A 57,671-nucleotide genomic window follows, 5' to 3' on the forward strand; every position below is an offset into this window, starting at 1 on the left:
CGGCTGGGACCGCATTTCAGGATATTTCTATCCCGACAGCACAATTGCCGGGTTCAGCCATACTCACCTTTCGGGTACGGGAGCCGGAGACTTATATGACATTTCGTTTATGCCTGTCACCTTGCCCTACAAAGAAGCAGAAGCTCCGTTGGGCGTCTACTCCAAATTTTCCCATCAGGACGAAAGCGCCACGGCAGGATATTATCAGGTACTGCTGAAAGATTATGGAATCAATGTAGAATTGACAGCCACCGAACGGTGTGGCATTCAGCGTTACACTTTTCCCGAAGCGAAAGCCGCTATCTTCCTCAACCTGAAAAAGGCTATGAACTGGGACTTCACCAACGACTCTCACATAGAAGTAATAGATTCGGTGACTATTCAGGGATATCGCTTTTCCGACGGATGGGCACGAAATCAACACGTATACTTCCGCACCCGCTTCTCCAAGCCTTTTGCTGCCGTACAGATGGATACTACCGCCATTATGAAAGACGGTAAACGAATAGGTACCGCTACTGTAGCCCGTTTCGACTTTGACACGGAAGACGGTGAACAGATTCTTGTCAATACAGCACTGTCAGGCGTAAGCATGGAAGGTGCCGCCAAGAACCTGACAGCTGAAGTGCCTGAAAATGATTTTGAAAAATACCGTGAGGCTGCCCGTGACAACTGGAATAGGCAGCTCTCTAAAATAGAAATCAAAGGTGACAACAAAGACGACCGGGTAAACTTCTACACTGCGATGTACCACAGTATGCTTGCCCCCACCATCTACAGCGATGTGGACGGTGCTTACTACGGACCGGATAAAAAGATACATCAAGCAAACGGATGGGTGAACTACAGCACTTTCTCACTGTGGGATACATATCGTGCCGCACATCCTCTGTTCACATATACCGAACCGGAACGAGTGAACGACATGGTGAAATCATTTCTTGCATTCTACGAACAGAACGGGCGTTTACCGGTCTGGAACTTTTATGGAAGTGAAACCGACATGATGATCGGTTATCATGCTGTTCCCGTAATTGTGGATGCTTATTTAAAAGGTATAGGCAATTTCGATCCCGAAAAAGCACTGGAAGCCTGTGTAGTTACCGCCAATCTGGACAACTATCGCGGAATAGGCGCTTACAAAAAACTGGGCTATGTCCCCTTCAATGAAAAAGACAGTTATAATGCCGAAAACTGGTCATTGTCTAAAACACTGGAATATGCCTACGATGATCACTGCATAGCTCGTATGGCAGAAAAACTGGGAAAGAAAGAGATTGCGGACGAATTTTATAAGCGGTCGCAGAATTATCGTAATGTGTATAACCCTGCCACCTCGTTTATGCAGCCACGTGATGACAAAGGAGAATTCCAGAAAGGCTTTGAAGCAGACGCTTATACTCCTCACATCTGTGAAAGCAACGGCTGGCAATACTTCTGGTCAGTACAACACGATGTAGACGGACTGATCAGCCTGGTCGGAGGAAAAGAACGCTTTACCCAAAAGCTGGACAGCATGTTCACCTTCCATCCCTCGGCTGATGACGAACTTCCTCTGTTCAGCACCGGAATGATCGGACAATACGCACACGGCAATGAACCCAGCCACCACGTCATCTACTTATACAATGCAGTAGGTCAGCCTTGGAAGACTCAGGAGTATGTAGCCAAAGTGATGAACGAACTTTATCAGAACACTCCTGCCGGACTTTGTGGTAATGAAGACTGCGGGCAAATGTCTGCCTGGTATGTATTCAGCGCTATGGGATTCTATCCCGTCGATCCGATAAGCGGTAAATATGAGATAGGCACTCCCCTTTTCCCGGAAATACAAATGCACCTCGGCAACGGAAAAACATTCACTGTCAAAGCTCCCGCAGTCAACAAGGAAAACATTTATATCCTGTCAACCAAGTTGAATGGGAAACCCTATGATAAGAGTTATATTACACATGAACAGATCATGAGTGGTGCAACCCTTGAATTTGAGATGGGAAAAAAGAGGTAATCTGTAGCTAAAAAGATGGACGATACATTTGACATAACCTACAAAGCACTGTTTCGCAAATACTATCCGAACCTGATATTCTACGCCACCCGCCTGGTGGGTGACGAAGAAGCAGAAGACGTGGTTCAAGACGTATTTGTGGAACTGTGGAGACGAAAAGACTCCATGGTGATAGGTGACCAAATCCAGGCCTTCCTTTACCGGGCGGTATATACCCGGGCGCTGAATGTGCTGAAACATCGCAGTATAGAGGATGGATACTGCGCCGCTGTAGAAGAAATCAACCAGAAACGGGCTGAATTCTACCAACCGGACAACAACGAAGTTATTCGGCGAATAGAAGACCGTGAATTGCGGAACGAAATCTACGAAGCCATCAATGAACTGCCGGACAAATGTAAGGAGGTATTCAAACTGAGCTACCTGCACGAAATGAAAAATAAAGAGATAGCTGACGTAATGGGAGTATCTTTACGCACGGTAGAAGCCCACATGTACAAGGCGCTGAAGTTCTTACGCAGCCGTCTTAGCCATTTATGGCTTTTATTCCTATTATTTTTTATCAAATAGATAAGTGTTTTTAAAGAATTAGTTGTTTCTATTATATAATGAAAAAGAAAAGATGAATAATCTGAGCGAAGAAATATTGATGAGATATCTGACGGGCGAATGTTCTGACGAAGATTTTGCCAGAGTAAACGCTTGGATCAAGGAATCAGATGACAATGCCCGCCGACTTTTCCGGATGGAGGAGGTATATCATCTGGGCAGACACGACAGCTTCCCGGATCAGAAAAGAACAGCCCGGGCAGAAGCACGACTATGCAAAAAGCTGGCTCAGGAGGAGGCACATAGCCGCAAGGTTATCAGAATGCACCAATGGATGCGATATGCAGCCATCATCATACTGGCTTTGATGGTCGGTGCCGGAGGCGGATATTTATATTACCAGGCTGACCCCACCCGGGATATGATAACAGCTTCATCTACGGACGGAAAAGTGAAGGAAATAGTACTGCCCGATGGAAGTAAGGTATGGCTGAATCAGTCGGCAACGCTGAGGTATCCACGAGAGTTCTCCAATACCGAAAGAGATGTATTCCTTGACGGAGAAGCCTACTTTGAGGTCACTAAAAACCGCCAATGTCCTTTCATCGTAAAAAGTGAAGCGATGCGCGTCAAAGTATTGGGCACAACTTTCAACTTCAAGTGTGACAAAAGCCACAAACTGGCGGAAGCGACATTAATCGAAGGAGAAATAGAGGTTAAAGGCAACAATGAGGAAGGAATGATCATCCTTTCGCCGGGACAAAAAGCCGAACTGAATAAAACAACCCGCCGACTGGTAGTGAAGCAGGTAGATGCCAAACTGGATGCCGTATGGCACAATGACCTGATTCCGTTTGAACAAGCCGACATCTTTGCCATCACCCGGACACTGGAACGTTTTTATGATGTGAAGATCATTCTCTCACCCGATATAAAGTCAGACAAAACTTATTCGGGTGTACTGAAAAAGAAAGATAATATAGAGTCTGTACTCCAATCACTGGACAACTCTATACCAATCAGTTATAAGATCGTGGGAGATAATATTTTTATTTCTTCACGTAACAAGTAAACAACTAATTAAAATAAACATATAGTACCATGAGATTTAGAACATTCCTGGCGGGATGTTTAGGAGGCTTATTGTCTCTGAACTCCTGCACAAACTCGCCGGACATAACTGATTATGCAGCCTATGTCAACCCATTTATCGGTACCGGCGGACACGGCCACACTTTTCCGGGCGCTATCCTGCCCCATGGCATGATTTCACCCAGCCCGGACACCCGTATAGATGGGTGGGACGCTTGTTCGGGCTATTACTATGCAGACTCTACCATCAACGGATTTTCACACACCCACCTGAGCGGAACCGGTTGTTGTGACTATGGGGATGTGCTGCTGATGCCTACGGTAGGCGAACAGAAATATCTCCCAACAGGTTCACAGAGCCAGAAGATGGCTTATGCTTCCAGCTTTTCACACCAGAACGAGACTGCCGAACCGGGCTATTACTCCGTTTTCCTGGACACCTATCAGGTAAAGGCCGAACTAACTGCAACCAAACGGGCAGCCATCCACAGATACACTTTCCCGGAAAGTAGAGAAGCCGGATTCATCCTCGATTTTGACTATAGCCTGCAACGACAGACCAATAAAGAGATGGAGATAGAAGTCATCAGCCCTACCGAAATTTGTGGACGAAAGAAAACAATGTACTGGGCCTTCGACCAATACATCAACTTTTATGCAAAATTCTCAAAACCTTTCACTTACACACTGGTAACCGACTCGATGGCGCTTGACGAAGGAGGTAAATTACTGCCGACCTGCAAAGTACTGCTACACTTTAACACGGCAAAAGACGAACAAGTATTTGTAAAAGTCGGAATATCCGCCGTAGATATAGAAGGCGCACGCAAAAATGTGGAAGCAGAAATACCCGACTGGGACTTTGACGGAGTACGTAAGGAAGCACGCAAAGCATGGAACAAAACTTTATCGAAGATAGATATCACCACGAATGACAAGGATGATAAGACCATTTTCTACACCGCACTTTATCACACTGCCGTCAGCCCAAACCTGTTTACAGATGTGGACGGACGCTATCTGGGCATGGACCTACAAGTACATCAAGGTGACACGCTTAATCCGATGTATACCATCTTCTCACTGTGGGATACTTTCCGTGCACTTCATCCGTTGATGACCATTATCGATCCGGACCTGAACAATGACTTTATACGTTCTCTGATCAAAAAGCAACAGGAAGGTGGGATTTTCCCGATGTGGGACATGGCTTCCAATTATACCGGTACAATGATTGGCTACCATGCTGTTCCTGTTATTGTAGATGCGTATATGAAAGGTGACCGCAACTTCGATATTCAAGAGGCTTATCGTGCGTGTGTGCGTGCGGCTGAATATGATACGACAGGAATCAAATGTCCTGCCCTGGTGCTGCCTCACTTGATGCCGAAAGCAAAATATTATAAAAACTCGATCGGTTACGTGCCATGCGACCGCGAAAACGAATCGGTTGCCAAAGCATTGGAATATGCTTATGATGACTGGTGCATTTCAATCTTTGCCGATGCACTGAATGACTATGACACCCGGGATAAATATGCCCGCTTTGCGAAAGCTTATGAATTCTACTTCGACCCGGAAACCCGTTTTATGCGGGGACTGGACAGTAAGGGGGAATGGCGCACTCCGTTCAATCCACGTTCATCTACTCACCGCAACGACGACTATTGCGAAGGAACTGCCTGGCAGTGGACCTGGTTTGTCCCCCACGATATCGAAGGTTTGGTGAAACTGATGGGAGGTGAAGATGCCTTTGTCGGCAAACTGGATTCTCTGTTTACCGCCGACTCCTCACTGGAGGGCGAAACGATCTCTTCGGATATCAGCGGACTGATCGGCCAATATGCACATGGAAATGAACCAAGCCATCACGTGATTCACATGTACAACTACGTGAACCGTCCATGGCGAACTCAGGAATTGGTAGACAGTGTATACCGCAGCCAATATGCCAATACCGTAGACGGACTATCGGGTAATGAAGATTGCGGCCAAATGTCCGCTTGGTATGTACTGAACTCCATGGGATTCTATCAAGTATGCCCCGGTAAACCGGCTTATTCCATAGGACGCCCTGCATTTGACAAAGCTGTAGTCAATCTGCCTGATGGAAAGAAATTTATAGTAATAGCCAAGAATAACTCTAAAAAGAATAAGTATATCAAAAGCATGAAGATGAACGGGGAACCGCTGGAAAAGCCTTTCTTCACACATGATGACATTGTGGCGGGAAGTACACTGGAAATTGAGATGACAGATCGGCGACCGCAACCCTAATCTCTCTCAGGAAGAGAGAACAGAGAGGGTGTGTCAAAACTCACCACAGAGGACACAGAGTAGCACAGAGGTGATTTAAGTTACTGATTATTAGCAAAAAACTCTGCTATACTCTGTGTTACTCCGTGGTAAAAAGAGTTTTAACACAGCCCCATGTAATCATAGTAGATAGAAATTACATAATATTCATTTAATAAAAAAGGTCCGGGGCTATATCAAAAGCCTTTTCACCACAGGGTCGCACGGAGTGTTCATATGAATCATCCATGACTTTGCTTTTGCTCTGTGTCTTCTGTGGCAAGATTTGACACGTCTCCGAGACCTCTTATTCACACCATGAAAAAAATTCTTTTGACCGCTTGCCTTGTAGCTTGCTCATTGATGGCTAAGGCCAAAGACTGGACCCAATATGTTAACCCCTTGATGGGAACACAGTCCTCTTTCGAGTTATCAACCGGGAACACTTATCCCGCCATTGCCCGCCCATGGGGAATGAATTTCTGGACACCACAAACCGGTAAGATGGGAGACGGATGGCAATATACGTACACAGCCAACAAAATCAAGGGATTCAAACAAACCCATCAGCCCAGTCCTTGGATCAACGATTACGGGCAGTTCTCCATCATGCCCATAACAGGCAAACCGGAGTTTGACGAAGAAAAACGTGCCAGTTGGTTCAGTCACAAAGGCGAGGTTGCCACTCCGGCCTATTATAAAGTATACTTGGCCGAACATGATGTCGTGACCGAAATGACCCCGACGGAGCGTGCAGTCCTGTTCCGCTTCACTTTCCCCGAAAACGAGCATTCGTACGTTGTTGTAGATGCGTTCGACAAGGGTTCTTACGTAAAAGTAATTCCGGAAGAAAATAAAATTATCGGCTATACCACCCGTAACAGTGGCGGAGTACCCGAGAACTTCAAAAATTACTTTGTCATCGAGTTCGATAAGCCTTTCTCTTACAAAGGCACTTTCGCTGATAAAAAACTGGAAGAAGGCAGTCTGGAACAGAAAGCCGATCATACGGGAGCTGTCATCGGTTTCCGCACCCGGAAAGGCGAAATCGTACATGCCCGCATAGCCTCTTCGTTCATCAGTTTCGAACAAGCTACTCAGAATCTGCAAGAGTTAGGCAACGACTCCTTTGAACAACTGGTACAGAAAGGGAATGATGCCTGGAATCATGTATTGGGCAAAATAGAAGTAGAAGGCGGCAATCTGGATCAGTACCGTACATTCTACTCCTGTCTTTACCGTTCTCTCCTGTTTCCCCGTAAATTCTATGAACTGACAGCGGACGGTCAACCGATTCATTATAGTCCCTACAACGGTCAGGTGCTTCCCGGATATATGTACACCGATACCGGATTTTGGGATACATTCCGTTGCTTGTTCCCATTCCTGAACCTGATGTATCCTTCGGTAAACAAAGAGATACAGGAGGGACTCATCAACACGTACAAAGAAAGCGGCTTCTTCCCGGAATGGGCAAGTCCCGGACATAGAGGCTGCATGGTTGGCAATAATTCGGCATCAGTACTGGCAGATGCTTATCTGAAAGGAGTGAAGGTAGATGATGTGAAGACCCTGTACGAGGGATTGATTCACGGTACGAAAAACGTGCATCCGGAGGTCTCTTCTACCGGACGTCTGGGCTATCAATATTACAACAAACTGGGGTATGTCCCTTATGATGTGAAAATCAATGAGAACACCGCCCGTACATTGGAGTATGCCTATGATGACTGGTGTATCTATCAATTGGGTAAAGCATTGAACCGCCCCCAAAAAGAAATCGAACAGTTTGCCAAACGTGCCATGAATTACCGGAATGTATTCGACAAAGAAAGCAAACTGATGCGTGGCCGCAATGAAAACGGACAGTTCCAATCACCGTTCTCTCCGCTGAAATGGGGTGATGCTTTTACAGAAGGCAACAGTTGGCATTATTCCTGGTCGGTATTTCATGACCCGCAAGGCCTGATCGATCTGATGGGAGGTAAAAAGATGTTTATCACAATGCTCGATTCCGTATTTGCCGTTCCGCCGGTGTTCGATGACAGTTATTACGGACAGGTGATTCATGAGATTCGTGAAATGACAGTGATGAATATGGGCAACTATGCGCATGGCAACCAACCGATACAACACATGATTTACCTGTATAACTATGCCGGACAACCTTGGAAAGCACAATACTGGCTTCGTCAGGTGATGGACCGCATGTATACTCCGGGACCTGACGGCTATTGCGGTGACGAGGACAACGGGCAGACGTCTGCCTGGTACGTATTCTCCGCACTCGGATTTTATCCCGTATGTCCGGGTACAGACGAGTATGTCTTAGGAGCTCCCCTTTTTAAAAAGGCAACTCTGCATTTTGAGAACGGCAATAATCTCGTGATAGATGCACCGGACAACAGTAAAGAAAACCTGTACATTGAATCGCTCCGTATGAATGGAAAGGAATCATCACGGAACTATTTGAAGCACGACGATTTGCTGAAAGGTGGAATCCTTGAGTTCAAGATGGGATCACAGCCTAATCTCAACAGAGGTATTAGCGAAGAAGACGCTCCGTATTCATTCTCAAAAGAGAAATAAGCAACTCCACTTGTCTTAGAGGCAGTCGATCCACCTCCATTTAAATGGTGGATCGACTCAACCCAATGGGAATGCCCCTACTCATTAGGCTGAATATCCTCCTACTCATTAAACTGAGTCGCCCCCATCCCATAATAAAGGGGAGAAAAGCCCCCTTCGAAAGTCCCTCCTAAATAAATCTCAAAAAAGTCAGCAACTGAAGTAAGTGTTTCTTTCGGGATACTTGTTTTATTAACATCAAGGGCACAAAAGCCACTTGATTTATATTATAAATACCATGCTTAAACCTTGTATGTTTTTAAAGTTAACTAATTAATTTAATTATAGTCAATGAAAAACAAAACTCTGTTTCAAAGACCCAAGCTGCTCAAAGCATCGCTGGTTATTCTTTTGGCTGCTGCTCCTATTCAGTGGTCATTCGCACAATTCACATTTTCGACTCCCCGCACTACATTGGGGCAAGTGATCAAGACAGTGCAATCCCAATCTAAGTATCAATTCTTTTATGACGATCAATCGTCGAACATGCCGATTGAGAATCTGGAAGTAAAGAATGTAAGTCTGGAACAACTGCTGAACACTGCACTTAAAGGCAAAAACCTGACATACAAAATCGAAGATAACATTGTTTATCTGTCTCAGGCTGCCAAACAGCAGAATCCGGCACAAACCCCGATCAAACGGCAGGTCAGCGGTACGGTTGTAGATGCCAACGGCGAAGCACTGATCGGTGTAAACGTATCCGTAAAAGGTACCAGCACAGGAGCCATTACCGATTTGGAAGGTAAATACACCCTGACGGTCAACGATCCGAAAGCTGAAATCGTATTCTCCTATATCGGATACAAACAACAAGTACTGCCTGCAAAGGAAAGCATCCTGAACGTAACCATGAGTGAAGATACCCAGATGATCAGTGAAGTGGTTGTGACAGCTTTAGGTATCAAACGTGAAAAGAAAATGTTGGGATACGCCGTACAGGAAATCAAAGGTGGCCAACTGAACCAGACCGGAGACCCTTCGGTTACCAGTGCATTGCAAGGTAAAGTAGCCGGTCTGCAAATGAACACGGCCGGTACAGGTCTTGGCGGTTCTACCAAGATCACGATTCGTGGTAACTCTTCTCTGGCTGACAACAACCAACCACTCTGGATTGTAGACGGTGTGCCGTTTAGCGATAACAATAACTCGGATGCTACTTACTACGGCGGTGTTGACCGCGGTGGTTCTTCCGTCGATATCAACCCCGAAGACATCGAATCGATTTCTGTACTGAAAGGTCCGAATGCCGCCGCTCTTTACGGTTCACGTGCCGGTAACGGTGTTATCTTAGTTACTACTAAGAAAGGCAGCAAGAAAGACGGTTTCGGAGTGCGCTATAGCGGTAACTTCACTTGGAGTCAAGTAGCCGAAACCCTCGAGATGCAGGATCGCTATGGACAGGGACACATTGTGACCCAGGACGAGAACAAGAATCCGCTGTCTCAATATTACGCGAAATATGATCCGACAGACTCCTCAAGCTGGGGACCGGTATTGGACGGAAGCATGCAGAAAGCGTGGAACGGCGACACATACGCTTTCTCCAAATACGGAAACAAACTGAAAGATTATTTTGATACCGGCTTCGCACAGAACCACAATGTATCTGTAAGTAACGTTACAGACAAATCACATTTCCGCGCTTCTTTTGGTAGTTCAAACAACAAAGGCGTATTCCCGAACGAAAAACTGAACCGAATCAACCTTGACCTGAATGCCGGAATGGAAATGAACAAGTATCTTTCTATGGATGGAAAGATTTCACTTTCACGCACCAAAGCAGAAGACCGCCCCTATTTCGGTACATACGGAGCCATCGCTCAATTGATGGGTATTCCTAACAATATCCGTCTGGACGATCTGAAACAATACTCCACAGCCGACAATGCACACGTGAACTGGACAGGACCTACTGCCGGTATCCGCAATCCTTATTACGTTCTGAACCAACGCCACAACTCTGACGAACGTTGGAGAGCCTTCGGTTACTATGGAATGAAAATCAACTTTACCGACTGGTTGCACCTATCCGCCAAGTATGCATTCGACTATTATCGTACCCGAATCGAAGAAACTAATGCGGGTGACGGTATCAACGGCGAAAGCAGTATCAAAGATATCACAGACGATGAAATGAACCGTGAAGAACAGAACTTCTTCGAATCGAACGCGGAAATTGTATTGATGGGTGACAAACAGTTGACGGACAATTTCCGTCTGGGCTTCACTGTAGGCGGTAACTTCATGTACCAGAACTACGAGTCACTGAATGCCGGTGTACGCAATATGCTTGATAAAGGACAGTGGATTTTCAATGCAGCCAATATGCTGAACACAGCGGGAGAAACGGGCCATGAACGTGCTACTAACTCTGTTTTCGGATCTCTACAACTCTCCTGGAAAGAGTATCTGTCACTGGACCTGACTGCCCGCAACGACTGGTCGTCCACACTGCCAAAGAAGAACAACTCTTTCTTCTATCCGTCTGCCAATTTGAGTTTCGTCGTGTCTGATTTTGTCCGTTCACTGGACAAGACATTACCAAGCTGGTTAACTTTTGCCAAAGTACGTCTGTCGGCAGCACAAGTAGGTAAAGATACAGATCCGTATCAACTGTATAACACCTACGGATTCAAGTTCGAAAAGGGTGAACTGATCCCAAGCAAATCGAACGTGAAGATGAACGACCAACTGAAACCGGAAATCTCTTCATCCTACGAAGCAGGTCTGGATATGAAATTCCTCAACAACCGTCTGGGATTTGACTTTACCTATTATTACAGCCGTACGAAAAACCAGATCATGAAAGTGCCTGCCGCAGCTCCTTGGAGTGGCGGGAAATGGGTAAATGCAGGTTTAATTACCAACAAAGGTTTCGAAATGATGATTTACTCGACACCGGTACAACTGAAAGACTTCTCTTTCGACTTAAATGTCAATCTGGCCAAAAACGTATCGAACGTAGAGAAACTGGCTGAAGGTGTAGATTACATCTATTTCAACGGTGACTCTAACTTCCCGATCAACGTAGGTGCACGTCCGGGTCATAAACTGGGTGAGATTTATGCTAAGACCCTTTACAAACGTGACGAACAGGGCAACATCATCATCAACAAAGAAAACGGTCTGCCTATGACTACTACTGACGCTGACGAACGCCTGGCAAAACCCATCGGAAATATCCAACCCAACTTGCTGATGTCCGTATCTCCGTCATTCACCTACAAAGGCTTTACACTATCGGCCATGTTCGATATGAAATTCGGCGGTGACATCATCTCTATTTCTGAAATGAACGCTACAGGCTCAGGTATGGCCAAACGTACCATGAATCGTGGTGAAAGCGACAACTTCATGATGATATTCCCCGGAGTATATGAAGACGGAACGCCGAATACCCAAAAGATTTCAGCTTCCAACTATTACGGTGCTTTGAACGCGGAAGACTTTATCTATGACGCTTCTTTCATCAAACTGAAAGAATTGGCTATCGGCTATACGTTCCCTAAAAGCATGTTGAAAAAGACACCGATCAACTCGCTGAATGTATCATTCGTGGCACGCAACCTGGCTTATCTGTTGAAACACACTCCGGGAACAAGTCCTGAAGGTGGTTACGATACGACCATGTTCTCACAGGCCATCGACTTTATGGCCGTACCTTATACCCGTACATTCGGATTCTCAGTTAACCTTGGTTTCTAATTTTATAAATAAAGATATAGTATGAAATTCAAAATATATAAATCACTTGCCATGTGCACCCTCCTCTTAGGACTGGCTGCATGTAATGATTTCGAAGAAATGAATACCGACCCCTATGCGCCGGTATACGATCCGGAAATAATCGGTGCCACCCCCGACGGAATCGATATTGACTACGAACTGACACCAAGCGCGCTGAAAAGCCTTCAAGGAACGGAAAGTGCCATCGGTTCAGTATTTGCCAACCTAACTTACGAAGGAGTGTATAACGACTATCAGGTTACTACCAATCTGACCCATGACATCTACGCCGCTTACTTTGCAAACAATGTCAGCGGATTCGTAACCAACTCACCTACTTACGGATATAACGACGGATGGTCCAAAAAACGTTGGGAACACTTCTACGATAATCGTACAGTAGAAGAGTACAGCCAGTTGATCAAAACATTCTGGTTCTGTGGAAAGGAACGCTATCATAACGCATTCTATATCACCCGCATCTACTACGCATTCCTGATCTCTATGCAGACAGACACTTATGGAGCCATTCCATTGGAATACTACGTAAAGGGTGCAATGCCTACAGACGAAAAAGTGAAGTATATGGATCAGAAAGATGTATATGACGTCATCTTTAAGATGCTTGACCAAGCCATCACTGCACTCCATAACACCCCATCTACCGCACAATACAGCTTGGGTGAAAACGATAAGTGCTTTGGAGGTGACAAAGACAAATGGCTTCGTTTTGCCAATACCCTTCGCTTACGATTGGCACTGCGTGTATCGAATGTAGATCCTCAACTGGCTAAAGAACAGGGTGAGAAAGCAATGACTGATCCTGCCGGATTGATGCAAAACGATGACGACAACATGAAGCAGACTCCCAAGTATTCATACATAACGGGTGGCAACGAAAACATCTACACACTTCTGTACAACTGGAGTGCCAACGTAGTGTTATCCAAAGAAATGGAAAGAGCTTACAAAGAACAATCCACCATTCTCGACCCGCGTTGCGAAATCTTGTGGTGGAGACCGACTGCCCTTGAAAATCTTAATCTAACCGAACCCAAAGAGGATATGACGAAAGATTTCAATGGTTGTGAAAATGGTGAAACTTCATTGGGAGGTAGCTATACAACCACTTATTCTCCGAGTCGCGTATTCATCAAGCAAGACCAGAAGAAACTCGACCGTAAACATTGGTGGTGCTACGCACGTGAAATTGTATGGCTGGGTTACTCCGAGAGTTTATTCCTTCGGGCAGAAGCCGCTCTCCGCGGATGGGCAGGTGCAAATGGAACAGCTGAAGAATTATATAAGGAAGGCATCGAAGCTTCCTTCAACTACTATCAGATTGGCGCTGACGAAGAAGGTCAGGAGAAGATCAACAAGTATATGGAAGGACTGAAAGGATTACAAGCTTTCAAGAGTGGTGACAGAGAAGCACAACTGGAGCAGATCATCACCCAGAAATGGATTGCCGTATATCCGAATGGCAATGAAGGGTGGGCAGAGTTCCGCCGTACAGACTATCCCCGCTACATGAAAACACCTAAAGGAGGCAACAACTCAGGGGGTGAAGTCGCAAACGGCAAGTTCATCAAACGCCTGAGATACCCGGATAGCGAAGTGTCCAACCCGAACCGTCCGAAAGATGTAGATACACAAGGAACTCGTTTATGGTGGGACGTAGCCGACACCAATGATGATGGAGGCAATTACGTTACTCCAAACAATTTCCGCTAAACAACGAGATTAATATTCATGCACTGACAATAGATTAGGTTACACAAGAGAAACAGGGAGCCCGTGATGGGTTCCCTGTTTTTATGTATACTCCTGTCACTCTATTTGTTCTTTCGGATAATTCACCAAATAGAGTGTCTTCGATGCACGTGTGAAAGCTGTATATAGCCAGCGGAAATAATCCGGCGTCAGATATTCATCCGACATATACCCCTGATCGAGAAAAACATTCTGCCACTGCCCGCCCTGTGCCTTATGGCAAGTCACTGCATAAGCATACTTTACCTGCAAAGCATTGTAATGCGGATCTGCTTTCATCTTTTTCATTCGCTCCCGCTTGACAGTAATATCCGCATAGTCCTCAAGTACGGAATAAAAAAGCCGGTCATTTTCTGTTTTGGGCAAGGCAGGGGCATCCGAATGGAGTGTATCCAGCAACAAGTTTGCTTCAATTTCAAAATCATTATAATCCGGGAATGAAAGAACCATTTCGGCAAACCGAAAACCATACAGTTCACGAGTACGTCTCACCCGGCGAACCACGGCAATCTCTCCGTTCGCTATGAAATCCATTTCTTTATACCTCTCAGTCCAGTAATAATTATTCTTCGCTATCATTAGCAAATCACCCGTATTCAGTTCATCTTCCCGGTAAAGAATCTGGGCACGTATACCTTTATTATATATATTGGCCCGCTTATTGGAACGACATACCACAATCGTCTCGTCCATGCCATCTTTTTCGTAACATCCGGTCAGGGTCTCAATCAGCTCGTCACCGGGTACTACCTTTATATCCGGAAATCCACTCACTTTTATCTTAGGCAACGAGTAACACTCCTCTTCAGCAATTAACCGGCGTATTTGGGTTGCATTCCATAATATACCAGATGCCTGTACCTGACGCACCACTTGTGTCAGATCGACCTCTATCACATTCAGTCCGTATCCCTTCAATGCCTCTGTAACAAGTGCAGGACTTTGCTCTTCCCCTACCGGAGGCAGCTGGGCTGTATCTCCCATCAACAGCAAACGGCATCCTGCACCGGAATAAACAAACTCGACCAGATCATCCAAAAGCCGCCCCGTACCAAACATAGATCCCGATAAACCTTCATTCGAAATCATGGAAGCTTCATCTACAATATATAATGTATGGGTGGTAAGATTATCATTGATTGAAAAATTACTTACTTCATTCGAAAATGACTGCTGCCTGTATATCTTTTTATGAATGGTAAAAGCCGGATGTCCCGCGTAAGCAGAAAATACCTTAGCTGCCCTCCCCGTAGGCGCCAGCAATACCGATTTCTGTTGTAACTTATCCATCGCTTTCACCAAGGCTCCGACAAGAGAAGTCTTTCCGGTTCCTGCATATCCACGAAGCACAAAAACCGTCTCATTAGCCGTAGAAAGTAGAAACTCTGAAAGAGATTTTACAGCTATTTCTTGCTCAAAAGTTGGCTGATAAGAAAAATTTTCCTTAATTTGCCGCTCTAAATAGTTATTTATCATTTTTGTACGAGAAAAAAGTTACAAGAACTATCGTTAATTAGATTTATTTATTTTATTTTTGCGCTACGAATATAAACTAAAAAAAACATATTTATCATGAAAACAGTATTTAATATCGTACTAGGTCTATGCGTAATTGCTTTGGTTTACATTTGCTATGCCAGCATCATGGGTCCTATCAACTTCGAAAATGCTAAAAAGCACAGAGACAAAGCAGTTGTTGCCCGCTTGATCGATATTCGTAAAGCTCAGGCAGAATATCGTAATATCTACAAGCAGTACACTGCAAGCTTTGACACACTGATCGATTTCGTTAAGACACAAAAGATTCCTTTCGTATCTAAAGAAGGCGTATTGAGCGACAAGCAGCTGGAAGACGGTATGACTGAAAAGAAAGCTATGGCTATGATCAACAAGGCTAAAAAGACTAACAACTGGAAAGAAGTTGAAGCTGCCGGCTTGATGGGCTTCAAACGTGATACAATATGGGTTGCCGTAACAGATACTATCTACGATAAGTCATTCAATGCAGACTCTTTGAGATACGTTCCGTTCGGTGGCGGTGCACAGTTTGAAATGTACACCAGAAACGATACAACTAAATCAGGAGCTCCTATCTTCCTGTTCCAGGCTAATACTCCGTATGATGTATACTTGAACGGACTTGACAAGCAAGAAATCGCAAACTTGAAAGATGTTCAAACCAAACTGGGTAAATATCCAGGCTTGATGGTAGGTTCTATTGACACTCCGAACAACGGCGCAGGTAACTGGGAATAATCCGAATATGCCCGATAGAGCAATTGCAGAAACGATTGACTTTAGTAAATCGGAACAATATACATTGTCCATCCGTCTTAGTACGGATGGATTTTCTTTTTCTATCTACAATCCGATTCACGATAGTTCGCTCTCTTTCTTTGAGAAAGAGGTCGAGCCTTCATTATCTCTTACAGCCAACCTAAAAAAGGCTTTTCGTGAATTAAACTTTCTGAATCATACTTACAAACGGGTAAACATCCTGATGGCGGACAAACGTTTCACACTAATCCCCCTTGAACTGTTTGAGGATGATCAGTCCGAAATGGTATTCTACCACAACCACACTCCCAAAGAAAATGAAACAATAAAATACAATATTTTAAAAAAGAATAATGCCGTAGTCATCTTCGGTATGGACAAAAGCACTTATCAATTCTTGTCCGATCACTACCCTGAGGCAAGATTTTATTCACAGGCAGCCCCATTAGCAGAATATTTTTCAACAAAAAGCAGATTAGGCAACAGTAAAAAGATATATGCCTCTATCCGCCACAATGCCATCGACTTTTTCTGTTACGAACGCGGACATCTGCTTCTTGCCAATTCATTTGAATGTCGCAAAACAGATGACCGAATCTACTATCTCCTCTATCTTTGGAAACAACTGAATTTCGACCAGGAGCGAGACGAACTTCACCTGACAGGTGTATTTGACGATAAAGAGAAACTAACGCAGGAATTACGTAAATACATTCAACAAGTATTCATAATGAACCCTGCAAGCAATATTGACATGCAAGCCTTATTAACATGCGAGTAATCAGCGGAATATATAAAAGAAGAAGATTTGATGTGCCCAGAACATTCAAAGCACGTCCCACAACAGATTTTGCCAAAGAAAATCTGTTTAACGTTTTATCCAACTACATGGACTTCGAAGACGGCATTGTTGCCCTTGACCTCTTTGCCGGTACAGGCAGCATCAGCATTGAACTGGTGTCGCGCGGTTGCGACCGTGTCATTAGTGTAGAGAAAGATGGTGCCCATCATGCTTTTATCAGTAAAATAATGAAGGAAGTGCAGACGGATAAATGCCTGCCTATACGTGGAGATGTATTCAAATTCATTAATGGCAGTCATGAGCAATTCGACTTTATTTTTGCCGACCCTCCTTATGAACTGAAAGAACTGGAAACAATCCCGGATCTGGTTTTCGAAAACAATATGTTGAAAGAAAACGGACTTTTTGTCCTGGAGCATGGCAAAAAGAATAACTTTGAGGATAATCCCCATTTCATTGAAAGAAGAGTATACGGTAGTGTAAACTTCTCTTTTTTCAGATAAACTGCAGAAGATACACTTTACAGCAAAGGAGCGAGCAAACGGACTACAGACTCCATCGCTTTCTGCCTCCAGGAACGCTTCTCCCAGTTCTTCAAGAAGATCTGGGTACTTTCCCGTTGATCCTGTAAAAAGATCTCCCGCATCTGTAGGGCAGTCTCCATATCGTACATAAAGGCATTTACTTCGAAATTGTGTTCGAAACTGCGAAAATCGAGATTGGTAGACCCCACGGTTGAAAGCATATCATCTGAAACCATCAATTTGGAATGCAGGAATCCCTTTTTATAAAAATAGACCTTGACTCCTGCCCGCAAAGCATCTGCCAGATAAGAACAGGAACCTAAGTGCGTCACTCGGTTGTCTGCATGTTCAGGCAACATCAACCTGACATCTACCCCGGCTAATGCCGCAGTCTGCATAGCAACCAGTATCTGTTCGGTAGGCAGGAAGTAAGGAGTCTGCATATAGAAATATTTCTTGGCACCGGATATGGCAACCGTCAATCCCTGCATGATTTCTTTCCAAGGTCCAATCGGTTCACTCGTTACAATCTGTACCAAAGAGTTGCCACAGGCCTCTATCTTAGGAAAATAACGTGAAGCCGTAATCAAGGTACGATCCACAAAATACCAATCCAGCAAAAAGGCAGTCTGCAGACCATGTACGGCCTTTCCTTCAAGCATTATATGCGTATCCCGCCAAATTCCCCAAGAGAAACCGCGCATATAACGTTCGGCAAGATTCATTCCTCCTACAAATCCGATACGACCGTCTATCACTACAATCTTTCGGTGATTACGATAGTTGACCTTACTCGTAAATAGGGGAAAACGTACTTTCAGAAAACTCCGCACCTCAATTCCGGCATCACGCATCTCTTCAAAAAATCTATGAGGAACGTGCCAACACCCTACATCATCATAAATCACACGTACCTCAACTCCCTCGCGTGCCTTCTCTATCAATACATCACGCACCAGACGCCCCACCGGATCATCTTCAAAGATATAATATTCCATATGAATATGGAATCTGGCCTTTTGCAGCTCTCGCAATAAAGCCTGAAGTTTAGAATATCCGCCAGTATAAATATCCACCCGGTTTCCTTCGAACGGAAAGGCCTGGTTCGTGTTCTGAAACAGTTGTATCAGACGGGCATATTCTTTCGGCGTTTCACAGCAGTTCTGTGCCAGATACTCTGCCATCGGCTTTTTGAGCAATCGATTGTAACTTTTCTTACCGATAATCTTCTCACGCCGCTGGCTACGCCCGAAAAAGAAATAGAAAACCAACCCTACAACCGGAAGGAACATAAGGATCAGAATCCATGCCATTGTCTTTACCGGATTACGATTGTCGAGAATCACGATGACAATCGTACCGATAATAGCCCCGAAATAAATAATATCAAAAGCAACGGTAGCTATTACGCTTGCTATGTAGTTCCAATCTATCATATTCACCCTCCGCGTATTATACAAACAACAAATGTATGGAAAATATCGGATACGAACAACAACTGTCCCGATTCAAAACGACAATCCCTCCGAACAGATGCAAAATTAAAGAGATTTTGCAATCTATCCGGAGGGAGTTATCAGGTCAGTCTTTTATTAAAAATGAGGACGTCCGCCTCCAAAACCGCCGGGACCTCTGCCGGGTCCGCCAAATCCTCTACGTCCGCCGCTATTCATCATCTTTTCACGGGCCGCTTTACTACCAAAGATATTCAGCCGATAAATGAAGTGTACCATACAGTAACTATTGATACCATTATATTCGGATACCGAACGCATATCGGCTGTCAACGAACGGCTGATGTTGCTCTGCTGCCTAAGGATATCATATACTTCAAAACTGATAGTACCTGCACCTTTCAGCAACGACTGCGCAAGTTGTGCATTCCAGATCAGTTCATTACGATTCATACTCGAATCACGATAACCACGACGGCTTTGATTAGTGATGTTAGTAGCCAAGGTCATCTTCCAGGGCATCGTTATATTGGTACTTGCTCCATAAGAATATGTATAAGGTTCCTGATTATTCTCCGGACGGAGTTTATTACGTTCTGCTGTATAATTGATTGAACCATTCAACGAAAACTCGAACCAGTCATTACGATAAGAGCCTGTAACCCTCTCGCCCAACATCAAACCGGTACTTGTATTTCTATCATTGTTTTTTGTATCCTGATTGTAGAGGAACGCTACATTATTCTGATAGTTGATGTTGGTAAAAGTATTAATCGTATACTTCTTATTCCTCAAAGCTGTATTGAAACCGAACAAACCAAAAGCATTCCAGTTACCGTTAATATTTTCCGGACGCGTAATCAAACCACCGGTTTCTTCATTATAACGAGTACTATTGCTGATACTGTTCTGTGTAGCAGTAAAGCTGAAATGGGTCATAATTCCACGCTGTTTCTCTGCATTGTATGTATTGTAGAATAAACGCATCGTATGTGCAAAAGAAGGTTTCAACCCGGGATTACCCATACGGATATTCAATGGATTGGAGTTGTCGGTTATAGGCAACAGATTCTCCATAGTAGGTTGACTGCTACGTCCCCGGTAGGTAAAGCGCAACTGACTCACCTTTGAGAAACGGAAGCGCAAATCCATATTCGGTGCAAAGTTAAACACAGTACGTGTCGTATCGATCATATAGTCTCCCTTTTTATAGGACAAAGTGGAATTCTGCGGCTGGAAAGACATACCTACATTCAACTGATACTTCTGACGAATGAAGCGTAAACCCACTGAAGCATCATGGTTATAGTAACGATATTCGGCATTCTTACTCAAGCTGTCCACTGCATGAGCTTCGTATCCGGAAGGAAGGGTCCCCCCGATAGTCCAATCGGGATAATCCAGTAAATCGAATGTAGTCTTGTCACTTTTACTGTATTTATACTGGAACTGGTAGCTGAATTGTAAGAAAGTAGCCTTTGCAATCGGTTCGCTATAAGTCACTTGTGCCGTATAGTTATAATTGTGTGTAGGAGTTGTAATATACTGATTACGATACAGGATGGAGTCACCCCCCAAATGATTCAGCAATTGGTAATAACGTGTTTCGGATTGCGTATATTGGTCGTTATCATTATCACCATAACCGAAAACCCCACGGAAAGTCAGGTTACGTCCTTTATTATTCAATTTCCGGTTAACCTGCAAAGTGGCATTTCCCGACAGACTATTCCCCTTGGACAGCGAAGCACTGTTGGTAGCATTTACACGGATATCTTTCAGCGGATCATCGGAAAGATTGTCAAAATTCAGATAATCATTCGGATTTGCCACCAGATTGAAAGGATCTTCATTAAAGGTTCCCGACTCCGAGAGAGAAGCATTATTGGTTCTTCCATAAGAAAAATTCGGGCGAAAAATAATATTTGTCAGCGTATCTGGTTTCCACTCCATACGGAAGTCGGCATTCACATTTGTCCCCTTATTCCGGTTCTTATTATTCGAATTAGAATATGAATTACCATTCTGAAGGAAGCGTTCGGAAGAGTTGATACTCGAAATATCTCCATCCTGGAAATTATAACGTACACTACCTCCCAGTTCAATCTTGTTGGTCTGAGTGGCAAAGGTAGCTCCTAACATTTTAGTGGCATTCAAGCCATTGTTGCTCCGCCAGCGCGGCCCTCCACCTCCACCGGAGAAACCCTGATCGTTTACATTGTTTGCCGAACCAATAATCGAAAACTGAGTATTATCAATAAAGCGATTCAACATCATTCGTCCGGTATAACGGTCCTTAGTACCGGCTCCCAGATCTGCATTGCCAAACCATCCTTGATTCATTCCTTTCTTCACGGTCAGGTCAAGCACCGTTTCCTCTTCGCCATCGTCAATACCCGTCACACGTGCCAAATCTGATTTTTTATCATAAGTTTTCAGCTTATCGACCATGTCTACAGGAAGATTCTTTAAACCGGTCTTTACGTCTCCACCAAAGAATTCCTTACCGTCGACCATAATTTTTTTCAGTTCTTTCCCATTGATTTTGACATTACCATCATCATCTATTTCAGCACCCGGAAGCTTCTTAACCAACTCCTCCAACATAGCACCCTCAGGCGTACGATAAGCACTGGAATTATACATCAACGTATCTTCTACTACCGTCACCTGCGGAGCTTCGGCCACCACAACTGCTTCTTTAAGCATAACAGCATCGGTTGCCAATTCGATATTTCCCATCTTTTTGGCAGGAACATTAGCCGTTAACTGAACGGGGATAACTTTTGTGATGTATCCGATAAAAGATACTTTAAGCAGATATTTTCCCGGTTTCTGCTTGGATAAAGAGAAGTAGCCTTGTGCTGAAGTGGTCATACCCGCTACCTGAGCACTGTCGGGGAGAGATAATAACTGCACGGCAGCGAGTTCGACCGGTTCTTTCGTACCGGCCTCTATTACACGTCCCGATACGGTTACAATTTTGTTTTGCGCATAAGTGGATAGGGTAACTGTCAGCAGCAACACCATCCAGATCAATAGTTTCTTCATTTGCCTGTAGGTTGAATAATAACAATCGTTTGTTTGACAACCTTTAAGGCAAAAGGTTTAATTTAAACACGATTATCTTTTAAAGATTTTATCGACTTGTGCCTTTTTCATACCAAACTCAAGACATAGCACATTGATAATGAGGAAAATAAGAAAGGAAGAAGTATCAACTGTCATGATATCTCCCGTTGCTACCCGATAAAGCATCCCCCCAAATAAAAAAAGTACTGTCAAAAAGATGGCGTTACGAGTCGCCTTGTTCCGTATAATCTCCGTTTCACGCCCTTCATTACGCGATAAAGCAAAGAGAATCATCACTGCTCCCAACATCATCAGCAGCTTGGTGCATTCCTTATAGAACAACAGGTTACTGTCTGTCACCATTCCTTGCATCACTAACAGGAACGGAATGAATAACGATACAAAAAGAATCACATATCCTAACGGACGGCAGAATACAGGTAATAATGCTTTCATTTTATCTAAAATTAATGTCACAAAGATAGCTTTTTCTCATAAACGAAACTCTATGTTTTACATTTTTAAGTGCTAAGTTTCACTATTTATCTCCGAACCCCTATCTTTGCAGTATATAAAAAAACATCGAACCATTATGAGTAAACAAGAAGTCATTCTTTGCGAGAATCTGGAAAGCAGTATAGGACGTGCCGTCGAAAACTGCCCACACGACCGCCTGTTCATTCTCACCGACGATCATACTCACCGTCTCTGTCTGTCACAACTGATGAATCTGCCGTTCCTGAAGGATGCGGTTGAAATCACTATCGGAGCCGAAGACGTTCATAAAACACTTGAAACACTGGCCTCCGTTTGGCAAGTGTTAAGTGAAAAAGGTGCTACCCGCCACTCACTCCTTATCAATCTCGGAGGTGGAATGGTGACTGACTTAGGCGGATTTGCCGCTGCCACATTCAAACGCGGCATCGCTTACATCAATATTCCCACTACCCTGCTGGCGATGGTAGACGCTTCTGTAGGCGGAAAGACCGGAATCAATTTTAACGGGTTGAAAAACGAGATAGGTGCCTTTGCACCGGCATCCAGTGTATTAATCGAAACAGAGTTCCTCCGTACACTCGATGCACACAATTTCTTTTCCGGCTATGCCGAAATGCTGAAACACGGACTGATCAGTAACACTGCTCACTGGGCGGAACTACTCGCATTCGATACAGAAAAGATGGACTATCGATACCTGAAAGAGTTGGTGGGACGTTCCGTACAAGTAAAAGAAGACATAGTAGAGCAAGACCCGTTTGAACACGGTATCCGCAAAGCGTTGAATTTGGGACATACCGTAGGACATGCTTTTGAAAGCCTGGCTCTTGCCGAGAACCGTCCGGTCCTCCACGGGTACGCCGTAGCCTGGGGAATTGTTTGCGAACTCTATCTGTCACATTTAAAAACCGGTTTTCCGAAAGACAAGATGCGTCAGACCATCCAATTCATAAAAGATAATTATGGCGCTTTCACGTTCGACTGCAAACAGTACGAACGCCTATACGGATTCATGCAGCATGATAAGAAAAACAATGCAGGTGTCATAAACTTCACGCTTCTGAAAGAAATCGGCGATATCAGTATCAACCAGACAACGGACAAAGATACTATTTTCGAAATGTTCGACTTCTACCGGGAGTGCATGGGTATGTAAAGCAGGCATCGTGACAGAGGTATCCACTTCCGATCATGAATAAATGAAGTACCACATAAGAAGCATAAGACGAATCGGCAGGTTGCGAAAATCACAACTAATACGAATGACCACCCGCCTTTACAATCCCAAGGGGTATCAGGAAATATTAGCATAATGCATTATTAACTAATCATTTAAATGGATAGTGATCTGTTCCCCAAACCTTTGTTTTAACATTGTGTTAAAACAAAGGTTTGGGGAATAAAAGACTTGTTCTCTAACGTCAAGAAACAAATCTTTTGCAAAGAAGAGTTTTATTATCTCATATTCAGATTAACAATGTTAATGGATCGTTTCACCCAAAGACTCTACTCTCTGAGCATGAAAAATGCTATAAAGGAGAAATAAATCATCCGAATATTTTGCTTATTAAAAATAAAATTCTACTTTTGCACTCGCAATTCGGGATGTAGCTCAGCCCGGTAGAGTACGCGTCTGGGGGTAATGAAATGAGCAAAGATTAGAAATATTACAATGCAATATAAATCAAGGAGTTAAGCAAATACTTAACTCCTTATTTTTTACATGCGAATAAAATTTGATTAAAGTTTTCGGACAAATTGGTGCAAATTCATCCAAAAACTTCTCCCAATCATTCCATTTGTATTTATTTGCCATACAAAGAAGGATAAAAATATCCCTCACCAAGAACTTCCTCTGCCTCCTTACTTCCACGTTCAGCAGCTTCATGATAAAATTTATAGGCTACTTCCAAATCTACGGTTTCACCATATAACCCTTTATGGTAAATCTCCCCTGTTAAATACAACGCATACGGGCTCCTTTTTTCCCTCAAATCAGATAATACACTCAAGGCAGACCGCACACACAATGGTTTTCTTGATTCCCCACCATAAAGAAATAGATTAAAAGCTTCCCACAATGCATCCTCGTCAACGAATGCAAGTTCCTTAAATCCATCTTTAGAAAACAATGCCGCACACCTAAAAAACTCAGCAGCCTCCAAAGGGTCTTTCTCTAAATCGGGAGCTCCATACTTATAAAGATACGCAAATGTAATGTCTGCTTTATCATGCCCTAAATTCCTTGCTTGGTTTAAATAAAACATTGCCTTATGCGTATTTTGCTCCACGTTTTGCCCTTTCAAATACATCATTCCTAACTTGAAAGCTGCCTCCGGGTCTGTATCCGTATTCTTGATGAGATTAAACAACCTACTCTCACAACGACCAACTGTAACACCATAGGCTTTTGACGTTTCTATTATCATAATTTTATATTTTTAGATTTATACTTTTTAAATTATCACTGCATATCTCGTTTAGAACGAAACATAAACATTAAAGCAAAGGAATTGGTCCATCACGTATTAAACGATTGTTGCTAAATAATTTTATTTTTCTCATGTTTTCAATATTCTATTCGGTCGTATAACGAAGAAATTGAAAACCACTTCTGTTAATTTATGGTTAATAAACATACGTTAGAAGTTAATAAATATCAATATAAAAACTAAACTAAAGACAATCTTAAAATCAAATGAATTGTTATAGGAAAGTTGCAATAAAAAAAATCTTTTACCTCTCTATTAGGAACAAACCCAATATAACAAACAGGGTAGGACAACCATCGCCCTACCCTTGTCTTAGACGCTCCGTTAGAAGCCTCATTGTTACCAATTGCTACTCGTATATAGAATAAGCCTCAACAGGTTCGTGTACTTTAAGAATACCCGTCCCCATTCTTTTATAGTTTAAATAGACAAGCCTGTTATCCAGTGTTTCCCAGTACAAAGAATATTGCCCTTTTTTAGTTATACTTACTTCAATCGCCTTTTTCATGTCCTCAATAGGAATAAATTGATTAGGTGCAGCATAACTTACCTTAGCATTTTCAAAATAGGAAAATCCATGCTTATCATATACAACCTTACCACGATGCTCCTTTATATTTAGCTCCGGATGAAATATCATACTAAAGAACACTTTACTATTAACAACTTTCGCAGTCTTCCCACTTGTGCTTGACGGTTCGTATTCTATTTCACCATGTGATTGCTCATTTTGCAGCTCTGCATTCAATACAACTTCATCCTTTTGAATGACTGCAACCCGTTTATTAGTGTCAACAACAGCGATATAAGTATGGAAAGAATGAGGCTGTAAATTAAATGATTTAACCTCACCGGCATTGTCGAAGAACTCCTTAACAACTTGTTGTTTTAGACTGTCTTGTAGGTATTGAACTCCATACGGATAAAGTTCTTCAAGTTTATTTCGGGCTGCATTTTCAACTTCCTGTTTAGCAACTTTTTCCTCTATCCTTTTACGTCTTTCAGGGGTATCTTTTATTGGATAGACCGACAAACTCCCCGAACCACCTATATGTAATTCAATTAGCTTATCCTTTTCAAACGTTTCACTTTGCATCTGCCCATAATTGTCAAGAAAACGACTTAGTTTTGTAGAAGTCATTACAATGACTTCCGTCATATTCCCGATTTCAAAGCCTGTATAAACATATCTTCCATTATCCATACCTTTATAACTGAGGCTTAACGAATATTTTACATAGCCATATCTAAACTCCATTCCATAGGAGTTTTTCTTTTCTGAATAGCTAATTTCAAATGTATTACCGCCGTATATCGGTTTACCCGTATAGGGATTAGGACACAGATAATCGGGATATTCAAAAGCCTTAATAGAATTGGAGTTTTGAGCATAAGCAGAAAGAACCATTATTACGCTCATCAGAAACAGCAAAGTCCTTTTCATAATACTGTAATTTGCTCCCCACAGCCCCGACAGGAAAGGTTTATATAAAAAGATAGCGTGAGGCTGTTAGAATTATCTGTCTTTAGAGGTTCTGGACAAACCCACCACACGAGATAAAACGACACCCCACGCCAAGCCATATATATCACTGATATATACAAGATTAGCATGAGCGTTTGTATCGTCTATCCCCGTGTGGTTCGAAATTGTCCAGATTTCTAAAAACGGGATAAAGCTAAACGCTTCCTTTAATTAATATGTCGCCAGCAGACCTTAGCCTATTGACGGGGCAAATATAACTAAAATCCAGCGTCCTACAAACGTTTTTAGGGATGTCGTGGAACAAAATTACTCATTTATTGATGCTTTACAAGTCGGCATAAAAAAAATCTACTGCAAATCTCGTTATAATTCTATCGCTTTATCTTGTTTTTAATTCAAAGTCAATGGCAATATACTTTTTATTACTACTTTTGCGTTGAATATATAAGTGAAATATGAAACAGTTTACAACTACACATAAACTATTTTTAGGAAAGTCTCAGGATTTAAGTAAAATCCCAGATAGTTCAGTCCAATTAGTCGTTACTTCTCCTCCATATCCTATGATTGAAATGTGGGATGATATAATGAGTCAACAGAATCCTCAAATAAATGAGGCATTGCAAGACTATAATGGCAATTTAGCATTTGAATTAATGCACAAAGAACTGGACTTAGTATGGAATGAAGTTAAAAGAGTGCTAATTCCCGGTGGTATTGCTTGTGTCAACATAGGAGATGCGACAAGAACTCTTAATGGAAATTTTGCCCTATACCCTAATCACGCTCGCATTCTTTCATATTTCATTTCTAATGGTTTCGTCAATTTACCTAACATTATATGGAGGAAACAGACCAATGCACCAAATAAATTTATGGGCTCTGGAATGTTGCCAGCAGGTGCATATGTTACATTAGAACACGAATGGATATTAATATTCAGAAAAGGTGATAAAAGAGAATTCAAAACACCAGAAGCAAAGCTAAAACGTAGAGAAAGCTCTTTCTTCTGGGAAGAAAGAAACATATGGTTCTCTGACGTATGGGACAATATTAAAGGAACAAAACAAAAGATGGATAAAACTGATAGTCGGGCAAGAAGTGCTGCTTTTCCTTTTGAAATACCATATAGATTGATAAACATGTATTCTTTACAAAGAGATACAGTATTAGACCCATTTATGGGTACCGGAACTACTTCTATAGCTGCAATTGCTACAGGAAGAAATAGTATTGGATATGAAATATATAAGGATTTATTAGACTTTTGCAAAGAAAATATTCTATCTTATTCTACGGATATGATAAATGAAGGAATATCAATTCGATTAAATCGTCATAAAGATTTTATTACAGAAAGAGCCATAAAATCAGAAATAAAACATTTTAATTCCAATCTCCAAATACCAGTAATGACATCACAAGAAAGAGATATAGAAATTTCTTATGTCACTAATATTTCATTAGGTAAAAATGAACTAATCAAGGCAGAATATTCAAAAATAATGCCTGTTAATCATTTTTGTGACAACAGGCATATTACTCAAGGTCAATATACCCTTTTCTAATTCAAGGTTTTACATCAACATGACATAAACTTGATTGATTGGTAGGATTTTTACTATTCCAAGAATCTAATAAACTATTTCTTCTATCGCAAGTTCCCTGTGCTCTTCTTTCTAAAGAGTTAAGCACCTCCTCTATCTCTTGCAAAGAAGCAGGGATATAATAGCCAGAATTACTACTTAAAATCAACTCTCCTTGATTAATAGCTTGACGAATTAGCTCCCTCAAATCTTCTTGATTTGGTCTCGAAGAATATCCTAAAACCGCAGCTAAATCAGCTGCATGAATTGCATTTACTTCCCCTTTTCCAAGAGCTGACATCAACTGAGAAATTTCATTTGTGGTAAAAGTGCTCATAATTTCTATTTTAAAATACTTCCTATTTCTTTTAAGATCTCCGGATTTTTTATTTCGCCCAATGTAGTTGACTTTATATTAAAAACTGGGACTTGTGTTTTTAATGTATATGACGAATTTTTTCGTTGATTGGCATTACGAGCATTGACAAGGTATTGTACACTTCCATTGAAATAAGATTCAGGCTTTATCTGAATAGCACAAACTAGCTTACCATTGTAAAAAACCTCATAATCAACAGCATACTCATAATCTATTTCACCAGAGACCTTAATAAGTTCAATATTAGGAAAATATTCTTTCAATTTTTGAACAGTATTATGTTCTCTACAAATAACACCATTCCATGTTTCACAAATAACTCTAAAACGAATACATTCACAACACTCTTCATACGTAATATCCTTTCCCAAGGCTTTCATACGTTCAAACAGTTCCCTGGCTTTTACATTAAGCTGTTCTGGGGTTCGCCCAAACTGGTAATTAAGATTTTTTAAGTTCCAAGGAATAGTATATATATAGCTCTTACCTTTTCTTGCTAAAGTATAATCATTAACTATTTCTTGTTGTTCTAAAGATAAACCTTCTATTTTAGCATCGCGTTCTTTACCACTTGTATAATAAAAAATTTCCCATTCTTCTTTCGTCTTAAATTGTTTCAATTCTATAAGAGTTGTGACATATCCAACAGACCAAGGGTCATTAAGCATTAAGTCATTCCAAGCCCCATTTGTGGATGCAAACTTCTGCAAATCGATAGTATTTACAAATTCCTCCATTTAAATCAAATATTAAATTCTATGACAATCTCAGATTTCTTTTTCTCATAATATATTATAGGAACATCAATGTGTTCAGACAATTCATTCATTGTTTTATATGTAATAGGTTTAATACTTACAAAACGAGAACCAATCATCCCATCTATACCTTGAGCTTCTTCTTCCGGAGTAGCCAATCTATATTCCACCTGCAATTCAGCAGAAACCTTCTTTAGAATAGCCTCTTGGAATTTTAAACCTGCATATGTCTTCACAACAATAAGCTCTTCAACCCATTCCCGAATCATCTTCTTATCAATCAAAACGATGCTCTTCTTTAGTTCTTCAACCATATTAAAGACTCGTTCAGTCGCCAAATCAATGGCATTTGGATATCGATTCAGATACCATGATTCCCACTCATTCATACTTCCACTTCCAAATTCTTGAATAAGCTCACTCATCTGCCCTACAATACGAGGACGAGTACCTTGAGCATTTTGATTTGCCAAGTTCATTATTTGAGTAGAATATTTAGGATATTCATATCCTTTTCCCGACAATAACTCTTGAATTTCAGTATTAGGTATTTTTATTTTCATATCTGTTGTTATTTACTCATTGATTGATAACAAAGATATGGATTTTAATTCAGAATGTGATCTTTACAAACTATTTTTTTTCAACATCTATAAAACAATCACTTTGTTTATAACTATTTCTATGAATCCATGATTACGATAATCCAGTCTTTTCAGTATAACTTTTTGGTCTTCTATTGACTACATTATACAAATTCTACTTTATTCTCTTTATTTATTACTTTGTATCACTATTATGCAAGTAGATTTGAGAGTGTTACATCCTCTCTACTTACCACCTGCATGGATTCTATCGACCGAGCATAACCACCTTATCACATAGAATTAAACAACCTCGTATTAGAGCGTTTAAGCCATTTTTATATCCTACTGAATACTTTTATTGTATCTGATAAGTTTTTGGCTATGCACGACCAACAGACCCCTCATTTAAAAGATAAGGCTTGATAATCACCCGAAGAGTAAACTTAGGAAAGTGGAATTTACACCCTTTGATGATTACCAAGCCTTATTTGAATAGGAAGAGGATTAACAGGCGGCATTGAATATTCGTCGTTCCTCCGCGATGCTCATCCTGTCTGCCGACTGCTCCAACAGCCAAGCAAGATATTGTTCTATTTTGCCTGTCAGTTCCACCGTGAGATTAGGAAGTGTCAAATGCTGTTTTCCCCACTCCAATGCGTCTTGAATCTTTTTTTGTATCTGCCCATGTAGGACACGGTCGGCTGGCTGCGGATTTGCCCGAAGTTTAAACAGGACATGCTTTACATAATAAGACAGGTTTTGGTCGGCATTTGCTATACAAATACACCACTTGGCAAAGTCTTTGGCACTCTCAAAAATACGGTAATCCACATCCCAACAGTCATTAGGCAGTTTCACCATATCCTCATAATATCCAAACCACTCTGCAACCAGCGTCCAAAATATCTGTTTACTCCAAAGCTCCTCTGCTACTATATCCCTGCCAAACAACCTATTTAGTCCTTTGGTGCTAAATGTCACCTCGTACCTCAATAAATTTCTCGGTAAGTTCTCTCTTCCATATTTGGGTAACTCACGCTTCTTCTTTGCCTCCTGTATCTTGTCATAAAACTTACAGCGTACCTCTTTATTATCCATGTATTTAGTACCACTCCATCCATTTGGTCTAAATGCTTTCATGGCGTCCAACTTCTGCATATACATAATAGGAGGCTCTGTCATGCTAAAGTTATGTGCAAACTCCACAGACTCCACCACTGCCTCATACATGGGTACGCCTAAACCCTCGCTTAACTGCATAATGACTGCCCGTACTTCCTTTAATGACAAGGTCTTTAGGTTATGCCCCCATAGACATTTAGGAAGACTGCCCTCGAATGACACATACGTTTCAGTGGCTATGACTTTACGTCCAAGCCATAACCCACTACCTCCTGTACCATCAGCAAAGTAGGACTGCACAACTATGCGTTTTAATACCGACTGCCAGTCGTACCCTGTTGGTAGGTCATATAGCATTAATTTGATTTTGTCATACATGACTATAAAATTTAGATGTATATAGAATGTTATACAAAATTGAGCTTATTAACTATTTACGAAGACGCGCAACAAATCCTAACCCCATGCTTTCAATGAATTCCTGCTTAGTTTCTTGCCTTTTAGCCATCATCCACGTTATTATTTCATCACGCTTAAATCTTAGTATTCGCCCACTTTCCGCACGATAACAAGGTATTTCTTTATGGCTTGTCAGTTTATAAATTGTATGTTTAGACTGCCCAATCAACTCACTACAAACATCAATACCAAACATCTCCGGATAATCTTCTATCCGTTTTAGCGGTCTATTGGTCTTCTGTTTTTCGTTTTTCCCCTCTGACGATACTACTCCCAGCATAGTACAAATTATTTCCCGTAGCGACCTTATTTGAGCCAAAACATAATATTCCCACTCGTTTCTTAAAAACTCCATGTCATTATACAACCATGCGCTTTCCACAGAATCACGATGATGTTCATTAATGAAACCGTACTTTGCTATTGCTTCATATAGGAAGTCCGCCACCAAACCTGTCTTTCCCTCTTTTTGCAAATAGACTTCCTCATTGTAGGTATCATCCAAATCTTGCCTACTCATACTCATCCCTCCTTGAGTTACAGACTTTACCTTTACTTCATAAGTAGGAATAAAATATCTGCTTTTCCACACAGTAACAACTGAATCAACTTCCTTTAATGCCTGCCGGAGCTTTCCTTTATCTCCATCAGTCAATCTTTTTATATAGGTGTATAACCAACTCTCACAGACTGCTGCTTCCCCTCTGAGCGACTTGTTAATCAAGTCACCCAAAGGCATATTGTAAGTGATGAACATAATTATAACATTTTTGCGACTTTATCTAAAACACTTGTAGAGAAACCTGCAAGATATGTAGCCGTTGTCGTAAGATTACTATGCCCCAGGGCTTGGCTTATTATCTCACGGGGAATATCATTGCTCTGTAAGGTCATAGCCATTGTGTGCCGTGCGGTGTAAGTAGTCAATGTCAATGAAATACCTAAAGCCTTACCCAGCTTTTTCAAATTGGCATTGATACGTTTGTATCGGCAGCGTACATGCTCGTACAATTGCTCACCATCGTACTCTTTGGTTATAATAGGAAGTAAATACTCGCCCGCTTCAGGGGTGTTTGCCTTAAACCACTCCAATTGCTCCTTTATAGCAGGAGTGACGAATATTTTTATCGGCTTTACATTTTTGGCATTTTTCGTCTTTTGTCTCTTATACACGATATGCGCTCCTGTTACCAGCATTTCAATATTGTTTATTGTTAGATTTGCCATGTCAACGAAACTCATACCAAAGCAATAGTAAGAAAAGAGGTATATCCGACGGGCACGCTCCAATACAAAATTTTGTTGAGGCGAGTTCTTTATCAACTCCAAGTCCGTTGGCAGTAAATAGCGTTTTGCCGTTTCTTCTGCCAATTTGTTTATTTCAAAACCACCTTTACCAAACGGATAGGTGTTGTTTGAGGCTGCTTTTTCTTTAATGGCTTTATTAATTACAGCACGCAATGTCTTTAAAGTGTGCATACGAGTATTTCCACAGCAACCATTCTTTTCCATAGCCATATTTAAGCGATTAATGTATTTCACGTCTATTTCTGAAAACAAACGTTCTTTTGCCTTAGAGTCATATTTGCAGAACAGGTGCAAGTCACGTTCATAAACCTTTCCATTGCCGATGTGACCTGTAGCCTTTAAATCCTCCACCTGCCTCATCCAATAATCATAGATTTTTCCCTGTCTCGAAATTCCCAAAAATTCTTCTTCAAATTGGTTTAGTGTCCAATCCACCTGTGCTTTCATAAACTTATTCACCACTTCATTTTTACGCTCCTCACAACTAATCAACCAGTTGTTATACGACTCATAGTTGGGGTTCATGCGTTTGTCCCTTTTAAATCGGTCTGCGTTCTTATCCCACTCATTTTCAAAGGCGGACAAATTTAAATAGATGTATTTTAGTTTGCCATTTTTGGTGATGCGTAAGCAAACAGGGTAACTTCCGTCTTTTCTTTTGTTGCTCGTGTGAATCACAATACGAAATTTTGCCATAATCTTCTTTTATTTTTTAAGTGAACAATATAGTTATCTACGAGTGCAACGTAAAAACTCAATCCGCGATTAAATTTTTGACGGTTAAAATTAAATATTTAGGATTTGTTAACAATGAATACACGGAAGGTTTCTTGCAATATACTCCCAACTCATATTAATAATCGGAAATGTAGTAGTAGAATAGACCTCCGTTTTGTATTTATCTTCGATTAAAGTTTTATTAAAGTTTTGGAGCAAAATAATCCTATTCCATACAAAAGTAGATAGGTTAAATACAAATGACTGAGACAAAACAAAAGTCTAAACGGATAAAGTCTTCTTTAGAAACAATCCAAAATAAGAGTAGAAATATATATAGCAACACACTAATAATGAACGCAATGTACCAATACAAGCAATTTCAGTACAACAAAAAGTATCTGATTTATTTGCAGATTAAAAATAAAGCACTACTTTTGCAACCGCAATTCGGGATGTAGCTCAGCCCGGTAGAGTACGCGTCTGGGGGGCGTGTGGTCGCAAGTTCGAATCTTGTCATCCCGACGAATTGAATGAAATAAGGAGTTAAGAATCAAACTTAACTCCTTTTCTTTTTATCTGATAGTTTGATTCCCATTTTCACCGTTACAACACCTACACTGCAAATAGAGAAAAAGCAGAACGTTGAATATTCAATGCAATTCCCCTGATTATTTCCACATATTACTCAGTATCTCAAGTTTTTTTCTATCTTTGCCCCAAATAAAACAGCATCCGGAAAATAAACGGGGTATGTCCACTATAAATGGATACTTCGCATAAAAACACAAAATAAAAATCGTCTTATTAACAAGAAAACTCAAACAAAAATGAAACGCATTGTTTTTTTAGATTATGTACGCGTATTCGCGTGCTTCCTCGTTATGATCGTACACGCCAGTGAAAATTTCTACGGTGCCGCCGGATCCACAGATATGGCCGGACCACAGTCTTATCTACCCAGTGAAGCAGACCGGCTATGGGTAGCTGTCTACGATGGCTTTTCACGCATGGCCGTGCCGCTGTTCATGATTGTCTCAGCCTTTCTTCTTGCGCCGATGAAAGAAGGACAGACCACATGGCAATTCTACCGCCAACGCTTCATCCGCATCGTACCACCATTTTTCATCTTCATGATACTATACAGTACCCTGCCAATGTTATGGGGGCAGCTAAATGAAGAAACCTCCTTAAAAGATCTGTCACGGATATTCCTGAACTTCCCGACACTGGCCGGACACCTGTGGTTCATGTACCCTCTGATCAGCCTTTACTTATTCATACCCATAATATCGCCATGGCTGAAAAAAGCCACGGCAAAAGAAGAACGTTTCTTCATCGGATTGTTCTTATTATCAACATGTATACCCTATCTAAACCGTTGGTGCGGTGAAGTATGGGGACAATGTTTTTGGAACGAATACCACATGTTGTGGTACTTCTCAGGTTACTTGGGATATCTTGTACTGGCACATTACATACATGTCCATCTCACTTGGAACCGTTCCAAACGTCTCACTGTAGGAATTATTTCAATGGTCGCCGGAGCAATATTAACCATCTACTCTTTCTATGTCCAAGCCATACCCGGAGAAATTCTCCCCACACCCGAAATAGAAATAGGATGGGCTTTCTGCACAATCAACTGTGTACTTCTCACAGCGGGTACATTCCTTCTTTTTACATGTATAAACAGTCAAAAAGCCCCACGGCTCATTACAGAAATATCGAAACTCAGCTATGGCATGTATCTTATGCACATATTCTGGCTCGGGTTATGGGCTACAGTGTTCAAACATACACTGGCACTTCCTACTGTCGCTGCCATACCATGTATCGCTGTCAGTACATTCATCTGCTGCTTCGTAACTGCAAAGATCATCTCATTCATCCCGGGCAGTAAATGGATAATAGGATAAATATCCGCTATGGGAACTGTTATAAAATGGAATATTGCAAATACCATAGGATACTGAATCAGACAACTAATAATCAGAGACATACGTTCCTCTGAATCAGATCAGATTTTTAATGTAGAAACAAATAACAGTGAGCCCCTGTCCAGTATATTCCGGACAGGGGCTCAACTCTGAATATATAAAGATAAAAAGTATAAATGCCCCTATCGTTTAACAGCCCTCAATTCGTGCTTGATATAACGACGTATCACCCGGTATCTGGGATGCAAGGCATGGAGCGGACGAACAGAATTATGACTGATCCAAAACAGCATCAGGCAAAACAGACTGATCAACGTAAGCCATCCGTACAGCTCTTTCATGGAAACCATCAGGGCCTGTTGTTGTAAGATCTCGGATAGTTGCCCTAAAGGGATGTGGCTTGCCTGTGGATGAACTGCATCCAGTGCACTGCCCAGCAACATCGTATTCTTCTTCATCACCACACTCAAGGCTCGCTCGAGAACGGCCGCACCGAGTGCTCCACCAAAACTGGCACTGACAAACGCCTGGACAGACACCGCTTCAAAAAAGTTCTGAAACGGCACACGTGAAAGTGCTGTAATAAAACAAATGGCAATGATCACATATCCGAAACTACGCAAAAAAAGAGGAAGCATCAAAACCTCCTTGGACAAGCCGTAGTCGATAGTAAAATAAAACATCATCAAATAACCGGTGATAGCAAGAAATGCAATGACGGTCATCGTCCGATAACACCATTTACGGCGGGAAAAGGTATAAAACGTAAAAACACTGCCTACAACCGTTCCCAATAATAACATCCAATTGAGCGAAATCACATTCAAAGAATCATAACCAAGCACAGCTTCCATATAGATATGTTCAAACAAATGCGAAGGTGCCAATAAGATATCGACGACAATGTAAAGCAGAAATGTGAGATAAACCGCTTTAAACCGCCAGGTAGCCAACGCAATGAACGGGTGACGAATGAAAGAAGCCCGCCACAGGTTCAATAACAGGACTGTTATTCCTCCCACGGTTGCCACCCGAATGTAGACTGACTCATACCAATCGTAATGTTCGCCATACACACAGACAAAGATTATGCATAAAATCACAATCCCCCACATCAAAGCGCCCAGCCAGTCAATGCCGAAGAGTGGTAACTTTGGCATCGAACGGTAATTGCGGAACAGAATCATAGTCGCTATCATCACAAGCAGCAATAAAGCAATAATCAACCAATGCATATATTCCCATTTAATCCAGAAAGCAGTATAAACGGTTATCAGTCCTGACAGTTGAAGACAGCCCTGCACCAACAGATAGATATAACAGAAGAAGACAGAAAGATCTCTCTGAGGGGTAAGCCAAAGCTGGATGGTAGAGTTACATTCAAAGGTAGCCCACATCCTGAAAATTCCACCAAAGAAACAAACCGTCACCAATAGCGGCACACTGCGGGTATACATACATATCAGATTACACAAAATAATGGCAATACCACATGTCAGGAAAGTGGTTTTCGAAGGAAAACGGAACTTCAGACGGAACATAATGGCAAACGTCAGCGACATCCCTACCAGAGAAGCATAACCCGCCATCATAATATCTTCCTGCATCAATGCCGTCGAGCCGACCATCTCACTGACTGCGGCCAGATAGACACCTCCGGAGAACTGGAAGATGATAACAAAGAGGATTACAATCCACGGCCTCAGCTTCTCCGGTACAAAATCACGCATTGCCGGAATGGCAAAAGGAGTTATTTCATGCATACTTTAATAGTTTACCACACATTCCACATTCATTCCGGCACGCAGACGCTTCATGTCTTCGGGTTTGTTTCCGTCCGAAAACTCGATACGTACGGGAATACGCTGCTCTACCTTCACAAAATTGCCTGCAGAATTATCCTGCGGAAGAAGAGAGAAACTTGCCCCCGTTGCCTGCGAAACAGATTTTACCACCCCTTTAAACACTACTCCGGGAATAGCATCTACTTCAATATCGACCGGATAACCTTCACCAATATGGGTTGTTTGGGTTTCCTTATAATTAGCAACCACCCATTTATCGTTTTCGTCTACCAGATTGACCAATGTTTGTCCGGGCTGTACCAATACACCTTCCTGGATCTCTTTTCGTCCGGTAGTTCCGTCGCAAGGAGCCGTAATCACTGTATACGAAAGGTTTAACCTGGCTATTTCCAGAGCTGCTTCTGCCAGTTTTATACCGGCTTCGGTCTGTTCCAAGCGTTCCGTCTGCTCCTGCTTGACGAGTGCTGTCGACTTTTTCTGACGAAGTAACAGTTCGTAACGTGCTTTCGATGCTTCAAAATTTGTTTTCACCGCATCGTATTGCTGACGGGTAACGGCATCCCGTTCCAACAAGTTCTGATAACGTTTATATTCGCGTCCGGCATTATCCATACGTATTTTAGCCTCCTGAATGCTGGCATCGGATACGGAAATATTGTTCTGAATGGTATGGATGGACGAAGTCATCACGGTCTTACCCGATAAGGCATTCTGATAATCAGCCTCTGCCTGTGCCAGTCTGAAACGGAACTCGGCATCTTCTATCAAGGCCAGTGTATCACCTTTATGCACCGTCTGATACTCCGTAAAATAGATTTTCCTGATGAAACCCTGTACCCGGCAGTTGACGGGTACGATGTGTTGACGCACCTGCGCATTGTCCGTAAACTCCACATTTCCCCAATGGATAAAACGGGAGCAGACCCAACCGAGGGCCAGAAGCAACACGATAATAACAGAGATATTAAACGCCAGTTTTTTAGTTTTCTTATTCATAACGATTGATTTTAGATAGTTCCAGAGATATACAGAAGTTTATAATAATTAAATACAATATTGATCTGTGCATTTACCAGTTGCACCTCGGCAGCAAGTTTTGAGTTACTGGCATCCAGCATATCGGTGATCAGTGCCATATCATTTTTATAGCGGTCACGGATAACGGCATAGTTCAGATTGGCGAGTTCCACACTTTTCCGCTGGGTATTCAGTTCCACATAAGTTTCCAGATATTTCACCTGTCCTGCATTGACGGCCAGTTCGGTTTGCTCTTTGGCATCTTCATACTGCTCTGTACTCCGCCGGATGGCAAACTTATCCCTGGCAACGGCCTTGTCAGCCTTAAACAGAGAAGAGAAATTATACTTCAACCCCACTCCTACATACCAATAGTTAAGGTTCTTATTGATGGGAGGAACTTCGATGGTAATAGGTCCATCCAGTTTGCTACCGGCAAACAGAGCCACCTTCGGGATCCGCTCCGATCGGGTAATCTTCTGCTGATGTCTGCTCATTTGGACTGCAAGCGACATCTGTTTCAATACGGGAGAGTTCGCGTAAGCGGCAGTAGTCCAGTTCTCTTTAGCTTCAACAGGCAGAGCTTTCGAAAGAATGGTAGTGTCCGGCTGTATACTGACATTTTCCGGCAGCCCCAGGCTGGTGGTCAAATTGTTATTCAGGATGGAGATTGTATTTTCAATCTGTGTACGGGTCAATTCCAGATTGGCCAACAACAACTCGTATCGGGTGATGTCGTTTTTCAGAACGACTCCTTCAGCCTCCTTCGCGTGGAGTTCCCCGATAACCTGTTTAGTCTGTTCAATATTCTTCTCATATACCTGTAACATGTTCTGTTGTTTGAACAGGTCCAGATAATACCCAATCAGCAGAAAGCGCACCTTATCGCGGCTTGTATCCAGATTCAGACGGGCCATCTCTTCCTGCAAACGGGCAATGGCAATACTATTCGTGATGGCTCCTCCCGCATATACCACTTGCGTGGCTTCTATTGCAAAATTATTGCCATAATGCGGCATTGACGCATTGGACCCATTCGAAAAATTACGGTCTGTCAGCAATGCATCTCCCAGATAGCTGAATGACAAAGAGGCCTCAATCTCGGGCAGACGGGCATTTTTAGCAACCCTCACGCCTTCGTGTGCTTCACTGATACCGGTTGCGCACGGACGCAACGATTTACTGTTCTGGTCGGCAAGCGAAAACATCTCTTCAATGGACATGGTTTGTCGTGCCGCTTCCTGAGCATACACGCTCAAGGGACATAATGACGCATAGAGCATCATTATGAACAAAGTGAATTTGTTCATACGTTGTTACTTATGAATTTTAAGAAATAATAAAATGTAAAGAGGAAAAATCAGGTAAAGGGACTTACCTAATCCGAATTTTCTCTTCCCCACTGATGGAAGAGTGCAAGTTTGGTTAGTATACCTTGAAAGGACTCAAAACGGGGCTTTCTGTGTTTCTGTTTCATTCGTCTCGTGGAACTTTATGCTCCATCCGGGGGACAAAGTTACAAAAAAACAAGATTCAGGTGGCAACGGAAGAGGTTATTTTTTTCATACAGCCTCTCCGAAAACCAAGAGAGGGAGCCAGGCACGCAGCCAAACTCCCTCTCTTTATTCAGATTAATGTCTTATTTCTTATAGACTTTCAGATTCGTAATCTTGCTATCAAACTTCCCGGCTTTCTCTAATGGGAAAACCAAAGTACGGACATAATTCATAGAATCCTTTCCGGCATTATAGTAAAGTTTCTGAGTATTCATTTCCTCTACCACCTGACCGTTGATAAGTAAACGGGTCGACTTATTATCACCACTGATACCGATGGTTGCTTTCTCACCTTTGTGGATACGGTGACTAAATGTATTCAAATAACCGTCGCGGGCAAAACCTAACATACCACGAATCGGATCGGAGAGATAGAATACGGCATCGGGCGAACGGAACAGTTCTGTACCCTTTGCTTCGTCGGCTCCGTCAATATCGAATGTCACCAGATAGTCGTATCCGATTTCGCGATGGGGTGTCTTGCTGCCCGGGGCAACAGAGGCCTGCTCGTATACCAACCCCGGTGCTGTACCGATACGCCCGAGTTGGTTCACACCCGGAGCCTCACTGATGGCATTACGTTGTTTGTCGAAGTCGGCATAAGGAACAGACGTATCTTTTCCTGTCCACATCTTCACAGCCAAAGTCTGCAAAGCCGGATAAACGCGGTGGTGAATATCTTTTGTCGAGATACCGTTGCCTACATGGTCGTTCCATACGGCAAACATACCACCCAGGACAGAAGGATCTTTCTCCGGGAAAACTGCTTTGCCGATGTGTACAGGAGTCCAGTTCTCATACAGATACTTCGTGTTCAGGTAGTCATAATAGTATCCGGCAGCCGGAACGATGTATACCAGTCCATCAGGAATACTGATCAACTTATATCCCTGTTCGATCATATCTTTCGGATTGGCATAGCCATTGTACCAGGCACTCATGATCACATTCTCCGATTTCACCGGTGTATCACCTTTGGCATGTGTCAGCGCTCCCCATACGCAAGCCTGCTTGCCAAAACTCTCTACATAACGGATATAGTGGTCGGTGAAAGCACGGAACTTCTCTACCACATCTTTCTTTTTATTAGAATATTCGTCAGTACCGATATGCACTTTCTTTCCACGGAATACCGGTTCGTCTCCTTCCAGATACTCCTTAAAGAGACCATCCATAAACTTATAAGTTTCAGGATTGAACAAGTCGAGGTGATCCATGCCATATTCTTTGCTGCCGATCTCCGGTTTATAATGTGTAAAGGCAAGAGTATGTGCCGGAGCATCGATCTCGGGAATGATCTCTACATAAAGATTCTCGGCCAGCTTTTGCAAGTCGATAAATTCACGTTTAGTGTAATATCCGTCTTCGGCAGTCAGTCCGGGATACGTATCCGACTCCAGACGGAACGCAGCATAAGTCTTCGACCAATCATGTTCAAAGTACTGTTTAAAGCCATTATCATTCAGGTGAATCTGCAAAGTATTCATCTTGTAATAAGCCATGATCTTCACATAGTCCTGAAGGAAAGCAAGAGGAATAAACTTACGTCCGCAGTCTATCATGAAGCCACGCACGGCGTAGTCGGGAAAATCGCGCAAAGTTCCTTTCGGGAACTGGTGGTTTTCACTTTGTTCCGCAATCTGGAGCAAAGTACGGGTTCCCCAATATACGCCTATACTTTCGGGAGCAGTCAGCAAGATACGGTCGGTTACTTTTACCGTATAACCTTCTTTACCCAACTTTTTATCTGCGCGGATAGCAAGGATCACATCGCCGGCTCCGCCTTTGCCCTGTACCACTTCGGGTTTATAGCCGAACATTGTTTCACAATCATCGGCCAGCATACGGGCTATGCGCAACAGTTCCGGCTGATTGGCGGGACAGACAATCTTTGTAGCTTCGGTAGGCACAAACGCTCCTTCGGCACCTTTCCACTCTTTCAGTTCGGGAATCACAAAAGGTTTGGGATTAACAACTGCACTGATGCCGGGACAAACCAGGCATAGTGCCACAAGAATCATAAAGAATCGGTTAACAAGTTTCATATCGTGTCGTTATAAAAGGGTTAATTCAACCGGACATCCGATTGCGGAACCAAAAGTAATGTAAATCTATCGATTGTACAACATTCTGTTCAAAATAAAAGAAAGTTGGCACCCCGGCAGACAAAATTACATATCCGCTGAAGTGCCAACGCGGGGTCTTTGTTTCCGCTGAAACGGTGACCTCATCACAAACAAAACAAACATCAAGCTGATGGCAAACACCAACTTGCTACAGAAGTCCTTTTCAGGGAACCTCACGGTCTCTCATCCGTAGATCTTAAATAAGTTTACCGGACAAATCGGGGAGAGTAAACCAGAAAGTCGATCCTTCTCCTACCTTTGAATCTACCCCAATTGTTCCGTGCAATCGGTCGACAATGATTTTGCAAAGGGGCAATCCGAGTCCCAGCCCCTGCACAAAGTCGTCAAGTTTCACAAAACGTTCAAATATAAGTTCCTTTTTCTCTTCGGGAATACCACATCCGGTATCCGTCACGTAAAACCAGATCCGGCCTTCCTCTTTCTTCCGATAACCTAAACGGACCGTTCCTTTCAACGTGAACTTTATGGCGTTACACAGCAAATGCTCCAATATCTGTATCAACCGGCCCCGGTCTGTGTAAATATGCGCCCCAAGTTGCTCTCCGTCCCAAGCCAGGACGAGGCTACGTGATTCCGCCTTGGGCCTGTATATCTGTTCAATCTCCTCCATCAACGGGTCAAGGAGAACATCCGAACCGGCCATATCCATCACACCCGACTCAATGTTAGAGAGGTCGATCACATCGTTCATCAGCCGCAAAAGATGTTCCGTATTGCTTTGTATCAAGCCGATATATTCCTGCTGCTCCTTCTCATCGTCCACAATGGAAAGAAGGGATGCAAAACCGACAATCGCATTCAAGGGGGTACGTATCTCGTGGTTCATGTTGGCAATCAATGCCGACTTCAGCAGGTTTGCTTCTTCCGCCCTTTCCTTGGCGGCTGTCAGCTCTTCTTCCAAGGCCTTCCGTTTGGAAATCGACATCAGCGAACCTTCTACCGTCAACAACTTGCCATTCCCGTCGTACTTACCGGGGATGGCATGCATCTCCAACCACTCCAACACCAGTCCTTCTTTCTTTTTGGCCCAGAAACGAAGTTCGATAACTACTTTCTTGACTTTGCCATTCAGCAATTCGCGACAGGCCCTGACCACACGGAAGCGATCTTCCTTGTATATGCCCTCGTAAACACGCGTAATAGAAACCGGGAACAAGTCATTATGAATAATCTCCCACCCTTCGGGATCGTCCGACGGACGGGCATCAAACCAGACCATACGTTCCGCCAGTTCCCATTTCCATGGGAAAACCTCTGCAACCCCAAGTGTCATCAGCAGCTTGCGGTTCACTTCATTCAGCATCTGCTGAGTCCGCAACAGTTCGGTTTGTTCTTTTTGTTTCATCTATGCGTTATTTATTGATACATACGATATTCTGTGAGTGTCATCCCGGTATGCTTCCTGAAAAAACGTCCCAATGACGACTGATTCGCAAAATTTGTCTTGATGGATATCTCCTGTATATTCATGGTAGAGTTCTTCAACATGGCTTTGATCTCTAAAATGGTATACTCTACAATCCAGTCTTTCGCCGTCTTTCCGCTTGCTTCTTTTATCACCATCGACAGATATTTGGAGGTGATACACAATTTGTCGGCATAAAAGGCGACATCTTTATGTTCTCTGTAATGCTGCATTATCAAACAAAAAAAATCATGCGCCAACTTGCTCTTACCCAAGTCCGACTCTCCCTTTGCCAGATGAGATTTGCCATAATAATCATTGTAGATATCCAGATAAAAAATCCTTAATAATAGAAGCACGGACTCTCTCCTGAAAAAGTGGGTAGGATCTTTGGCCCGTTCTGAAAGCGATTCATAAAAACGCTTGAACCGTCCGGCCTCTTCTCCGGTCAGTTCGTACCAGTAATGGCTCCTCATATAAACATAGAAAAGAGGAGAAAAGCGACTGAACCCACTCAACGTATCATCAAAGAGCGCACGGGAGAGCACGACTATATCACAAAGAAAGTCACTGCTCAACTCGGTTATCGAAACCAATTGCCCGGGCAGAATAACTGCCAGCTCGTTCTTCGTAAGAATGTGGATATTGTCAAAGATACAAACCTTGGCGGTCCCTCTCAAACATAAAATAATCATTCCGGCTTCAGTGTAGGAAGGAGCAGAAGTCACACGAATGTGCTTCATATTCTCACAAACCATAAGTTCATCCCCCAATAAAGTCGTGGCATAACTATCTGTTATCAATTTCTCACTATCCCTGTTTGGCATCAGAATTCTTTCATTGTTGATACAAAAGTAAAATAACTATGCTAACCCCGTTACCGCACAAGACTTTTGGTATCATAATACGGAAATATGGGGGCTCTTCTTGACATTTTTTTATAAACAAAATGTCTATAAGCCTATAAACAACCTATTCCGCATCTGTTTGTTCGCCCTGTTAATGTATATTGGATTCCGTTCATATCTTTAATATTTTAAGAAAGGGATAGGGACGGAAAAGAATAGATTTCCTATTTTTGCAACCAAATATAACTATAGCAACAAAGATCATGCGTTATCTACTCTCAGCGCCTTCGCACATAAAGGCCACCATCCAGCTTCCGGCGTCAAAAAGTATCAGCAACCGTGCGCTTATCATCCATGCACTGTCGAAGGGCAATGACGTGCTTTCGAACTTGTCCGACTGTGACGACACGAAGGTCATGGTCAAGGCTCTGACAGAGGGCGGGGAAGTAATCGACATCCTTGCCGCCGGAACGGCCATGCGCTTCCTGACAGCCTATCTGAGTAGTACGCCGGGCACTCACATCATCACCGGGACGGAACGGATGCAGCAGCGTCCCATACAGATATTGGTGAACGCCTTACGGGAACTGGGAGCCAATATCGAATATACCCGCAACGAGGGTTTCCCGCCCCTGCGGATTGAAGGGGCACCGCTGGCCGGCAACGAAATTACACTGAAGGGCAACGTGAGTTCACAATACATTTCGGCCTTGCTGATGATCGGGCCGATCCTGAAAAACGGTTTGCAGCTCCGGCTGACGGGTGAGGTCGTCTCGCGCCCGTATATCAACCTGACCCTGCAACTGATGAAGGACTTCGGTGCATCGGCCCGGTGGACGTCGGACCAAAGCATCTCGGTCGAGCCACAGCCTTACCGCTGCGTCCCGTTTACTGTAGAGAGCGACTGGAGCGCGGCCTCTTACTGGTATCAGATGGCTGTCTTGTCTTCCGAAACGGATATTGAACTGACCGGACTGTTCCGCCACAGCTATCAGGGGGACAGCCGGGGAGCGGAGGTATTTGCCCGGCTGGGAATAGAAACCGAATATACGGAAGAAGGCATACGGCTGAGGAAAAACGGCAGCTGTGTCAAACGGCTGGATGAAGATTTCGTCGACATCCCGGATCTGGCGCAGACGTTTGTCGTGACTTGTGCATTACTGGATGTCCCTTTCCGGTTCACCGGGCTGCAAAGCCTCAAAATCAAAGAGACAGACCGCATCGAAGCTCTTAAAGCGGAAATGAAGAGACTGGGGTATGTGTTACACGACGAGGACGACAGCATTCTGTACTGGAACGGCGAACGCATAGAGCCGCAGGCATGTCCCGTCATAAAGACGTATGAAGATCACCGCATGGCCATGGCTTTTGCCCCGGCAGCGATTCATTATCCGACAATACAGATCGATGAGCCGCAGGTCGTATCCAAGTCATATCCCGGATATTGGGACGATTTGCGCAAAGCCGGTTTTGTGATCGAGGCACATGCCACAGAAACAAGCAGCAGACAGTAAGGTTTAGATTAGATACAAAAAACAGATCATCCAATCCCGTTTCTCCTACCCTCCGGACGGCAGACACAGAAAGCTGAATACAGAGACGTCTCCAGCCCCATCACAGAACACCTCCCAAGGCCGATTCCGGGAAAAAGCAAACCCTACCTCCGCAAAGTTCCGACTTCGGGAGGCAGGGTGCAATAACTTTAAGAATAATCAACATCAGGAGCTGCAGAGCGGTTTCCTTTGCAGCCGGACCGATGTTCATCATCTCAACGGCTCCATCCGGAAGGAATAGCTGTAGACCGTATCTTTCCGTATCTCATAATGGGGACGGGGTCCGGGTCCGCAACTGGCGTTGCCCAATCCCCGCTGAATGCAGTCCAGATTGAGAACAACCTCCGCACGGCGAATGTCCGGCAAATCGTGCCCATACTTCACTTGCCACAGATCTTTGTCCGTATAGTGCTGGGCACTGAAGTCAACCGTATCCGTTGCGGTGATTTTGAGTCCTTTGCCCCGGTCGTCGGTCAGTGACAGCCAACGGGTATCCGTGCGTCCGCCCATTGTCTGCGCACGCGCATAATGTTCCGCCATATCCGTGACAGTCGTTTGGTAACGCCCGACATAGGCGGCATTCTTCCGGTCACGGTAATTCTCCATTGGGCCGCGGCCATACCACTCGACTTGTTCCAACGAGGGGTTGAGGAACATCTGCAAAGCCAGACGGGGAAGGTCAAAGTTACTACCTGTTGTAAAGTCGGCTGCCACATCGACCACACCATTACTGTAAACCTGATATCTGACGGTATAAGGAACGGTTACTTTCCCTACTTTCACTTCTATTTCCGAAAGGATGGATGCCGACTTTCCGTCCTCTGCCATCTTCCAGTCAAAACCACGCAGCGCGATCACCGGCTGAATCCATTCACGAGGATCATTGTTAATAGAACGATACCAGTTCAGTGACGGTCCTTGCTGCCGATGTATCAGGTTCTGCCCGTCATATCGGAGAGCAATCATCATGCCGGTCTTCGAATCAAACGACACTTCGGTTCCCGGAGCACGGAAACGGATGTACTGCCGCTCTTCTATCACCTGCAGAGGCTCTGAAGGTTCCAGCATTTCGGATTTGCGTTTCCTCTCCTTCAGCAAGAACTGCTCCGTTGCCACTACATGTCCGGCTTTAGCCCATACGCAGTCACTTTTCAGTTTCACTTCCAGGTTAATGTGATAATCGGCATCTTCTGTCAAGTGGCGGAGGAAAGGGATATGAATCGTGCGGTGCTCGCCCGGCTTGCCGTCAGGCAACCCGAACTCCTCTTCTGCCACAGGCACCCCGTCTTTGAGGATGACATAACGCAGGTTGAAATGACGCATATTCAGGAATGAATAATGATTGCGCAACCCCACATTGTTCTCTCCCACTTCTTCAAAAGTCATATACTGGTATACCTTTTTCACTTCCCATAACTTAGGAGTAACCCTACGGTCGGGTGTCACCAGTCCGTTACAACAAAAGTCATTGTCGTTGGGACGATCACCGAAGCTGCCCCCGAAATAATAACGGTCCGGCGCTTCTCCGGGTTTGTTGATGCCCTGGTCCACCCAGTCCCAGATGCAACCTCCGATCATGCGTTTAGACTGATTGGCAATGTAGTCCCAATATTCTTCCAGGTTACCGACGGCATTTCCCATGGCATGTGCATACTCACATAGAAAGAAAGGTTTATTGCGCGGCTCGTTGTCCTGAGCTATCATACTTTCGATGGATGGATACATCCGTGAGTCCATATCGGCAACGTCATTCATTCCTTCATAATGGATGAACCGTGCGTCAATCTCTCTGGCAGCCTGATAAGCAGCCTCGAAATTGGGTCCGCCACCCGATTCATTCCCCATCGACCAGAAGATAACGGAAGGATGGTTCTTGTCCCGTTCCACCATACGTACCACCCGATCGACAAAGGCACCTTTCCAACTTTCCCGCTTGGTCAGCATCATGTTGCCATGACATTCCAGATCGGCTTCGTCCATCACGTAAAGTCCATAGTAGTCAAACAGAGCATACATCTTCGGATCATTCGGATAATGACTGGTACGAATGGTGTTCAGGTTGAAACGCTTAAAGAGAAGAATATCCTCTATCATGCTTTCTACAGGCACCGCTTTACCGAAACGGGGATGAATATCGTGACGATTGGCACCCTTGAACAACACCAATGCATCATTGATATACACTTTATTGTCACGTATTTCAATTTTGCGGAAACCATATTGTTGGGTAGTTGCCTCGAGCACCTTGCCGGAAGCATCCAGCAATTCCAGATTCACAGTATACAGATAAGGTGTTTCGGCGCTCCAGAGTTGGGGATCACGAATACTTGCTTTTGCAGGCAGACAGATCTCTTTTCCGGCAGCCAGATTACCGACCGCAGTTGTAAACGTACGCAAAGTTTTGCCATCGGCATCCAGCAGCCCTATGCGTACGGAGGCATTCACAGCAGACTTGCCATAGTTCTTCACGTCTGCTTTGACACATAAGTCGGCCTTGTCGAAACGGTCACTGATGACAGAAGTAAGATGCACGTCGCGCAGGCGAAGTTTCGGAGTCGCCACCAGATAGACATCCCGGTGGATACCGCTCAGGCGGAACATATCCTGGTCCTCCAAATAACTGCCGTCACTCCAACGATACACTTCGACCGCCAATATGTTTTTACCCGGCTTCACATACTGTGTGATGTTGAACTCGGCATCATTGTTGGCACCCTGGCTATACCCGACTTTCTTACCATTGATCCACAGATACATAGCACTGTACACTCCATCGAAGTGGATAAACACTTCTTTATTCTTCCAGTCGGCCGGCAGAGAGAATTCCCTCCGATAGGAACCTACCGCATTAGGCTCTTTCTCTACCGTATATCCTCTCTGTCCCTGTATAAAGGGTGGATTGTTGCGTATCGGATAGGTGATATTGGTATAGATGGGGGTGCCGTATCCCAGCATCTCCCAATTGGAAGGAACCGGAATCTCTTTCCAGGCAGACACGTCATAGCCCGGTTTATAGAAATCCACCGGACGTTCGGAAGGTTGCTTTACCCAATGAAACTTCCAGTCACCATTGAGCAACAGATAACGGGAAGAGTGATTGCGTATCCAAGGACGGGTGTACGAAGGATCGCCCTTCATCTCTTCCGTATCGGCAAAGGGGACAAACGTGGAACGCCCTTCTTCTTTGTTAACGGCAAATATCCGTTCATTCTCCCAGTCATTATCACTCCGGGTTTTAAAAGCCTCAGCCACCACTTTCAGATTCGATTTCACGATTTTCCATTGCTGGCTTATTTTCTGCGCATCTGGTTTGAGCTGGTAAACCGGCTCGGCCACAAGGCCGGCATCCGGGAAGCCCAGATTATAACCACTCGCTACACTGGTGAACAAATAATTCCCATTGGGTAAAGCCGTGATACGCCATTGCTGATTGGGATTTTCTTTATTTGGGTCCCATTGGATAACCGGACACTCCTTGCTCCCATTGCCGCTATTGTCGATTCCCAGTTCAGTGAGCGGACTGACAATGGAATAGCAGCCGTTACCGCAAGGAATCAGATTCCAGACCTGCGACTCTTTATGGGGTTCCTTTTTAGAAATAAATATCTTACCACCTAAATCCAGACTCTCCTGATTGTCCAGGACAAGCCCGTTCTGGGTATGGATCTCGTAGCTTTGCTTCGGATCGAACTCCTGGGCACGAACCATTCCTACTGTCGACCACAGAGCAACGCTTACCAGAAACAGATGTTTAAAATTTAGCATACTATTGATATTAAGAAAAGGCAGGGAAGAAAACCAAGGGCTGTATCCGCCAACAAAACGTATGTCTGCCTGTGTGATACAGCCCAAACCTATATTCAACCCAACTACCTATTGTTTTTACTGAAATAAAGCCGATTGTTTGTACACTCCGAATGTATGGATAGCAGGACAAGCAAATCCGTCGAGGATACGAAGACGTACCTGTTTGGCTTTTACCGGTTCGAAACGCACGATCCATTTATACCCCACCGTCTGCTTATCGGTTGCTTCCGGTATCGGGGTCCAGTTACGGCCATCATTGGAGTACTCCACACTCCACTTCGTCGTGCGGTGTCCCAGTTCGATCACTTCCTGAATCATCAGGCAGTCAAACTCCGTCTGCCGGGGAAGGGTGAAAACGATGTCTGAGGTCTTGGCTCCGTCCCTTCCGGCAAAATAAGTTTCCTTATTGTTGTCCGTCAGGAATTCCGGACGGAATTTACCTCCGCGTCCGTTCGTTGCTTTCACCTTGGCCTTAGCCAGCAGATTGTTCCCGAAGGTTTCGTCCAGCCCCTGCTTCAGCAATGCAGCATGAAGTGAATCGGTGGGGTGAATCAGTCCGCGACGATCAGGTGGGAAGTTGAGCAACAGCACGCTGTTATGCCCTACAGAGGTACAATAGATGTCCCAAAGCTCTTTGACACTCTTCACACGGCTGTCTTCTTCGGCATGATAAAACCAACTGGGACGAATGGATACATCAGTCTCGGCCGGGATATAAGCGTCGCCGCCTTTTACTCCCTCGTTCAGTCCTTCGTAATTTTTCCACTCATCTTTGATGCAGACAGAGTCGGTAGTCGCCCAGCAAGGATCACCGGCTTTACCCGATTCGTTCCCCATCCAGCGCACATCTGCAAAAGGATACGAGTTCTTGGTTCCGAAAATGACACAGTCCGGCTGCTTCTCACGCACAATCTTATACCAATGCGTATAGACGGGAGTGGTCAGCTCGTCTGCTCCGGCACCGTCCCACCAGGTTTCCCAGACTTTTCCATAGTCACCCATCAGTTCTTCCAACTGGTGGCCATAATACTGCTTGTACTTCTCCGTAGTATAAAGCGGAGAAAGATGCTCATGCCGGTCGTGCGGTCCCAAATAGATTCCTGCTTTGATGCCATACTCTTCGCAGGCATCTACAAATTCACGTACAACGTCTCCCTTTCCGTTTTTCCAGGCGGAGTTCTTCACACCATAGTCCGTATATTTACTGGGCCAAAGGCAGAAGCCGTCGGCATGTTTGGCGGTGATGATGGCACTGGGAATGCCCGCCGACCGGAGGGTACGCATCCACTGTCCGCAATCGAGAGCCGTAGGGTTGAAGATAGCTGCCGGAGCACGTCCGTCACCTTCGTTTACATACTCCTCGAATGTGTTGATTCCGAAATGGAAGAAAGCGATCATCTCACGGTTGTACCACTCCACCTGGCGTGCGCTGGGAGTTAGTCCGTAAGGTTCCGGAGCCTTCTGTGCCGATACGGGTACCGCCACGGCAGCGATTCCCGCTGCTAAAAATAAATTTCTTAGATTCATGTATTCGTCTGTTTTAGATGTTCGTTATCAAAATAAATTAAGTTCGCTGACCGTCACATGCGGTCCACCGTTCACGGCCGTAATGGTCACCTTCAGATAGCGTCCGTCTACGGCATTGGGCAGGAAGGACCGGAACTCACCCTGTGCCGGGATATCTTTAAACTTGGCGGCGACTGTCCAGGTAGCGTTGTCTTCGCTTACTTCCACGGTCACCTCTTTCGGACCGTCATAGCCCTCTTCGCGTGCCTGGCAGGCAAATCCCTGAATATGGGTGGTTTTCTTCAGATCAATGACAATCCAGTGAGGCGGTTGGGGGTGCTGGTTGCTCCAGTCGGTTCCCCAGAAAGTATTCAGATCGCCATCCAGACAAGCCTCTTTCAGCCCGCTGTGCCCCCAGTCTCCTTCTTTCGGCTCTTCGGACGAAGCGCTCAGGGCTTCCCATCCGGTGCGGTCGAGCAACTCCATATTGCTGGCATCCATCGATCCTCTGAAGATGAAGTAGATGGTCTGGCAACAGTCATCGGCAACAGCTCCCTCTACCGAAGTAATGCTCACGGGCAACAGATACTCTTTGAATGCCTCGATATTACCTTTCGCATGAACTGTGATTACGGCTTCTTCGGACTTCGATGTCCCGGCCTTGACCAGTACTTCTCCGGTCAGGTCATACGCAACTTCAGGCAGCAGTTCATACTCGGTTCCGTTCTTCGTATTGTATTCGTTCACTTTGTCCGGATCGGCTTGCAGGTGCACCACAGCATCATTGGGTAACCCATACTCCGTCAGTTGCGGATAAGTTTCAGGAGTAACGGCAACGTTGAAGGTCTGTACGTAAGGCTCGTCTTCAATGTAAAAATTGGCTTTCACGGCAGTTCCCGCGTCCGGAATATAAATGGTCAGGTCACTGTCATTGTCACTGCATCCCACTGTGCAGCAGAATCCGGCAGCCAGAATGGCTGCCTTCAATATATTCTGTTTCATGATTCGTTTCGTTTTAAGTAGTTATTCCCAGCCGGGATTATTGGGTAACAGGTTCGGATTCATCGTTGTCTCGTCGATAGGCAACGGATGAAGATAGAGCTTATCGTCCCATTTACGGGTCGATCTGTCCGGATAAACAATCAGCAGATTGTCCTCGGTCAGCTCCCGGGAAAAAGAATCGTACTGCTCTTTCAGCTTGTCCGATACTTTCATTCCGAGCATACTCTTGGGTGCTTCCAGCAACTTACCCGCTCTCCAACGTACAATATCATCCCAACGGAAACCCTCGCCGATCAGCTCGACCGCACGTTCGCGGCGGATCTCGTAAAGCAATGGAGAAAGTTCATAGCCATAATCCGGCCAGTTCGGGTCGGTAAAGCCGACATTCACTTTCAGGTGCGGCATCTCTACACGATCTCTGAGTTCGTTGATGGTCAGGTCCAATACATCTTGAGTACATTCACCCAATTCGGCCTTTGCTTCGGCATAGTTCAGCAACACTTCGGCATAACGGAAAATAAACACATCCAGTGTAGACTGTCCGATGTTCCACTGTTCCGGATCCGTCGAGTGATACTTCATTACATAATATCCGGTGGTACAATATTTGGTATCTATGACCGGAAGAGCATTAAACTGGCGGGTGCCGTCACTCAGCACCTTGAAAGGAAGCTCCGGATTATCAATAGTCTGGCGCAAACGCGGATCGCGCTGCATCAGTTCGTCCATCGGCATATCTGCCTCTTCGTATTCCGGACTGACAGCAGTGGGCAGACCGTCGGCACACAGGTATTGCTCAAACATGGCACGGCTCAAACCTGTATACGACTCTTCCATCTGGCGGGTATTGTTGTGCATCAACAGCTTGGTAATATAAACCCTCGGCATGATGCACTCACTATTGGAAGATAAATCTTCCTGTACAAACAGGTTATAATAGTCCAGAGTGGGGTTGTCGGTCTTATAAATCGCGTAGCCGCCTTCTTCAATCACTTGTTCCGCAGCCTCGGCAGCTTCACGGTATAACTCTTCATAATCGCCCAACCCATGATATTTGCGGAAAGACGCCTCGTACAGGCAAGCTCTCGATTTGAAAGCCAGCGCGGCATACTTGTGCATGTTACCGATCTTCGTTTCATTGGGTTTGGGAAGGTGTTCAATGGCAAAATCGAGATCTTCCAGGATGTGTGTAAACACGACTTTCCGCGAATCGCGCCCCTTATACAGTTGCTCGGAGTCCATCTGCAATTCTGTTTCATACCAAGGTACATCGCCGAAACGCTTCACTTTGTATACATACTCCCAGGCACGGAAGAAACGAACCACAGCCACCGAACGGTTTATCTGTTCCTCGTCACCTTGCACGCGTTTGTAGCGGTCCATAAAATAGTTGCAGGAACGGATATTTCCCCAGTCTCCGCTTCCCCATCCGCCACCGGAAGTAGGAATCGTTTCAAGGTTGAAAATCCAGGTCTTCGGTTTCTCGTTCACGTAACAGTCCGATTCGTCATCGGCACCGGGGCCTTGCGCTCCCGGCAGGATTCCGTAAAAGCCATTGGCATAAAGTTCGAGGTCCTGCACACTTGTCCAGAATTTAGGGTCGGAGAGAGAATCCTCAGGATACAGGTCCAGCAGGTCAGAGCAAGAGGTGAACATAAAAGTACATGCCACTGACGCCATCAGTAATATCTTATTCTTTTTCATAATTGTTATCGTATTAGAGGGTAATGTTTAATCCGAATGAAACAGACTTGGTCAGCGGATAGGTGCTGAGGCTCACTGTTTCGGGGTCGTATATGTCAAACAAGTGATCGAACGTCAGCAGGTTTTGTCCGCTTACGTAGAAACGTACATGGTCTATCTTCCATTTGCCCAGCAGTGCTTTCGGCAGCGAATATCCCAATGTAATGGACTTCAGGCGCAGATAAGCGGCATTCTGAAGGTAGCGGGTCTGCGTTTCGCGGTTACCGGTCACGTTGTCATAAGTAGAGCGGGGGAAGTAAGCATTGCGGTTATCTTCCGTCCATGAATCGAGTGCATGCTTGAAAGGTACGTGCCACTCGTTGCCGAAGCCCCAGAACTGGTTACCTCCCAACACTACATCCTTTTTACCGATACCCTGGAAGAATACATCAAAGTCAAAATCACGCCATTGCAATCCACCCTTAATACCATAGCTGTAACGCGGTTCACTGTTACCGATTATCCTTTGGTCACCCGGATCATCAAGCGTATTCTTTCCTTTATTTATCTTGCCGTCACCGTTCAGGTCTTTGTACTTCACATCGCCCGGATACCAACCACCGCCGTAGATTTCCGACTGGTCGGCATGGGCATTTACTTCTTCTTGTGACTGGAAAATACCTTCGGTAACCAGCCCCCAGATTTCGCCCCACTTCTTGCCAACATAGTGGGTTGAAAGCAGATTCTGCGGATTGTTGAACTTCGTGATCTCTGCCTGATAATCGGACAGTACGAAGCTTACATCATAAGAGAAATCCTTGTTTACGCGGTCTCTCCATCCCATTGAAAGTTCCCATCCGGTTGTTCTCAGATCGGCCGTATTGGCTTGCGGCGCGCCTGTACCCAGCACTGCGGGAAGGGGTGTACCGTTAGTCACCATATCGAGTGTCTTACGCATGTACCAGTCGAAGGTTCCGTAAAGACGGTTGTTCAGCAATGCCCAGTCCACACCTAAGTCTATCTGGCGCACGGTTTCCCATGTCAGGTACGGACTGACGATGCCGCCGGGACTCACACTGGCTATTTTCTTTCCGTCTACCAGATATCCCATCTCGCCATTGGTACCCATTGTGGCTATATAAGGATAGTCGCCGCCAACCGACTGATTACCCAACGAACCATAAGAAGCTCTGAGCTTGAGTTCGTCCACAATCTTCTTGGCCGGTTCGAAGAAAGCTTCGTTCGAGATTCTCCAGGCTGCCGAAACGGACGGGAAGAATACGAACCGCTTGTCTTTAGGGAATTTGGAGGAACCGTCATAACGTCCGTTCAACTCCAAAAGATAACGTTCGGCATAATTGTAGTTGATGCGGGCAAAATATCCCATAGTAGCCCAGGAGTGCTGGCCGCTTCCATTGTACTTCTCTCCGTAAGCCTGTCCCAGACCGGGGAGGTCATTACTGATAAGGTTTTCACGCTCGGCATTGAACCAGCGGTAACTTTTGGTTTCATAATTATATCCCAGCAACAGTTTTATGTTGTGTTTGCCCAAGGACTTGGTGTAGTCGGTATAGGCATTAAACGTCTGATAATAGTTATCGTCGGTGGTAAACTTCACACGGCTCGGAGTGGTATGCGGAAATACGGTTACGATATCCGGATTGGCGGTATGTTCCAATATCTCCTTGCCATGCTGTTTCTTTGAGAGGATATACATGTTATAGGTATAATCCACATTGATGGTCCAGTCTTTCAGGGGAGTGATTTTCAGACCTCCGGTCAGCCAAAGGTCATTCTCTTTGTTCTTACGCTCGCCGGAGATGGACTGAGTGGCTACCATATTGGTCCAACTGCCCTGTCCGGAGAAGTTTCCGTCCGGATGGTAAACCGGCATCATCGGACGAAGGTCGGCACCGTAGAAAGCACTGTTGATCTGTGCCGTCTCGTCACTGTTATTGCTTCCGTAGGGAGCATCCCGGAAAGTATTGTTATAGACGGTTTTTAACCGAACCTGCAACCAATTGGTGATGTCCGAAGTCAGATTCAGGTTGACATTGAAACGGCGGTACTTGTCGTCGTAATGTTTCAGCGTTCCTCCCTGATCGAGGAAGCCTACCGATCCATAATAGGTGGTCTTGCCCGATCCTCCGTTGAGTGACAGCGTGTATTGCTGCATCAAAGTATGATCCTTGATGGTTTCGTCTATCCAGTCGGTGTTACCGCAATACAGATACTTGTTGGGATTGGACGGGTCGATGAATACCGGCAGATTATGCTTCGGGTCGGTATAATAAGCATAGATATGATCCATGTAGTTCTTATCATAATAGTCGCCTCCGCCGGAGTTACGATTGGTCAGATTATGGAAATTGGCAAATGTCCACGAATCCATGTACTCCGGTTTGCGTGTGGGGGAATTGACCGACCAGTTGGACGAGAACGAGATCTTCGCTTTCTCGTCTTTACCCTTCTTGGTCGTAATCAGCACTACGCCATAGGCTGCCTGTGTTCCGTAGATAGAGGCGGAAGCCGCATCTTTCAATACCGAAACACTTTCCACATCGGCCGGGTTAATCATATTGGGATCCATCTGCACACCGTCGACCAACACCAAGGGGCCGGAAGAGTTGATGGAGGTAGTACCACGGACATTGAATCCGTATCCTTTGCCCGGTGCACCGTTATCGGCAGAAATATTCAGGTTACCGATCATACCCTGCAATCCCTGGCTGAGGTTCGTGATAGGACGGCTTTCGAGTGTCTCCGCCGAAACACTGGCTACGGCTCCGGTCAGATTCGCTTTCTTTTGCGTACCATAACCCACCACCACTACTTCGTCCAGTGTTTTGGTATCTTCTTTGAGGGTGATCTCCAGATGGGTCTTTCCGGTAACGGTTACAACCTGTGTTTCCATCCCGATAAAGGAGATTTCAAACTGTTCACCCTGATCTGCGTCAATCGAGAAGTTACCTTCGATGTCGGTAATAGTTCCCCGACCGGGAGCACCTTTGATCTGCACAGAAGCTCCGGGCAGGGGGAAACCTGTGTCATCGAGAACACGGCCGGTTATTTTCTGTTTCTGTTGTGCTGCCTGCACCACTTCGGCAGGTTCTGCATTGTAGTTTTGAGAAGCAAGGCAAGGTTGAAGTCCCATACCCGAAAGAAGGACAAACATCCCCGAGGCCCTTACGGCTCTTTCTACTAATTTTCGTTTTCTCATAATAATAACAAGTTAAAATTAACATTAGGAATCAAGCAAGGCGTTGCTGACTCTTTTTATTTAAAGACGAAAGCAAATGTATCTCTATGGTCTTAAGAGAGGGATTAAATAAGGGTTAACGAAGCAATTAACCTCGTGTATTTCTTGTTAACCCCGCGCCACAGTGCTCCAGACACAGAATCCTCTAAGTTAAAATATGCACAAAGGTAGCATAAAGAGACACCAAGCTATCAGAAAGACAGTAAAAAGCCTTTTTCACTGACTGTACCCTTTACAGAAAAGGAGCAACCGGAAGAAACATGCAGGCAAAACCGGGCAAATGGAGGTGAAAAGCCGGGCTTTTTCTCCTCGATAGCCTTGATTGGGAGTGAAAAGAGCCGGCGTTTTCCGAAAAAGAAGTAAGCATTTGGTCGAAAAGAAGTAAGCATTCCCGGAAAATGCTTACTTCTTTTTCAAATATCTCTATATGTTTTGGTCGATAACATATATTGTTACGGAGACAGAGGGTCTGCGGGAACTATTTTACTTCTGGTTGGATGACCGGGAGAAGGCTTCACGAAGTATCGAAAGGACAGGTATTCCACCAT

The 57,671-nt window shown here is 44.1% G+C and carries 38 protein-coding genes and 1 tRNA gene (2 of these 39 only partly in view); 16 read left to right on the forward strand and 23 right to left on the reverse strand.

Annotated features, from left to right (window positions below):
• From QK890_RS07410 to QK890_RS07440, 7 genes are all read left to right on the forward strand, one after another.
• Window positions 1-2,008: the 3' portion of a GH92 family glycosyl hydrolase gene (locus QK890_RS07410; RefSeq protein WP_250712230.1), read on the forward strand. The gene continues 194 nt to the left of window position 1, outside the view; only the last 2,008 of its 2,202 coding nucleotides appear in the window; the start codon falls outside the window, past its left edge; it ends in the stop codon at window positions 2,006-2,008.
• 15 nt (window positions 2,009-2,023) lie between these two features.
• Window positions 2,024-2,578: an RNA polymerase sigma-70 factor gene (locus QK890_RS07415; protein WP_005775460.1), complete on the forward strand. Its 555-nt coding sequence runs from the start codon at window positions 2,024-2,026 to the stop codon at window positions 2,576-2,578.
• 52 nt (window positions 2,579-2,630) lie between these two features.
• Window positions 2,631-3,629 (forward strand): FecR family protein, encoded by a 999-nt coding sequence (locus tag QK890_RS07420; protein ID WP_032542457.1) that lies wholly within the window; start codon window positions 2,631-2,633, stop codon window positions 3,627-3,629.
• A 29-nt stretch (window positions 3,630-3,658) separates the two neighbouring features.
• The gene (locus QK890_RS07425; protein ID WP_250712231.1) at window positions 3,659-5,926 is read left to right on the forward strand and encodes a GH92 family glycosyl hydrolase; all 2,268 of its coding nucleotides are present in this window, start codon (window positions 3,659-3,661) and stop codon (window positions 5,924-5,926) included.
• A gap of 336 nt (window positions 5,927-6,262) precedes the next feature.
• A complete protein-coding gene (locus QK890_RS07430; RefSeq protein ID WP_005775457.1) occupies window positions 6,263-8,533 on the forward strand; it encodes a GH92 family glycosyl hydrolase in 2,271 nt (756 codons plus the stop codon).
• A 330-nt stretch (window positions 8,534-8,863) separates the two neighbouring features.
• Complete coding sequence (locus tag QK890_RS07435; RefSeq protein WP_367627286.1) at window positions 8,864-12,280, forward strand: SusC/RagA family TonB-linked outer membrane protein; 3,417 nt, start codon at window positions 8,864-8,866, stop codon at window positions 12,278-12,280.
• A gap of 21 nt (window positions 12,281-12,301) precedes the next feature.
• Entirely contained in the window at window positions 12,302-14,035 is a 1,734-nt protein-coding gene (locus QK890_RS07440) for a SusD/RagB family nutrient-binding outer membrane lipoprotein (RefSeq protein ID WP_005810464.1), read from the forward strand.
• A gap of 96 nt (window positions 14,036-14,131) precedes the next feature.
• Here the strand turns inward: QK890_RS07440 and QK890_RS07445 are convergent, their stop codons facing one another.
• Window positions 14,132-15,550, reverse strand: a complete 1,419-nt coding sequence (locus tag QK890_RS07445) for an ATP-dependent RecD-like DNA helicase (protein ID WP_032529914.1) — start codon at window positions 15,548-15,550, stop codon at window positions 14,132-14,134.
• A 96-nt stretch (window positions 15,551-15,646) separates the two neighbouring features.
• On the opposite strand from QK890_RS07445, the gene QK890_RS07450 reads away from it, so the two are divergent.
• Genes QK890_RS07450 through QK890_RS07460 form a run of 3 tightly spaced genes read left to right on the forward strand, consistent with a single transcriptional unit; the run spans window position 15,647 to window position 17,656 of the window.
• The gene (locus QK890_RS07450) at window positions 15,647-16,330 is read left to right on the forward strand and encodes a hypothetical protein (RefSeq protein WP_005810469.1); all 684 of its coding nucleotides are present in this window, start codon (window positions 15,647-15,649) and stop codon (window positions 16,328-16,330) included.
• 7 nt (window positions 16,331-16,337) lie between these two features.
• The gene (locus QK890_RS07455; protein WP_005810471.1) at window positions 16,338-17,132 is read left to right on the forward strand and encodes a DUF3822 family protein; all 795 of its coding nucleotides are present in this window, start codon (window positions 16,338-16,340) and stop codon (window positions 17,130-17,132) included.
• Complete coding sequence (locus tag QK890_RS07460) at window positions 17,123-17,656, forward strand: RsmD family RNA methyltransferase (RefSeq protein WP_032529912.1); 534 nt, start codon at window positions 17,123-17,125, stop codon at window positions 17,654-17,656. Before QK890_RS07455 ends, QK890_RS07460 begins: the two co-directional genes overlap by 10 nt.
• Window positions 17,657-17,673: 17 nt before the next feature.
• On the opposite strand, the gene cls is transcribed toward QK890_RS07460, so the two are convergent.
• The 3 genes from cls to QK890_RS07475 all read right to left on the reverse strand — a co-directional run bounded on the left by cls (window position 17,674) and on the right by QK890_RS07475 (window position 22,659).
• The gene (gene cls / locus QK890_RS07465; protein ID WP_005810475.1) at window positions 17,674-19,113 is read right to left on the reverse strand and encodes a cardiolipin synthase; all 1,440 of its coding nucleotides are present in this window, start codon (window positions 19,111-19,113) and stop codon (window positions 17,674-17,676) included.
• A 156-nt stretch (window positions 19,114-19,269) separates the two neighbouring features.
• Complete coding sequence (locus QK890_RS07470; protein ID WP_032529910.1) at window positions 19,270-22,182, reverse strand: TonB-dependent receptor; 2,913 nt, start codon at window positions 22,180-22,182, stop codon at window positions 19,270-19,272.
• Window positions 22,183-22,254: 72 nt separating this feature from the next.
• A complete protein-coding gene (locus QK890_RS07475; RefSeq protein ID WP_005810481.1) occupies window positions 22,255-22,659 on the reverse strand; it encodes a hypothetical protein in 405 nt (134 codons plus the stop codon).
• Window positions 22,660-22,795: 136 nt separating this feature from the next.
• On the opposite strand from QK890_RS07475, the gene aroB reads away from it, so the two are divergent.
• Window positions 22,796-23,857, forward strand: coding sequence for a 3-dehydroquinate synthase (gene aroB, locus QK890_RS07480; RefSeq protein WP_005775446.1), 1,062 nt, complete (start codon window positions 22,796-22,798; stop codon window positions 23,855-23,857).
• A gap of 649 nt (window positions 23,858-24,506) precedes the next feature.
• Here aroB and QK890_RS07485 read toward each other — a convergent pair.
• Together QK890_RS07485 and QK890_RS07490 are read right to left on the reverse strand one after the other, a co-directional pair.
• Complete coding sequence (locus QK890_RS07485) at window positions 24,507-25,130, reverse strand: tetratricopeptide repeat protein (protein WP_053873557.1); 624 nt, start codon at window positions 25,128-25,130, stop codon at window positions 24,507-24,509.
• Window positions 25,131-25,542: 412 nt separating this feature from the next.
• On the reverse strand, window positions 25,543-26,637 hold the full coding sequence (locus tag QK890_RS07490) for a hypothetical protein (protein ID WP_250703095.1): 1,095 nt from the start codon (window positions 26,635-26,637) through the stop codon (window positions 25,543-25,545).
• A 497-nt stretch (window positions 26,638-27,134) separates the two neighbouring features.
• Here QK890_RS07490 and QK890_RS07495 point away from each other — a divergent pair, with 497 nt between their 5' ends.
• Entirely contained in the window at window positions 27,135-28,247 is a 1,113-nt protein-coding gene (locus tag QK890_RS07495) for a site-specific DNA-methyltransferase (RefSeq protein ID WP_367627287.1), read from the forward strand.
• Between the two features lies 1 nt (window position 28,248).
• Here the strand turns inward: QK890_RS07495 and QK890_RS07500 are convergent, their stop codons facing one another.
• The 6 genes from QK890_RS07500 to QK890_RS07525 all read right to left on the reverse strand — a co-directional run bounded on the left by QK890_RS07500 (window position 28,249) and on the right by QK890_RS07525 (window position 33,574).
• Window positions 28,249-28,602, reverse strand: a complete 354-nt coding sequence (locus QK890_RS07500; RefSeq protein ID WP_055288482.1) for a hypothetical protein — start codon at window positions 28,600-28,602, stop codon at window positions 28,249-28,251.
• Between the two features lie 5 nt (window positions 28,603-28,607).
• On the reverse strand, window positions 28,608-29,381 hold the full coding sequence (locus QK890_RS07505) for an MjaI family restriction endonuclease (protein ID WP_055288483.1): 774 nt from the start codon (window positions 29,379-29,381) through the stop codon (window positions 28,608-28,610).
• Window positions 29,382-29,386: 5 nt separating this feature from the next.
• Window positions 29,387-29,965, reverse strand: a complete 579-nt coding sequence (locus tag QK890_RS07510; RefSeq protein WP_367627288.1) for an MjaI family restriction endonuclease — start codon at window positions 29,963-29,965, stop codon at window positions 29,387-29,389.
• 528 nt (window positions 29,966-30,493) lie between these two features.
• Complete coding sequence (locus tag QK890_RS07515; protein WP_053873551.1) at window positions 30,494-31,489, reverse strand: phage/plasmid replication protein; 996 nt, start codon at window positions 31,487-31,489, stop codon at window positions 30,494-30,496.
• Between the two features lie 52 nt (window positions 31,490-31,541).
• Entirely contained in the window at window positions 31,542-32,327 is a 786-nt protein-coding gene (locus QK890_RS07520; RefSeq protein WP_055288485.1) for an AlpA family transcriptional regulator, read from the reverse strand.
• A gap of 2 nt (window positions 32,328-32,329) precedes the next feature.
• Window positions 32,330-33,574 carry a site-specific integrase gene (locus tag QK890_RS07525; protein ID WP_055288486.1) on the reverse strand — a complete coding sequence of 415 codons (1,245 nt, stop codon included), beginning with the start codon at window positions 33,572-33,574 and terminating at the stop codon, window positions 32,330-32,332.
• Window positions 33,575-34,046: 472 nt separating this feature from the next.
• Here QK890_RS07525 and QK890_RS07530 point away from each other — a divergent pair.
• Window positions 34,047-34,120, forward strand: a tRNA-Pro gene (locus tag QK890_RS07530).
• A gap of 305 nt (window positions 34,121-34,425) precedes the next feature.
• Window positions 34,426-35,514: an acyltransferase gene (locus QK890_RS07535; protein WP_005775445.1), complete on the forward strand. Its 1,089-nt coding sequence runs from the start codon at window positions 34,426-34,428 to the stop codon at window positions 35,512-35,514.
• Window positions 35,515-35,717: 203 nt separating this feature from the next.
• Here the strand turns inward: QK890_RS07535 and QK890_RS07540 are convergent, their stop codons facing one another.
• The 6 genes from QK890_RS07540 to QK890_RS07565 all read right to left on the reverse strand — a co-directional run bounded on the left by QK890_RS07540 (window position 35,718) and on the right by QK890_RS07565 (window position 44,292).
• Window positions 35,718-37,298, reverse strand: coding sequence for a hypothetical protein (locus QK890_RS07540; RefSeq protein ID WP_220576069.1), 1,581 nt, complete (start codon window positions 37,296-37,298; stop codon window positions 35,718-35,720).
• 3 nt (window positions 37,299-37,301) lie between these two features.
• Window positions 37,302-38,336, reverse strand: coding sequence for an HlyD family secretion protein (locus tag QK890_RS07545; protein ID WP_005810496.1), 1,035 nt, complete (start codon window positions 38,334-38,336; stop codon window positions 37,302-37,304).
• 11 nt (window positions 38,337-38,347) lie between these two features.
• On the reverse strand, window positions 38,348-39,667 hold the full coding sequence (locus tag QK890_RS07550) for a TolC family protein (protein ID WP_022011420.1): 1,320 nt from the start codon (window positions 39,665-39,667) through the stop codon (window positions 38,348-38,350).
• Between the two features lie 329 nt (window positions 39,668-39,996).
• A complete protein-coding gene (locus QK890_RS07555; RefSeq protein ID WP_005810500.1) occupies window positions 39,997-41,958 on the reverse strand; it encodes a family 20 glycosylhydrolase in 1,962 nt (653 codons plus the stop codon).
• A 277-nt stretch (window positions 41,959-42,235) separates the two neighbouring features.
• Window positions 42,236-43,405: a HAMP domain-containing sensor histidine kinase gene (locus QK890_RS07560; protein ID WP_032542448.1), complete on the reverse strand. Its 1,170-nt coding sequence runs from the start codon at window positions 43,403-43,405 to the stop codon at window positions 42,236-42,238.
• Between the two features lie 11 nt (window positions 43,406-43,416).
• On the reverse strand, window positions 43,417-44,292 hold the full coding sequence (locus QK890_RS07565; RefSeq protein WP_005810504.1) for an AraC family transcriptional regulator: 876 nt from the start codon (window positions 44,290-44,292) through the stop codon (window positions 43,417-43,419).
• Between the two features lie 284 nt (window positions 44,293-44,576).
• Between QK890_RS07565 and aroA the strand changes: the two genes are divergently transcribed.
• On the forward strand, window positions 44,577-45,827 hold the full coding sequence (gene aroA, locus QK890_RS07570; protein WP_032542447.1) for a 3-phosphoshikimate 1-carboxyvinyltransferase: 1,251 nt from the start codon (window positions 44,577-44,579) through the stop codon (window positions 45,825-45,827).
• Between the two features lie 249 nt (window positions 45,828-46,076).
• On the opposite strand, the gene QK890_RS07575 is transcribed toward aroA, so the two are convergent.
• From QK890_RS07575 to QK890_RS07595, 5 genes are read right to left on the reverse strand one after another with little or no spacing between them, the layout of a single operon-like run.
• Entirely contained in the window at window positions 46,077-49,730 is a 3,654-nt protein-coding gene (locus QK890_RS07575; RefSeq protein WP_367627289.1) for a glycoside hydrolase family 2 TIM barrel-domain containing protein, read from the reverse strand.
• Window positions 49,731-49,748: 18 nt separating this feature from the next.
• A complete protein-coding gene (locus QK890_RS07580; RefSeq protein WP_005810512.1) occupies window positions 49,749-51,200 on the reverse strand; it encodes an alpha-L-fucosidase in 1,452 nt (483 codons plus the stop codon).
• A gap of 27 nt (window positions 51,201-51,227) precedes the next feature.
• Window positions 51,228-52,181 (reverse strand): discoidin domain-containing protein, encoded by a 954-nt coding sequence (locus tag QK890_RS07585; RefSeq protein WP_032539591.1) that lies wholly within the window; start codon window positions 52,179-52,181, stop codon window positions 51,228-51,230.
• Between the two features lie 21 nt (window positions 52,182-52,202).
• Window positions 52,203-53,885, reverse strand: coding sequence for a RagB/SusD family nutrient uptake outer membrane protein (locus QK890_RS07590; RefSeq protein WP_032539592.1), 1,683 nt, complete (start codon window positions 53,883-53,885; stop codon window positions 52,203-52,205).
• Between the two features lie 13 nt (window positions 53,886-53,898).
• A complete protein-coding gene (locus tag QK890_RS07595) occupies window positions 53,899-57,084 on the reverse strand; it encodes a TonB-dependent receptor (RefSeq protein ID WP_005775430.1) in 3,186 nt (1,061 codons plus the stop codon).
• A gap of 466 nt (window positions 57,085-57,550) precedes the next feature.
• On the opposite strand from QK890_RS07595, the gene QK890_RS07600 reads away from it, so the two are divergent.
• Window positions 57,551-57,671: the 5' end (the start) of a hypothetical protein gene (locus QK890_RS07600; protein ID WP_032539594.1), read on the forward strand. 140 nt of this gene lie beyond the right edge of the window; only the first 121 of its 261 coding nucleotides appear in the window; its start codon is at window positions 57,551-57,553; the stop codon falls past the right edge of the window.

Origin of the sequence: Bacteroides sp. NGMCC 1.200775, assembly GCF_040798045.1 — a bacterium.
Lineage (GTDB): Bacteria > Bacteroidota > Bacteroidia > Bacteroidales > Bacteroidaceae > Bacteroides > Bacteroides hominis.

Excerpts from the sequence above, each read along its gene's own strand:
- QK890_RS07415 (WP_005775460.1), top strand. The coding sequence starts at position 2,024 with ATGGACGATACATTTGACATAACCTACAAAGCACTGTTTCGCAAATAC.
- QK890_RS07420 (WP_032542457.1), top strand. The coding sequence starts at position 2,631 with ATGAATAATCTGAGCGAAGAAATATTGATGAGATATCTGACGGGCGAA.
- QK890_RS07425 (WP_250712231.1), top strand. The coding sequence starts at position 3,659 with ATGAGATTTAGAACATTCCTGGCGGGATGTTTAGGAGGCTTATTGTCT.
- QK890_RS07430 (WP_005775457.1), top strand. The coding sequence starts at position 6,263 with ATGAAAAAAATTCTTTTGACCGCTTGCCTTGTAGCTTGCTCATTGATG.
- QK890_RS07435 (WP_367627286.1), top strand. The coding sequence starts at position 8,864 with ATGAAAAACAAAACTCTGTTTCAAAGACCCAAGCTGCTCAAAGCATCG.
- QK890_RS07440 (WP_005810464.1), top strand. The coding sequence starts at position 12,302 with ATGAAATTCAAAATATATAAATCACTTGCCATGTGCACCCTCCTCTTA.
- QK890_RS07445 (WP_032529914.1), bottom strand. The coding sequence starts at position 15,550 with ATGATAAATAACTATTTAGAGCGGCAAATTAAGGAAAATTTTTCTTAT.
- QK890_RS07450 (WP_005810469.1), top strand. The coding sequence starts at position 15,647 with ATGAAAACAGTATTTAATATCGTACTAGGTCTATGCGTAATTGCTTTG.
- QK890_RS07455 (WP_005810471.1), top strand. The coding sequence starts at position 16,338 with ATGCCCGATAGAGCAATTGCAGAAACGATTGACTTTAGTAAATCGGAA.
- QK890_RS07460 (WP_032529912.1), top strand. The coding sequence starts at position 17,123 with ATGCGAGTAATCAGCGGAATATATAAAAGAAGAAGATTTGATGTGCCC.
- cls (WP_005810475.1), bottom strand. The coding sequence starts at position 19,113 with ATGATAGATTGGAACTACATAGCAAGCGTAATAGCTACCGTTGCTTTT.
- QK890_RS07470 (WP_032529910.1), bottom strand. The coding sequence starts at position 22,182 with ATGAAGAAACTATTGATCTGGATGGTGTTGCTGCTGACAGTTACCCTA.
- QK890_RS07475 (WP_005810481.1), bottom strand. The coding sequence starts at position 22,659 with ATGAAAGCATTATTACCTGTATTCTGCCGTCCGTTAGGATATGTGATT.
- aroB (WP_005775446.1), top strand. The coding sequence starts at position 22,796 with ATGAGTAAACAAGAAGTCATTCTTTGCGAGAATCTGGAAAGCAGTATA.
- QK890_RS07485 (WP_053873557.1), bottom strand. The coding sequence starts at position 25,130 with ATGATAATAGAAACGTCAAAAGCCTATGGTGTTACAGTTGGTCGTTGT.
- QK890_RS07490 (WP_250703095.1), bottom strand. The coding sequence starts at position 26,637 with ATGAAAAGGACTTTGCTGTTTCTGATGAGCGTAATAATGGTTCTTTCT.
- QK890_RS07495 (WP_367627287.1), top strand. The coding sequence starts at position 27,135 with ATGAAACAGTTTACAACTACACATAAACTATTTTTAGGAAAGTCTCAG.
- QK890_RS07500 (WP_055288482.1), bottom strand. The coding sequence starts at position 28,602 with ATGAGCACTTTTACCACAAATGAAATTTCTCAGTTGATGTCAGCTCTT.
- QK890_RS07505 (WP_055288483.1), bottom strand. The coding sequence starts at position 29,381 with ATGGAGGAATTTGTAAATACTATCGATTTGCAGAAGTTTGCATCCACA.
- QK890_RS07510 (WP_367627288.1), bottom strand. The coding sequence starts at position 29,965 with ATGAAAATAAAAATACCTAATACTGAAATTCAAGAGTTATTGTCGGGA.
- QK890_RS07515 (WP_053873551.1), bottom strand. The coding sequence starts at position 31,489 with ATGTATGACAAAATCAAATTAATGCTATATGACCTACCAACAGGGTAC.
- QK890_RS07520 (WP_055288485.1), bottom strand. The coding sequence starts at position 32,327 with ATGTTCATCACTTACAATATGCCTTTGGGTGACTTGATTAACAAGTCG.
- QK890_RS07525 (WP_055288486.1), bottom strand. The coding sequence starts at position 33,574 with ATGGCAAAATTTCGTATTGTGATTCACACGAGCAACAAAAGAAAAGAC.
- QK890_RS07535 (WP_005775445.1), top strand. The coding sequence starts at position 34,426 with ATGAAACGCATTGTTTTTTTAGATTATGTACGCGTATTCGCGTGCTTC.
- QK890_RS07540 (WP_220576069.1), bottom strand. The coding sequence starts at position 37,298 with ATGCATGAAATAACTCCTTTTGCCATTCCGGCAATGCGTGATTTTGTA.
- QK890_RS07545 (WP_005810496.1), bottom strand. The coding sequence starts at position 38,336 with ATGAATAAGAAAACTAAAAAACTGGCGTTTAATATCTCTGTTATTATC.
- QK890_RS07550 (WP_022011420.1), bottom strand. The coding sequence starts at position 39,667 with ATGAACAAATTCACTTTGTTCATAATGATGCTCTATGCGTCATTATGT.
- QK890_RS07555 (WP_005810500.1), bottom strand. The coding sequence starts at position 41,958 with ATGAAACTTGTTAACCGATTCTTTATGATTCTTGTGGCACTATGCCTG.
- QK890_RS07560 (WP_032542448.1), bottom strand. The coding sequence starts at position 43,405 with ATGAAACAAAAAGAACAAACCGAACTGTTGCGGACTCAGCAGATGCTG.
- QK890_RS07565 (WP_005810504.1), bottom strand. The coding sequence starts at position 44,292 with ATGCCAAACAGGGATAGTGAGAAATTGATAACAGATAGTTATGCCACG.
- aroA (WP_032542447.1), top strand. The coding sequence starts at position 44,577 with ATGCGTTATCTACTCTCAGCGCCTTCGCACATAAAGGCCACCATCCAG.
- QK890_RS07580 (WP_005810512.1), bottom strand. The coding sequence starts at position 51,200 with ATGAATCTAAGAAATTTATTTTTAGCAGCGGGAATCGCTGCCGTGGCG.
- QK890_RS07585 (WP_032539591.1), bottom strand. The coding sequence starts at position 52,181 with ATGAAACAGAATATATTGAAGGCAGCCATTCTGGCTGCCGGATTCTGC.
- QK890_RS07590 (WP_032539592.1), bottom strand. The coding sequence starts at position 53,885 with ATGAAAAAGAATAAGATATTACTGATGGCGTCAGTGGCATGTACTTTT.
- QK890_RS07595 (WP_005775430.1), bottom strand. The coding sequence starts at position 57,084 with ATGAGAAAACGAAAATTAGTAGAAAGAGCCGTAAGGGCCTCGGGGATG.